Raw genomic sequence first — 56869 nt, forward strand, 5'->3', positions numbered from 1 at the left:
CGAAGGCGAAAGGGATCATTTTGCAGTCGCGCTCGCCCTTTCGTTGCGGGACGACTTGCTTGCTGAGCACCAGAAGGACGAAGTGCCGGGCAACAGTAGTACTGCGCGAGACAAAGTAGCAGCTCTTGTGCCGACATCGCCTCAAAGCGCGAAGGATGATACAGAGACGCGCAGCCTGATCCGTGATATACAAACTGAGCTAAATCGCGTTGGCTGCAGCGCTGGCACAGCGGACGGTGTTGCGGGCCCACGCACGAGATCTGCTTTCTCTCGGTATATCAGCGCTAGAGAGAATCTTGGACTGACGCCTGAGAGCCTCGAGACCAGTGAAACTCTTGCCGCACTTCGAGGAGAGCAAGGAAGAGTCTGTAATCAGTTGGTCGCGCCGTCTTTCGCGACTTTTGATGGTGACTACATTGTCTTAATCAGACGCAGATGGGACGATGATTATTGGCAAACAACCAGTCGGCCCGACAAGGCCTATTTCCCCGGAAAAATCGAGCCACTTGCAGCCTTGCGCATCAATCGCAATGGAGACAAGCTGACCTTGCTATCTGCCCAAGGCTTTGCGGCCGAAGGGCCTTGGTTTAGGGACTTCACTGGCAAATTCGATGACTCCGGTCAGTTGAAATTGCGCTTCACATTGAGTTCGCATTTCGGGCAGGCGACACCCTATAAGGTCAATATAAGCGTCAAACTGCCCGAAGGACTTTCGCCAGGAAGAAGGCTTGTCTACGAGCCGCGCAGGATTGACGGGCAGTTTTTTCTGAATTTTCTAATACGCCGTGTCAGTTGAAACTTTAAAGCGATGTCCTTGCCTGCTCCGCAAGAAGACCGTCGCTCTGGGCTCCTCGTCGCTGTTCGCCGCAGATTTCGCCAAGGTCTTGTTTGGGCCGTCCGCGAAGACGGCCCAAGTTGTTAGATTTCAATGGCCTCTGCGATCGCAAGCGCATCTTCCAGCTCAACACCGAGATACCGGACGGTGCTGTCCATCTTGGTGTGCCCAAGTAGCAGCTGGACCGCCCGCAGGTTGCCGGTCTTCTTGTAGATCTGTGTGACTTTTGTCCTCCGCATCGAATGCGTTCCGTATGCACTGGCCTCCAGACCGATCGACGTGACCCAATCCCGGACGATCCGGGCGTACTGGCGTGTCGAGATGTGCAAGCGTTCATGGAAACGACCCGGCCATAGGTACTCCGAGCCGACCATGAGCTCATCTTCCATCCACTTTTCAACCGAGGCGCGTGTGCCTTCGGAGATTTCAAAACGAACCGGCTTCTGCGTTTTGCTTTGCAACACCGAAGCTCGTTCCTTGATCTGGCCGGACGCCATCACGTCGACGACTTTCATCTTCACGAGATCGCAGCCACGCAGTTTGCTGTCGATTGCCATATTGAACAGCGCCAGGTCCCGATGGTTCTCGGCGAGTTCAAGTCGAACACGGATTGCCCAGACGTGTTTTGGTTTCAGTGGCCGTTTTTGCCCAACGATGCGCCCTTTGTTCCAAGCCGGGCGAAGCGCACGAATGGCCGGTAAGTTTGGTGTTTCCATGACTGATCCTCCGATCCGCCATGCCCTCCCACAACGACAACCTGACGTTGACGATGCCTCCATATCACGGGATGCTGCGTCGCATCCGAGGTCGGGGCTGAGCCCAAATTGACCAATTCTGTCGTCAGGATCAATTGGCGCATACTGTCAAGAAGCTGCCACTCAAATTCGCGGATCAACGCAAAGCGAGTGAGAGTTTGCGGTCCGCACGTTCCACCAAATGCTTCAATCGGTGGCAGTTAACTTCGGGTCAGACGAAGATCGCTTCAGACGCCATATGTGCAAGATCGAACCCAGATGAATGCTGCACCAATGCGCGAATTGCGAGATTTTCCAGGCTCTGATGCTCAGGAAACGGGAGTGTGAATCCTACGGGGCAAAAGAATCCTTGACCAATTCCAACATCAGCTCTAGTAAAACTGAAATGACGTTTTGCTAGATGAAACGATTGCGAATGATTATGTGGAGCCGCGCATGTCGCGAAGCCACAAACCAACCAACAGTTCGGGAGGAGCCTGACATGATGAAAGATAACCAAAAACTGAAGCTCACCACGGCGCTAGTGGCAGGTGGCCTGGCCATTGCTTCGCCTGCCTTTGCCGAGGGAGAGGTCGTGTTTGCGTCCTGGGGAGGCTCGTTTCAGGATGCCTTGCGCTCAGCCATGCTGGAACCTGCCGCTGGTGCGCTGAATATCACTGTCAAGGAAGATACGACAAACGGCATTCAGGACGTGCGCGCGCAGATCACGGCGGGTGCCGTTGCATGGGACGTTACAGAACAGGATTTGCCTTCGTGTGAAACCCTGAGCCGGGAAGGCAGCCTTGAGCCGATCGACTATTCGATTGTTGACACCACAGGCATTCCGAAAGAGCTGATCCATGACAATTACATCGGCTTCATCAACTTCACCAAGGTGATTGCCTATCGCAAGGATGCATTTGGCGACAATGGCCCGTCCAATTGGGCAGAGTTCTGGGATCTGGAAAACTTCCCCGGCAAGCGCGGTATGCACGGCAAGGTGAACTATAACCTCGAAGCCGCGCTCATGGCGGATGGTGTGCCGATGGCCGAGATCTATGACACGTTGGCCACGAATGAGGGCAAGGCGCGCGCATGGGACAAGCTGGGTGAGATTGCCCCCGAAGTTACCGTTTGGTATCGCGGCGGGTCGCAATCGGCGCAGTTGCTGCGTGACGGCGAAGTGGACGTGATCCATATGGGCCATAACCGCGTAGAAAGCGTGATCGCGTCGGGCATTGATGTGGCCTATGCCTTTGATGGCGGCACGATGGACGTGGACTGCTTGTTGGTTCCCAAGGGGGCTCCGAATAAAGACAACGCGATGCGCCTTATCAACGAATTGCTGAGCGCCGAAGCACAGGCGAGGCTGGCGGTGACCATGCCGTTGGGTCCGGTGAATTCGGGTGCCTTCGGCACCGGGATAATCTCGGATGAGATGGCAGTGAAGGTCAACACACATCCCGACAACTATGGCAAGCAGCTTCTGGTCGATCCGAACTTTTACATCGGCCAGCTGGGCGAGTTGACCGAAGAGTTTGACACGCTGATCCAACAGTAAAAAATATCTGGGCGCGGCACATCTTGTGCTGCGCCCATTTTTGTCAGGTTAGGAGCCCCCATGTCACCTGCAGCCCACTCCCTTCCCATCGATATATCCAACCTGTGCAAGGCCTACGGATCGGTCAAAGCGCTGAATGACGTGTCTTTGAACATCGCCGCGGGCGAGTTCCTGACATTGCTGGGGCCATCAGGCTCCGGCAAGACGACGCTTTTGATGGCGCTGGCCGGATTTGTGCGTCCTGATGGCGGGTCGATCCGGTTTGGCGAACAGGAAATGATTGCAACGCCGCCCCACAAGCGCGGCCTTGGCATGGTGTTCCAAAGCTATGCGTTGTTTCCGTTCATGACGGTCGCAGAAAACGTGGCTTATCCGTTGAAAATTCGCGGGGTGTCCAAAAGCGATCAGAAGGCCCGCGCCGAGCGCGCGCTGGAGACCGTGCAGCTGGGCGGTTATGGCGACCGGCGCATCACGCAATTATCCGGGGGACAAAGACAGCGCGTGGCCCTTGCCCGCGCCATGGTTTTTGAGCCGCAGATCATTCTGATGGATGAGCCGTTGTCAGCGCTCGACAAGAAGTTGCGCGAACATATGCAAATCGAATTGAAGGCGCTGCATGAAAAGCTGGATGCAACTGTCGTTTACGTGACCCATGACCAGCGCGAAGCCCTGACGATGTCGGACCGGATTGCAGTGGTCAATCATGGGCGGATCGAACAGATCGCGACGCCTGAGCGGCTCTATCGCCAGCCGCATAGTTTCTTTGTGGCGGATTTTATCGGGGAATCCATTTCCCTGCCGGTTAGTGTAGCGAATGACACGGCGCAGCTTGGCGAGCGCGTTCTGAAATCCAATACGCCTATTGCGCTGGGCAGCGGAGGCCATCGTCTGATCATCCGGCCCGAGTTGCTGGAAGTCACAGCAGGCGCGGTGCCAGACGCCGCCAATGACCTGTCCGGCCAAGTGCATGACATCATTTATCAGGGCGACAGCGTTCTAGTGATCGTTCAGCACGACAGCGCTGGTCAGATCAATGTGCGTGTGCCTGCCAATCGCGCGGGCCAAACCGGGTTGCCGTCGAAGGGAGAGCAAATCGGCCTTGCCCTGCATCCCGAAGATACGATCATCGTACCGGAACATGTGGCATGAGTATCGCCGAGACGTATGAAGGTGCTGGGACTCTTCAGAATGCCAGCACGCTCAAATCCGAAGAACGCCGCGAAAAACTGACGTTTCTTGGGCTTTCGATGCCTGCGGTTTTGACGATCTTGATCGTCGTCTTCCTGCCGATTTTCTGGCTGTCTTCGCTGTCGTTTTTCAATGCGGCAGGCGAACTGAGCACGGAAAATTACACGCGCATCTTTAGTAGTGCTCTCTATCGGCGAACCTTTGTCGTCACGTTTCAGATCAGCATTGCCGTGACGGTGATTTGCGTCCTTCTCGGCTACCCGCTGTGCTACTGGCTGACAAAGATGCCGAACAAAACAGCGGCCATTCTGATGGTGTTTGTGCTGGTCCCCTTCTGGACCTCGGTTCTGGTGCGGACCTATGCGTGGCTGGTGCTTTTGCAGCGCAATGGGATCATCAATTCGTCGCTGATGTCACTTGGCATTATCGAAGAACCGCTGCAACTGGCGCACAATCTGACCGGCTCCATCATTGGCATGGTGCATATCATGCTGCCTTTTTTGGTTCTGCCGCTCTACGCCACTATGCGCAATATTGACGGCGACCTGGTCCGAGCCGCCGTGGGCCTTGGTTCCAGCCCGCGCGGGGCCTTTTGGCGGGTATTTTTCCCAATGTCCCTGCCGGGCCTTTTTGCCGGCATCGTGCTGGTTTTCATCCTGTCGCTTGGGTTCTTTGTCACACCGGCTTTGCTGGGCGGTGGCCGGGTTCAGATGCTGGCGCAGCGTATCGAAAGCACCATCACAGTCTATTCGAACTGGGGGGCCGCATCAGCCCTGGGCGTGGTCCTGCTGTTGCTGGCGCTGGCGATGATCTGGCTGATGAACCGTGTCTTCGGGCTCGACAAACTGTTTATGCGCTGAGGATCTGAAAATGGAACAAGTCGGACAACGTAAAATCGACGGCCTGTGGCTGACAGTGGTCGGCATTGCTGTGCTGTTCTTTCTCATCCTGCCCACGCTGATCGTTATCCCGATGTCGTTTTCGGGGGCATCCTATCTGGAATTCCCGCCGACATCGCTCTCGTTTCGCTGGTACGTGGCCTATGTCACGTCGCCGGAATGGATGAGCGCAACAAAGACCTCGCTGATCGCGGCGGCGCTGACCACGGCAATCGCGACGCCCCTGGGCTCACTTTGTGCCTATGGTCTGCATTGCTCTGCGCCTCGTATCAGGAGCGCGGCTCAAATCCTTGTGATCATGCCGATTGTCGTGCCAGTGATCCTGATCGCTGTTGGAGTGTTCAGCCTCTATGCCAAGCTGGGGCTCAATTACACACTGACCGGGATCGTGATCGCCCATACTGCGCTGGCGCTGCCATTCGTGATCGTGACGGTGATGTCGGGATTGCAGAATTATGATTTCGATCAGGAGCTTGCAGCGCGCAGCTTAGGGGCGTCCCGTGCATACGCATTGTGGACAATCACCGTACCGCAGGTGAAATTCTCGATCCAGACAGGGGCTTTTCTGGCATTTATCACGTCGCTGGACGAGGTTGTGATCTCGATGCTGGTCTCGGGCGGGGAAAACGCCACAATCACCCGGCGCATGTTCAATTCACTGCGTGATCAGCTTGATCCGACAATCGCGGCGATCTCGACCTGTCTGATTGTCGTGTCCATCACGGCGCTTATCGGTGTGCAGATGATCGGGCGTCGGAAAGACAAGGCACAATGATGCGGGTCTTATTTTTCGCCAAACTCCACCCGAATCTGGCGGGCGGCATCAAGGACCGCCGCGCGATACTTTTCGACGGCTGTGTCATTGAAGCGGACGCGCAGGCCGGACAAGCTGATCGCGCCCAGCAATTCATCTTCGAACCCAAGAACAGGAACCGACAGTCCGGCGACGTCAGGATCGCGTTCACCAAGGCTGAGATAATACCCGGCCTTTCGGATGCTGGCCGCCTGTTTTCCCTGCCGGATGGAATAAGCATCCAGCACCTGACCCGAAGAGCCCATGCTCAGCGGAATGATCTCGCCCTCCTGAACGTGATCCCGCGCAAGCCTTGGCGAATTGACCCGGTAGAGGCACACGCCAGAGTTGCCGCGTTGCACATAAAACGACGCACTTTCGCCGGTCGCATTCACCAAATTCGCAAGCACCGGTCGCACAATTGGCCCCATCCGCAGGTTTTGGCGAAACACGGATCCAAGACGCCACAAAGACGGCCCGAGGTGAAACAGACCCTCGGCGTCTCGCGTAATATGACCAAACTTTTCAAGCGACACGCTCAGACGCAGAATTGTCGCCTTGTTGACCCCGCTGCGGTCCGCAACCTCCTTCAAAGAGAGGCCTGCATCGCCCGGCTCAAAGATGTCCAGCACACGCAATGCGCGCTCTACCGCTTCGACACCACCATTGGCGTCAGGGGATCGGGGCTTGTCGGGCATAGGCAGACCTTTCGACGCAAATCCGTCGCTTTTTATAGCCGGTTTGAGCGCAATTGGAAATCGCAAATAACGAAGGCGTCTGGCAATGAATAGCGCGCGGAAACAAATGATAACAGCTGGTTATGCGGACCTTCCTTTTGGCATTCATTCGCAATGTAAGGCTGATTGTGTTGGGGTTATGGGCGTTCCGAGCGAAGTTAACACCGGGCCCCGATCCGGCACCTCTCTGGCACCCGATGCGCTGCGCAAAATGACTGCCCAACTTGGGATCGGACTGCCTGTAGATGGTCGGGATCTTGGCAATCTGGACCTGTCAGGGGATTGGCCTGCCGCGTTGGAACAACTTGTGACGCAAATGGTGGATCACGGTGTTGTACCCGTTGTCTTGGGTGGCGCGTCTGATGTCGCCTCGGGTGTGCTGGGGGCCTTGCCTGATCTGCCAGTTGTCGCGGCCATGCCGTTGGCCCGGCGTGATATCGCGACGCGAACAGCCAACACGATCTGGGTGGGATTGAACGGCGATCAACCTGCTGGTGTCTGGGATCTGATCAGCCAGCGCAAGATGGATTGGCGCACCGCGCGGCAGTTGGATGAAGGGCACGGCGACTATTCTGACACGCCCGAGCGCGCTGTCTTGTGGATCGACATATCGGTCATTGATCTGGGGCATGCAGCTGGCAGCGTCGGCCTAAATCCCGGCGGGATGAAACCTGAAACGCTGGTTTCCGTCATTGGTGCCATGTCCTGTAAATGGCAGGCGATTGTGATCACCGGCCTTGCGCCTGCGCGCGACACCAGGGGAATGTCGGAACTGGCGGCGATCGAAACCCTGAACGCGGCGTTGCACAATGAGTGAAGCGGCGCAAATACAGTTTGACGCGATCCCCAGTTTTCTGGGCGCATCCATTGGCGATCTGGAAGATCTCGTGCCCGGTCAGGTCGCGATTGCAGGCTATTTTTGTGACAATCTCGCCCGGCCATCGGCAGGGCAACGCTATCTCGCGCGCCAGCTTCGGTATGCGTCCTGCCCCACAGTAACACCCGCGAATGCAATTGACCTTGGGGACGTGAACGTCTTTCCGCTAGAACCTGACAAGCATTTTCTCGCAGTTGCCTCGCAATGTGAATCGGTTCTTGAAACCGGTGCCCGCATGGTGTTGGTAGGCGGCGATTCCAGCGGTTTGGAAGCGCTTGACGTCGCCGCAAGACAGGTCACAGGTGCGGATGTTCCCATCATTGGGGTCAATGGCGGCGCAGTGAGCCATTTGCCCCGCACCCAACCGGTCATCCTGTCTGTGGATTTACAAGAGCTTGCGGGCAAATGGGTATCGCACCCGCATCGCCTGACGGGAATGTCACCAGCACAAATGATCGCGCAAATTGACGCCACCCCGGGCGATACCATCGCGGCTGCGGTTTTTGGGCTTGCCCCGGAACTGGACAACCGTGGCAAGGCTGAAACCCGCGCTGCACTGGCGATCCTGCAAGCGGTCACAGCTCGTCTTGAGAAAGGAGCAGGCTGATGCCTCTACGTTCGGCCCCGTTGCCGCGCATGGCAGGGCATCTGTCGTTCATGCGCTCTCAGACCAAAGCAATCGGCGACGTCCGGTCTGGAGATCTGGCCGTACTGGGCATCCCGTTTGAAGATACAAACGCACCTCATGCAGGGCAATCTCTGGCGCCGCGTGCATTACGCGAAACCTCGGTCTATTTCGGTTGGCACGCAAATCCACAATTCAGTCACCCCGTAGATATCGATGCGCGTCAGGATATCAGTACCGATGGCCTGCACGAGCGGCTTTGTGATCTCGGAGATATTGCACCGGGGTCCGAAGATGCGATCCACGCGGCCTTGAAGGCGGCCATGCGTCAGATCAGCGACAATGGCGCCTGTGCAATCTTTTTGGGCGGATCAGATCGCATGTCCGAGACGGCGCGGAGCGCGCTCCCTCATTGTCAGACAGTGCAGCTTGGCGGTACACCAGCCGATGCGCGCGATTTTCATATTGCGCCCTTGCCGAACGGAACGACCACGCCGGTAAATAGAGATACTGCCGCGCAGCGTGCCGCGTTTTCAGAGTGGCGGGATCCATCAAAGCCGTTGTTTGTTCGGTTTGATCTCTCGGTGTTTGAAACATCGCTCAGTGCGCTTTGTGATCGGCCCCGTTTGGGGGGCTGCGATCTTGCGACGGTGGTGCAATGGCTTGAGCTTTTGGGACGGCACGAGGTCAGCGCCATTATGTTGACCGGTCTGAATCCGAACCGTCCCGGAATGGGTGTCGTGAAGGTTGGCCAACGCCTGATGGTCACGGCTCTTCTGGCGTTTATCTATGCGCGCCTCGGCTTTGGGATTGATTTTCCGCGCCGCCAAACTTCCAAGGAAAAAGTACTGACATGACTGCAGCGATAACGACATTTCTCCCGCCTCTGGCACAACCGGGGTATCGGCTGTTTGATGGGCCTCTGCTCGATGCCGCCGACGTCCGTCCGGGCCAAATCGGTGTGGTGGGTATGCCCAGCGATTGGACACATTCAAGCCGGCTCGGAACCAGGTTTGGTCCCGAGGCGCTGCGTAAGGCAACGACGGTATTGCAATCCATGCGACCGCAGGGGGTCAGTTTTGATCCAGATACGGGCCAAAGAAGCGCAACGGCCAGCGACTGGCTCGTGGATTGCGGGGATGCAGTGATCACCCCTGAGGATGTAGACGCAACCACCGAGGCCATTGCCGCAATGACCGAGGCGCTGAGCGTTGGAGGGGCGATCCCTCTGGCACTGGGCGGTGATCACTATAATAGCTTCCCGGCCTGCCTTGGCTATTCCCGTGGGTTGGCCAAACGCGCACCAAATGCACGTTTTGGGTATATCCAGATCGACGGTCATCTGGATTTCTCTGACCGGCTTGGCGCGTGGGGCAGCCATAACCACGCAACCAATGCCCGTCGGATTTCCGAACTGCCCAATGTCGACGTGTCCAATATGGTTTGGGTCGGGATCACCGGTTGGGTCGACAGCGGTGAACTCGCCTTGATCGAAGAGCAGGGCGGTCGGGTGTTTTCGGCTGGCGACGTACATAAATTGGGGACGGCAGAGGCAATTCGTCAGGCGTTGGAGCATGCCATGAAGGGATGTGACGAACTGTATCTGTCAATCGACATCGATGCGATGGACGCTGGCTACCTCCCCGGCACCGGCTCAATCGTTCATAGCGGTATTACACCGCGTCAGTATTACGATCTGCTGGATGGGCTGGCCGAGGCCCCGTTGGGTGGACTGGATATTGTTGAGGTGTCCCCTCCTCTTGATCCGTCGGAGCGTACCGAATTTCTGGCTGCAGAAATGTTGTTCCGGATCCTGCGTCGCTTCCGCACACAACCTGTGACCGGGGCGGTGACAGAGCAATGATGGACTACAAAGGAACAGAGCAGCTGGGTGGGTTTTCCCATGCAGGAAAAACACTTGCGCCCGCGACACGGCCCTGGATCACAGACCTGTCAGCGCTTTGCCCTTACGAGGGCCTGCAACCCGGGAACCTACCGGAATTTGAACGCGACCCGAATTGGGACAACTGGGCGCTCACCGACAGTCCCAAAGACCCGAACCTGCGCCTGAACTGGCATCTATTTGAGGACGGTGGAAGAAGATTGATGGTCGCCGACCGGATGCTTATGAGCCGCGTCAGCTGGCAGGATCTGGATGATGCGGGGTATGTCCATGGCACAGAGCTGTCGATTGATGGACGCCTGTTTCGCTGCCGGTTGCTTACGGGGGGGGATACGCCCTGTAGTGACCCTTTTCAGGGGGCGACGCGCCCCAATGAATGGGATGCGCTGGTGGGGGGCAGCGGGGCGTTGAACGCTCCGCAACCGGACCCGGCCAATAGTACAGCACCGCTTTGCCCGGATCATCTGACCTCGCCTCATAACCGTTTGTGGAACTGGTTCGGCGCGGTCAGCTGGACCGCCGAACCGGTTGCCAGACGGGCCGATGGGCGGGTGTGCAGGGGCTATCATGGCCCGACCTATTTTTACGTGAATACTGTGGACCACCGGCATGAAGATATCGGGTGGCGACCAGTTCTTGAGGAAGCGCTATGACTGCAAACCCCTTTGCCAACTTTATCGCCGGATCATGGGTTGCTAGCAGCGACGCGGCCCCCAATGTCAACCCGTCCGACCTGAACGACACGATCGGCGAGTATGCCCGGGCAAGCGCCGATCAAACGGTTGACGCAATCGAGGCCGCGGCCGCGGCCCTGCCGAATTGGCGCAAGACATCGCCTCTGGTCCGGTTCGAAGCGCTCGACCGGATCGGGTCGGAAATCCTCGCCCGTGTAGACGAGCTGGGCGATATGCTGGCCCGCGAAGAGGGCAAAACCTTGCCCGAAGCCAAGGCCGAAGCGCATCGCGCCGGGCATTTGTTCAAATATTTCGCGGCTGAGGCGTATCGTGCGACCGGCGACACCTACCAATCTCTGCGCGAAGGTGTGTCGCTAAATGTTGTACGCGAGCCAATCGGCGTTGTGGGCGTAATCACGCCCTGGAATTTCCCACTGGCGATCCCCGCATGGAAAATCGCACCCGCTCTGGCCTATGGCAATACGGTTGTGTTCAAACCTGCCGAACTGGTGCCCGGATCGGCATGGATGTTGTCCGATATTATTGCCCGTGCGGGCGTGCCTGAGGGGGTGTTCAACCTTGTGATGGGAAAAGGCCGTGAGGTTGGGGAGGCAATCGTTACGCACCCCAAGGTGTCCGGGGTCACATTCACCGGTTCCACACCCGTCGGTCGCCATATGGGGGCGGCGCTGTTTGCGCGAGGAGCGAAAATGCAGCTGGAGATGGGGGGGAAGAACCCCTTGATCGTGCTGGATGACGCCGATCTGGATCTGGCGGTGCACTGCGCCGTTCAGGGCAGCTTTTTCTCAACCGGACAACGCTGCACAGCGTCTTCCCGCCTGATTGTGACCGAGGGCATTCACGACGCATTTGTTGACCGTCTTTGCGCGGCAATGAAAGACCTTCGGATCGGTGATGCGCGCGCTCCGGAAACCCAGATTGGTCCGGTCGCCAGTGAAGCGCAGCTCGCCATCGACAAACGATACGTGTCTCAGGCTGTGGATGACGGTGCAACGCTTGCCGCAGGTGGTGGCGAGGTCAAATCCAAAACAACCGGCCATTACTTTGCGCCTGCGTTGTTTACGGATGTGTCACCCGACGCAGCCGTGGCACGAGACGAAATCTTTGGGCCCATCGCCGCCGTGTTACGCGTGCCGGATTACGACGCCGCCCTGGCCACGTCCAACGACTGCGAATTTGGATTGTCCGCAGGAATTGTCACGCGGGATCCCGCCAAAATCGATCACTTCTCGCAGAACGCCGAAGCAGGCATGATACAAGTCAATCTGCCCACCGCCGGCATGGATTTCCACGCACCCTTTACGGGCCGAAAGGGATCCTCTTATGGTGCACCGGAAAAAGGCAGCTATTGCCGCGAGTTTTTCACGGCGGCCAAGGTTGTACACGCGGGGCGCGGATAATGTCGCAGACACCTTTGAAGGGCATTCGTGTTCTTGATCTGACCAATGTCCTTGCCGGTCCGTTCTGTTGTCATCATCTGGCGCATCTGGGCGGCGAGGTTATCAAGGTCGAAGCCGTCGGTCGGGGCGATCTCGCCCGCCAACTGGGGGCCGACCCAGAGCTGAACAAAGTCAACATGGGCGTGTCCTTTCTCGCCCAGAACGCGGGCAAGAAATCGGTCACGGTCAACCTCAAGAACCCACGGGGTCGAGAGATTTTTCTGAAACTGGTCGAAACTGCAGATGTCGTGGTTGAAAACTTCCGGCCCGGCGTCATGACGCGCCTCGGCGTGGGCTACCAGACCCTGAAAGAGGCCAATCCGACCCTCATCTATTGTGCTATCTCCGGCTTTGGCCAAGAGGGCCCGTGGATACGCCGCCCGGCTTATGACCAGATCATACAGGGAACCTCGGGTGTGATGTCGATCACCGGGGATAGCGACAGCGCGCCGCTGCGCGTTGGATATCCGGTGGCAGACACTGTGGGGGGCATCACCGCAGCCTTTGCGATTTCATCTGCTCTGAACGCCAATCCGCGCGGCACCTTTATTGATGTGTCGATGCTGGAATCGGTGCTGGCGACAATGGGCTGGGTGGTGTCGAACTATCTGATCGCCGGCGTCAATCCGACTGCCAATGGCAATGAAAACCCCACTTCGGCGCCTTCCGGTGCGTTTGAAGCGAAGGGCGGGTTGATCAACATTGCCGCAAACAAAGACCAGCAATGGGAGCTACTGACGGACCACCTGGGATTGGCCGCGCTGCGCGAGCGGCCTGAATATGCCACGCGCGAGGATCGCAAACGCAATAGGCTGGCTCTGAAAACTGAGCTGGAGACCGTGTTGAAGACCCGGTCACCGCGCGACTGGGCCAAGGAACTCAATAGCATTGGTGTGCCATCAGGAGCGGTTTTGACAGTGCCGGAAGTATTGGAAATGCCGCAGGTTGCAGACCGCGGTTTCCTCGACCAGTTTGAAAACGTCCCCGGCGTCGGACGCGACATTCAGGTTGCCACGACCGGGATCAAATTGGACGGCAGCGCGCCCACCGTCGATGCACCACCGCCCACATTGGGGCAGCACAACTCTCAAATCTGGAGCGAGTTAGGTCTTTCACCGGAAGACATTGAAAAACTGGCAAAGGATGGCGCGATATGACGGACCCCGCAGGACGCAATGACGCCGATGCCATTTGCCACTGGTGGCGCACCGAAATTATCGACATGGCTCCGGGGCGGATCGCCTTTCGCGGCCACCCGATCCAGGACCTGATCGGAAACGTCAGCTTTGCTCAGATGATCTGGCTCATGGTGCGCGGCAATTTGCCCACGCCAGAACAGGCGGCGCTTTTTGAATGCGCGCTGGTGGCGGGCGTGGATCATGGTCCGCAGGCGCCATCGATAGCCGCAGCGCGTATGGCCGCGACCTGTGGGCTGGGGCTCAACAACGTCATGGCCACCGGGGTCAACATGTTGGGTGACGTGCATGGCGGCGCCGGTGAACAATGCGCCGAGCTTTATTTCGACGTCGCCAAACGGATGGATGACGGCGCTGAACAGGAAGTTGCCGTCCGCGACGGTATCGCCGCCTGGTGTGAGGAAAATGGCAAGATCGTCTCGGGTTTTGGCCACCGTTTCCACAAGCCCGTCGATCCCCGCGCACCGCGATTGATGGCGTTGGTACGCGAGGCCGCGATGTCAGGCACTGTAGAAGGGCGATTTGCCGATATCGGTGAAGCTATACAGACGGAAATCGGACGTAAGCGCGGTGCCGATATCGCGATGAATATCGATGGGGCCACGGCTGTTATCTTTTGCGAATTGGGGTTCCCGGCACCGCTTTCCCGGGGATTGTTCTGTCTTTCCCGCTCGGTTGGCGTCTTGTCTCATGGCTGGGAACAGATTCAACAGGGCGGGCGGAACAAGGGGCCAATGCCGCCGCGTTATCTGCCGGAATATATTGGTGTCAAATCGGAGCGCTAACCCGATGACCATTGATGGTGCGAACGCCTAAATTCACACCGAACTTGGCATTGAAGCGCCACTGGCGTGTGGACTGTTTTGCCGGTCTCGGTCATTGGGCATCCCCCCCTAGAAGCAGACCCAACATGTTAGTCTGAACAAAGATTCACTTCTTTGGTGTTGTCTTTGAAGGTATTTCAATCCAGGCGAGAATCGATACATTTTCACGCTTGTTCTGACGTCAGCGAAGCGCACCGAGCTGCCATCGCGACAAGCGCGGCGAATTCACACTTGGTCCGCGATGCGTGAGTTTGTCGATCGCTGGATTTCGCAGTCGCAGCTAAAGTCCGGTCTGGTGGGCCGCACCGCAGCGATGCGCGCCCTCGGTCAACGGCAGGAATGGGCCGATCTCCTAACAAGTTGTGGAAAGAAATTACGGGATCACCTTAGATCTCAGCGTTATCGCTCAGATTGAACCAAGTTGGCTATGCTAGTTCGCTGATCATCGATTTCAGATGGCGCATGTCGGTACCGCAGCATCCTCCAAATACTTGGATCGACGGATTCTGCCTCGCAATCGCGGCAATCTGTTTACCAAGTTCAGCTGGATCGCCTTCGTCCAGCTCATCTGCTTCGTCAAGTTCCGCATGCGAGCAACTCGAAGCGTTCGCCACAAGGCCTCTCAGCCGGGGGTGGTTGCCAAGCGCTCCGGCGAAATGGGTAGGGTGAGCGCAGTTGACCATAAAAAACAGCGCCGCCGAGTCGGTTGCTGCGTCGATCTGGTCAATTCCGTCCACAAGTTTGGTCCCGTCTGCCAGGCACCCGTCTGTCTCAACAACCAGAGACATGATGATCGGCAGTTCAGCGTCCCGGGCGGCGAGGATGCATCCCGCTGCCTCGCTTGGGCGGTTGAATGTATAAGCGGTGACCAGATCGAGGCTTGTGTCTTTCAGGCTGTGCATTTGAGCGGCGTGGTATTGACGTGCATCTTCGACGGGTACCGGCGGGATGTCGGCGTAAGGATCATGGCGCGGGCCGATGCAGGCCGACACCAGTACATCATCGCGAGCGGCAGCTTGGCGCACGTCTTCCATTAGACTGACCGCATCTTTGTTTACTTCGGCGAGCCGCTCTGCATCGTACCCCAAGGGCGCTGCCCGGTCGGCGTTCGCCATCCATGTGGGCGCATCAAGGATGCATCCGACATTCATTTCACGGGCCAGATCGACAAGAGCCTGCATTTGACCGGCCAGTATCACCCTGGTGCCAGGTTCTTCCAGCAATGGAAACGACGCGAAACCGGGAAGCTCAATTCCATGATTGAAAATCAGGTCGGTGCCAGTGCCGGCGTAAACCAGAAAGGGCTTGTTACCTTCGAGTGGGAGCTGTCGCGCCATTCTGATCCACGCCTATTGCCGTTACCTCTGCACAAGAAACCTACTTTGTCTCGGGCCTCCTGTGAACCTTAGGACTGCGACAGGGTGTATTCCGTCACTCTGATCCCCACGCCAGGCCAAACACCAGGTCATGTCTCGGTCGAAATCACCAGTGGCGACCGGCGCGCTCTGATTACAGGTGATGCAATCCATACAACCGCCCAGTGCTGGCATCCCGAGTGGCATTTTATGTTTGATTCCGATGCTGAGATGGCCGTGACATCCCGTCGGAAACTGTTGGAAAGCGCCTCGGAAACGGGATGTATTGTGCTGGGAAACCACTTCGCTTTGCCGTCTATTGGTCGGGTGAAGGCGGACAACGACGCGTTTCGCTGGGAGGACTAGCCCAGGTTGTATTTTGATGTGCGCGGGTCTGTTGTGGGATGGCGGCTGACGTGAAAGTTCGACGCGCCGCGCAGCTTACAGGCAATGATCGGCGAAACTAAATCTCGAACCCATTGGGCTATGTCACATTCCCTTGAATTCTTGTTTCACAAGCTTTCTCTCTTCACCATTTTGTGAAAGCCTGAAGCAGTTATGAGTGACAGAGTGTGCAATTTTCAGAAAACAGTGGTTCTTTCTGAACTCCAATCAGCTCTCTTGGACGGAATTTGTGATCACTGCGAGGTGACAAGTTCGGAACTGGCCAAGAGTGGAGAGGTGCTGGAAATATGTGGACAAGAGTACTGTTTCGATTATGAAACCGGTGTGTCCACGGAGACTGAAATTTTGTTGTGCCCCAGCTGTCACGAGGCAAACCATCTGGACGCGCAGCGACAGCATAACCCTTGCCACATCTCTGCAAGACGCAGCCGGGAAAACATGGGTTAGTCGATGGGTTCAGGAGGCGAAGCTTTGGAACGGTTTTTGCAAGAACCATCGCTGGTCCAATTTCGGTAGTCTGACAGACCAAGCTCGTCCCACATCCAGCCGAAATCATACTCAGCCACCGGAGAGCCGGTCTGGCGCGCGCTGCGGTTTTCGATTGTCTTCAGCCAGTCTATGACTTTCTTCCTGCCCGCCGTGCTGCGAACGGCCTGGCGCGGGGTCTTGCCATCCAGGGCAGGAATCGGCTGGTCAAGCGTATCGCGGTAATGCTGTTCGAGATATTCGTGGGCCATCTGACGGGCAAGGGCACGGGGGATGTCCTCTTCTTCTGCCACTCCGTTACTCGTGCTGTCATCCGCCATCATCTGTTCGGCGGTCTGGATTGATGTCAGCGGAGATTTCACCAGGTCGCCCAGGAGGTCCCGGACCAGGGCTTCGCCGCGTTCAGCGCGCGCTGTAGAGCTCACAGAAAGTGTGAGTGTCCGACCTTTCAGATCTAGGGACCCAAGCACGGAGGCCCCTGACATTGATTTGTCCAACACGAGGCCGGTGCCGTGCTTGGTGCCGGACGGGGTGTCGAGGTCAAGCCAGGTCCAATCCTTCTGGCCTGAGATCACGAGTTCTGCGGACTGTGTTAGCTTTTCAGATACCTGGCTTTGCGTCACTTTGCTGGCGAGGGGGAAGCGCATGTCGTGAAAGAGCAGGTTGTCGCCATCGCTGTTGCTGATTTGTGGTGGTTCCGGATCCAGTAGGTTCGGCAGATGTGCGAAGAGCCAGGCATTGGTGAAGAGGGGTGCGGAACGGTGTAGCTGATCCTGTGTCAGCCTCAGTTCAACGTCGGGGTTCAATTTCAACACGGAGCGGAGCCCGTCTTCAAAAAACGCGACGGTGTCGGGGTCGAATGGGAGCAGCGCCCCCGAGATCACGTTATAATCCCCCTGTGCGACAACCCGAGCTGCGATGCGATCCCATCGCTGCAGCATCTGCGTCGCGCTGTGTTCCCGGACGGTAACCGGCTCTGCGTCCGAAAGCATGTTGCGCAAGACCATGGATCTGCCGGGGTCTACCTCGCTCACCTCATAAAGGCTGACCGACGCGTCCCGCAATCCTTTGATATAGGCGCGGGTCTGCGCACTCTCCTTGGAACCGCTCCCTTTCAGATAAGCATCCGCAGCGTTTTCGGCGTCCGCTCCGAATGTCCTGCCCAGCAAATCTTCCAGGCCACCACCCCACAGGACCATCGGCCAATCCTCGCCCAGCAAGTCGCCCAGATCCTCGAACTCAAGATCGAAGGCCTCGAGCGCTGGCAGAAAATGCTCGTCCAACACATCAGCGAGCCGCTCATGCCAAATCTCGTCACGGGTGATAAACCCGATGAGCCCACCAAGATCGTTCCCCGTTGTCATCTTCAGCTTCTCCCTGTTTGCCGGACAGGGGCGATTTAGCGCAGATTGCAACCGCCAGCCAGCCCACACGCGTATGCAGACCTGCGTTACATGGAGGGACTTGTCATGGCGAATGCTATGTCTTTGGCTCCCGCCCAAAAAGCTCTGTGAAAAGCTTTTCGGAGCGGCGCAGGCCTTCATCGGTCAGTACCACCGATTTTGCCTTTCCAACCGGGTCCAGGATCAATCCGTTACGGTGCAGGCGATCAAGCGCTCCCCAGTCAAAGCCTTAGGGCCGTCCTGAACCCAGCGAATTCGGGGATGTTGCGAGCCGCTTCGACGACGGGTGTGAGCCCAACTAGTGGATTCGTCAGGGCGTTTCCGCCGGTATTCTATGATTGCTAAAAGATGGTGGTGCTGATCGCTGTCGTATTAGATTTTCCGCAAATATGCCCAAGAGACGTATCCCTTAAGCTTGCGCGCGCGCTCCAAAGAGACGCGGCACCAACGGGTGCCACCGGTCTGCTCACAGCCGTGAACTCGTAGTGCGGTTCCATTTGGAAGACCAACGATCACATTGAACCCTGTTCCAGGCCCACTGCGCATTTTTAGCATGTCACCGTCTTCGACGCCAAAAACCTCATATGTTCCGAGTGACGCGGCCGCCGCCGGTTTAACGTCCATGACGACCCCCAGGAACAAAGCCATTAGGGGTAAAAAGATTGCATTGCGCATCGCGATGTCCTGCTTATTGCCTCAACGACAATCGTAGCAACTCGGGTCACCAAGAGGAACAACTCCAAGACAGAAATGTAGGTGATACCAAAGCTTCAAACGCTACATTTCTTCCAAATGGTGGGGAACCCTGGCCCAGTTGGGGGCATCTTTCACAAAAACCTTGCTCGTTGGCTTGAAGTTGTTTGGCTCATCCAATGTCCCAGCCGCAATGCTCGTCAATCCGAAGGCTGTCACGCCCCACAGGCCTGATCCGCAGGTGCCACAAAAATGCTTGATGACAGGTCGACCTTCCTTTGAGGTCTTCTCAAAGGTCCGTGGTTTGCCTTTCAGCAGCTGCAGGTCTTCCGACTTTATCATGTACCCGGCATAACCGTCCGTTCCGGTCATCGATAGGCAATCACTGCAAAAACACATGAGTTGCATTACTGCGCTGCCAGTGACCTGGTATCGAACCTCACCGCAAAAACATCCGCCTTCCAAGATTTCAGCCACGTTGCCTTCATCCTTCTATTTCGTTTTGCAAGATATGAGAAAACCGTACCTACTCTGGCCAGTGGTCACAACGGTTCCAGCAGCGGAATGTGGAATGGTGCCAATATGAGCTCCTGTACCTGGATGGGTACGAGGCAAGCATCAGACAGATTGAGTTGTCGAATGTTTTCATCACGGTTCTGAATCCTTGCCAATTGACTGTTCCAGCAAAGTCATTGGACAGACGAGCTTTATTGATCGACAATCGCGTCATGGAGCTGACAGACACCACACCTGTGCACCTGATCCATGTGGACCCTGAGATCAACATGGCGCGGTTCTATGGCATCGAGTTGCAGCCGACGTTGTTTGGGGAGGTTTCAGTGCTTCGTACCTGGGGGCGTATTGGCACGAACGGGCAAGCCATGATGGTGACGTATGATGACGAAGCCCTGGCTAGTGAAGCGCTCCACAATCTCGAAAAGCAAAAGCTCCGTCGAGGGTATGTTCCGGTCGGTGAGTGACTTCGGGCTGCAGTCTGTTTCTGTGGCAAATCCCGAGCCTTTCGGCTCGTGAGCAGGCTCTAGGTTTCAGCCGACGTATCGGCTTCCACCCAGAACACCCCAGAATGATCTCCCTGTCCCAGTAGCCCCTGACCCGTCTCTTGCGAGCCGGGGCAGGGGCTTTGGGTCATGGTCGGTCCATGCCGTGGTGATCTGCCCATTCGGGTGACGGTCCCTTTTGCGCTCACGCAGGATCAGAGATCCTTTGTCCTTTCCTTGTGGGTCAGGCGGGATTTGGACAAGCCAAACGCTACCTTCCGTAAGGGGGAAGGCGCGGCCTCCCCCCTCGGACAAGACAAATAGACAATACCGTGTCCTCGCGCGCCTGCGCTGCGGGCCGCACCACTCTTGTCGATTGGTCCTGTCTCGCCCCTCTCCGCGTTCGCCACGGGGCAGGTTTTAGAGACGACGCCCTTTCAGGGCTCGGCTCAAAACCAGCACCAAAGGGGATCAACCCCAGAGGTCGCACCACAAAAGGAGAGACGGTTTTGGACATTGAAAAGACAAAAGACATCGACACTGACACCAGCCTGCAGGCGGCAGAGATTGCGACCCAGAATGACCTATTTCGGAAAGCGCTGATCGATCCGACTGCGGCAATCGAGATGCATTCTAAGGGAATTCAGGGTCAGGTATTTGTCACGCCCGGCGTGTCAGGTGAAGGGATGGAGTTCCAGACTGCAGCTTTGGCAGCGGTGGCGTCGGATGACCAGTTTGACGAGGGCAATGACCCCTATGGCGATCACACCTTTGGGGCGGTGACAGTCCGTGACCAGAAGCTGTTCTGGAAGATCGATCTTTACGACACGGACTACACGTATGGGTCCGACCGGCCGTTTGACACGTCAGTGACGCGCCGCGTTCTGACCATCATGTGCCCCAGCGAATACTGATCTCAATCCCAAACCGGAAAGGAGGTGAACACCATGAGCAATGAAATCTTGCAGCAACGTATCGCAGAAGCGTGGGCGCTAATCAGGAAGGGCGACAATTTCCACATCGCGCGCCGCTTCCTGATCCAACACGCAGCCATCTAAACGGCTCCGCTCTACCCCGGAAGGGGTAGGGCACCCTTAACACGATCTCAAACACTCAAACAAGGATTTGCCCCATGAGCAAAGTCGAAACATTCACCGCACCGGAAACCATCGAAACCGTATCCCTGTCCGATCTCTACCTGTCTGACATCAACCCACGACAGGAGGTTGGTGAGGAAGGTATTGCACTTCTGGCCGACAGTTTGGTTATGTGTGGCTTGATCCAGAACCTCAGCGGGTTGCGCGATACCGATGGCAAAGTCGCAATCGTTGCCGGTGGTCGCCGCCTACGGGCTCTGAACATCGCCGTGACTGAGCGCGCTGATCTGGCACAGGTTCCCGTTAAGGTCACGGACAATCCCTTCGTGGCTGAGCAATGGGCCAATGCGGAGAACACCGCCCGTGAAGAACTGGACCCTGTGGACGAGGTCCGTGCTTATGGCAAAATGGCCGAGAAATCTCTGTCTATTGCCAAGATCAGCAATGCGTTTGGCGTGACCGAATCCCATGTGCGCCGCCGCCTCGCGCTTGCCAGTCTGCCCGCCGCCGTTCTGGATGCGCTCAAAGCCGGTGAGATCAGCATGGGGCTGGCCAAGGCCATGACCGTCAGCACCGAAGAAGAGAAAATTCTGGAGGTTCTGGAACGGGCCAAAGAATGTCGGTGGTTCAGTGAGCATGATGTCAAACAGGCACTGACGTCGGAGGCTGTTAGCAGCACTAGCCGCAAGGCCGTATTTGTCGGGCAGAAGGCTTATGTTGAGGCGGGCGGCACCGTCACCGCTGATCTGTTTGCCGATGAAACCCTATTCAATGAAGGCGCGTTACTGGATCGTCTGTTTGCCGAGAAACTGGCGGTAGAAGCGGAAAAACTGCGCGACGCGGAAGGCTGGGACTGGGTGGACACCCATGAGGAAAGCTACATTCCCTATGGGTTCTCGGGTACGAAAGACATGCACCGTTTGGACATGGTGAGCCGGGACTTCACCGAAGGACAGGCCGAACGGTATGACGAACTTGCCGAACTCTATGAGGGTGAGGCTCTGGACGCGGATGGTGAAAAGGAGCTGGCCGCGCTTGAGGACTATACGGCGCCGTTCTATTCTGACGCGCAGCGCAAGCTGTCCGGCGTGTTTGTCTATGTCACCAACAATGGCGAGATCAAAACATCCCCGGCCTATGTCGCGGCGGAACATGTTCAGGCTGCCATTGAGGCTGGTGTTCTGGCCCCGGTCAAAGAACCGGAGATCAAGGAAGAACCAAAACCAGTTTATTCGCAGAAGTTCATCGACGACATGGTGGCGATCCGGCTGGCAGCGGTTCAAACGGCCCTGCTGGACAAGCCTGATTATGTGTTGAGCCTGTTTGCTTTCTTTGCCACCCCGGCCTCCGGTCTGAGCAGCAATCTGTTTGGGTTTGGCTATGGTGGTGCCGAGCGGAACACACCCGAGATCGATGACCAGTTCATCCTCGACCCGCGTCTTGGCGGAGAACGGGATGAAGCGGCACAGGCAGCCTATGACCAGTTCCACGAGATTGCCGCACAAGGCAGCGTGGAAGCGTTCAAAGCGTTTCGCGATCTGGGCAAGAAGACCCGCAATGGTGAGATCACGGGTTTTCTGGCCCGGCGGTTTCTGACCCAACGCCCGGAGTTCATGGCGGAGATCGAGGCTGAGATCGAGGCTGACATGCGCGCGATCTGGACCCCTTCGGCTGAAAACTGCTTCAAGCGTCTGAAAGGCTGGCAGCTGGATGATCTCTACAAAGACCTGCTGGACCTGCACATCGACGCCGACATGTTCAAAGCCTTCGCGAAATCCAAAAAGGGTGCCAAGAACGAGGCGCTGCACAAGCTCTTCAATGATCCAGAGCATCAAAAGGCACTGGGCGTGACCGAGGCACTGAAAGCCCGGATCGATGCATGGGTGCCGGATTGCTTCTGAAACTGGCAGGGCAGGGCGCAACGCGCCCTGCTTTTCAGCAATGATTTTTGATTTTAGTTCAATGGTATAGGTTGTTTTGACTTGAAAGGTTGTAGCCTGTAGGCTACATATAGGTATGATAGAAATTCGTAAGACGGACCTGTTCGACAAGTGGCTCAAGGGCCTGAAGGACCAAAGGGCGAGAGCCAGGATCTTGGTTCGCATCACGCGGTTGAGCCTGGGCAATCCCGGTGATGTGAAACCGGTTGGTGAAGGTGTGAGTGAACTGCGTATCTCCGAAGGGAAGGGGTATCGCGTTTACTATGTGTCGCGCGGTGACGTTTTGATCGTTTTGCTGTGCGGGGGAGACAAGTCATCCCAGCAAGCCGACATCAAAACCGCCAAGGCGATGGCAAGAGAGTTGGAGTGAAAAACATGGGTGTCAAAACAACGAAGTTTGAAGCGGCTGACTATCTGGACAGCCCGGAAGCCATTCAAGCCTATCTTGAAGCGGCTTTTGAAACCAGCGACACGGCGCTGATCGCGTCGGCACTTGGCGATGTTGCCAAGGCCAAAGGTATGTCGAGTGTGGCCGACAAATCTGGTCTGTCTCGGGAAAGCCTCTACCGCGCACTTAGCGAAAATGGCAATCCCGAGTTTGGCACGGTGCTGAAAGTGCTGAGCGCTGTGGGTGTGACGCTCACCCCGAAAATGCACGTGAATTAACCCACTTTAAAGGCTATCCACCATGTCCACCGATGCAGCTCCGTCTACGGTTGAAAAAGCCGCCCGCCGCGTCTGGAAATCCGCGCAGATGTTCGTCGGGTTTCATACAGACCAGAAGGGCAAGCCGCGCACACAGCCGAAGCTCTGGCCGCCAAAAAACGGGAGCGCGTCGATCCATGGTGATCCCAGCGCGCAGGAGGCCATCGTGGTCGTCAAAGCCGCTGATCCGGACGAGGTACAGGACGTGCAGATCAAGCTGCACCCAAACCGCATTGTTGTGCGCCGCGATGCAGATGCCTGGTGGCAGGGTGTCGCTGTAGATGAGCATACCGTGACGGTCCGAATGGCCGACAACACGATCATCGAAATCCGCCATGACGGATCGGTGAAGCGGCGCTCGGCAGAGGACGAAACCCATGTTGAAGCAGATGGCAGCATCTTCAAGTTCACGGAATTTGCCGAGGCGCATATGACGGGTGACGGGGTGGAAATGACCCGCCGCACAGAGGATCGCATTGCCACGATCACAGCTGACGGTGTTGTCGATCGCGCGCGCAAGCGTTAGCCTGTAAAGAATACCTCCAGATTTTCCTTTGGTTAAACTCGTGGCCCGCTTCGGTGGGCCTTTTTCTTGGCGTACTCATCACTGTATCTGCCCGTGCGCCGGTCTCGCCCCGCGACAGCGCTTGAGAGAGTTCTTGCGGATTACCGGGGCGTCCTACCGAACCCGCCAATCCAAATTGAGTCCGGCTGTTTACCTGATCCGCACAAGCACGGACCAGGGCCGGACCGTCCGGTCTTTGGCCTCCGCCAGTTGGATAGGGCGGTTTGCACCGTCCGTCATTCTTCATCCTTTGCGACGACGGTCATACCGACCCAGAAGGGCAACCCCCAACTTAGAACTGAGCGCCGCGCCTGTGTCGGATCGAGGTGATGTTGCCGCCATCAAAGACATCGTTTTGTTCAGATGTTCCGCGCGCAGCGATCCCAGAAAGCCTTGCCTTTCACCAGGTCTGACAGTTTCAAGTACGTTGCCGGAGAAGATCCTCGGCTGCGGTGTTTCTGAAGGGATGAACATAAGCGGGCAGTCGGGGAAGACGCGCGGCGCCCGGGCCGGGCGCCGCGCTTCAACAAGGAATGTCCCCTGCGCCTGCGGCGCATTCCGCGCGGATCAAATTCCCTGCTGACATCCCCTTGATGCCCGCTTTTCCCTTGTTCATCGAAACACGCCATAGCGAGGATCAAACAATGGCAACTCAAACTCTGAAACTGAGCGTCAAGACCGGTGAAAAAGAAGGCAAGACATTCTGGGATCGATGCGGGGTGCTCTTCGTCAATACCGATGAGACCGGCACCATCACCTCGATCCAGGTCAAGCACAGCATGTTCCCTGGCGTTGAGATGGTGGCCTTCCCGAAGCGCACCGATGACGATCCCGTCACCGAATGACGGGAGGGCAGGGCGGCGCAAGCCGCCCTTTCTTCTGCTCCGGCCGCAGGCCGGACCACATATGCGCCACAGGTGGCGCGCGGTCCTAAGACCGGGCAGGGGTGCCGACCTGCCCCAATGCGGCAGCAGACAACCCTGCCACACCCGCCGCGAAAGCGGCGGGACATTGAGCGCGCTGAGGCGCGCGGAAAATGCCATACTGACCTTGAACGTGCCGGTATGTGACGGGCGCTGTTCGGGCAGCTCCCGCTTTGCGTGATTGCCCTGCGCCGGTCCACCGGCACCCACGCCTGCTGGCTGGAAAAGGGGCAGGACCCTTTTCCCGGCGTGGAGATTGCCTCCAAGAGCAAAACTGTTCCGGGGGCAATTTGAGAAAATACGGATTTCTAAAATCACCCCCGGTTTCCTCTTGGAGAGTATGACAGGATAAGGTAGTTGTGTTACAAGTCATAAAAACAACCAGAGGTATACATTGAGCAAGCCCGGCGACACCACTGTCTTTTCCGTTCGATTGCCGTCAGATGCGTTGGTGCGTTTGGAGGAGGCCGTGCAGTCGCTTGGGGCCAAGAGCCGCAACCAGATCATCCAACGACTGATCTATCGTCTGATCGGGTATCTCGATCCTGACCCGGCCGTTGTCGATCTCTGGCAGACGCACTTGCGGCAGGTTCAGGGTGGATACACCAACCTCAATCAGCTCGCAAAATCGGCCAAACGCGGTTCGGTGATCTGGACCGATGACGACCGGCGCGATGTCGAAAACCTCCATCGTGCGATCATCCAGCACCGGCAAGACCTGAAGGCGCTGATCACCGCGGCCCGCCGAAACCGAGAGCCAGACTCCGCCATTCGCCGAATCTTGCGCGACGATGAGAGGACATCTGAAGCATGAACGTCGCGGCTCACAATTTGACGGCAGGGGACTTTCTGGAGCTAGCCTTCCGGGAAGCGCAGAAGGGTATCGATCGGTCCAAGCAGATCAGCCAGCAGCTGCAAACCGCCAAGCGCATGAAGTTCATGATCTCGCGGGCCTCATCCATCAAGGCGCGGCTTGGTGCTGTGGTTGGAAAGCCCGAGGCGGTTGTGAAACACGTCCGCAAAGGTGGGGTGAAAAAAGCGCATGAGCTGCGCCGCCAGATCAATTACCTGACCGTCAGGGCAGAGGGCGTGTTGGACATCCGCGACAATGGTGTGACCCCGCTCGATGCCGATCAGGTGAGTGATCTGATCGAGACCTGGGCCGAGGATTTCAACGGGAAAACCAACTATGGTTATACCCGTCACATGATCGTTTCTTTTCCCGAAGGCACCTATCCGGATGCCGCGCATGAGGCCGGTTTGGACTTCGCGGATCGCCTGTTTGGGAGCGGTGATTTTGGCGATACCTGGGACTATCTGACCGTGTTCCACAACGACACTGACAACCCCCATGTCCACATCGTTGTGAATAACCGAGGCGTGGAACATGGGCAGTGGTTGGCTATGGGTATGAGCAGCGACATGAACATCGACGTTCAGCGCTCTATCCAGGTTGAGGTTGCCGAAGGATACGGAATTGAGCTGACCGCAACGACCCGCCTTGAGCGCGGTTTGCGGCAGGAAGTTGAGACCGACACGTGGAAGGTTCAGGCCGGACTGTCTGTTGTTGAAAGCACTCCGGAGGTTGAAGTTACGGCCCGCGACATGGCCGGTGATGTGATGACACTCTCCATCGCAAGAATGTCGGATCTGTTTGATGAGCGCGCCAACGCTGTCAAAGACCGGATCGAAGAGTTTGCCATCCAACTCGTTGAAAGTGAGGAACCTATGGTATCGAGAATGGAACATCTGCTGGATCAAGCCCATCATTTTGATGATTACGGCGAGCCAGGAGACCCGTCTTATGTGTCGCCCGAAGTCATGAGCAACTTGCGGCGACACATCGAATTAGGCGGTTCTGAGGAAACAATCGCACCCGAGCTGAAGGCTCAGGTTGTTGCCCATATCAGCGACGTTCGGGACAACGAACAGAGCCATCCGTATCTGTCTGCCCTTGCTGATATTGTCGATGACAAGGCGTTCCAGTCGTCCGCTGATTATGCCCCGGCAGCACGCCGGTACGAGGTCTATATACAGGACACCTTGGGCAAGGGGGCCTATGAGGACTTCCAGACTCAGACCAAAGAATTGCTGCAATCCATCGACAAGATGGAAGGGCTGGCCCGTGAGGTTGACGACCCTCATCTGCGTGTCGCTATGGATATTCAAATTGGCGAGTTGAAGGGCGACGTTGCGGACCTGCGCACCAACGATCCGGACCTTCAAGCCTTCATCATCGAGGACCGCCGCTATTCAACGATGATGGGAATGGGCACTGCCGAAATGGATGTCTTGGATTATTCAGAGGCCGGCAAGTGGGCAGCGATCCGCAAAGAAGTCACCGACACGGCCAGCAGCTACGGCCTCGATGGCGAGGCGTTCGTTGCCCGCTTTGGCGATCATCAGAACGTCACCCTGGGTACAACAATGGGATGGCGCAGCGACGACATTTCGACCGCCGCGGCCCACTTCCAGGCGCAAGGATTACCCGACAGCCACGACCGCGCTGAGGCCGTTGTTGACGAGCTGCACCAGCTTGCGTCTTCCAGGATCATCGCAATCTCAGAAGAACTTTCAGACGTTCACGCCCACGCAACGCACCCGCTCTTGCAGGGGCGCGGTGACGATGACGGGCACAGCTTGTAAGGACTTTAACCGGTCTGCCTGATGCGCGCGCCAACGCCCCAGGCAGACCCATCACAGAGTTTTCCATCAACTCGCAAAGGAAAAACTATGGTTTCGCGTACAGACTATCTTTTGAACGAAGTCGAACACTTCGCACCCTATTCCAGATTTGATCAATCCGCCCCGCGTGAAGATCGCGTTTCAGAGCAGATCGACATCATCAGGAAAGAACAGCAGGCGATGGGCTTTGATCGTGCAGCCATCGCCTCAAACAGCTTCGACATCGAGGACCAGGCCAACCGCCGTGTTGACGAACATACTGCGCAACAAGATCTGGTCGAAGAATTCAAAATCGAATTTGAAGCTGCGGAGCGGTCAGGGGAGCCGGTTGATCTGAACGATATGCAGGCTTTGGTTTCTCAGCACATGAGTGATGCTCAGGAATACGATCTGTATCACCCTTACTATTCGTCCCTTGCGGATCTGAGTGGTGACAAGGATTTTCAGGAGTCCGACGACTACCAGTCGCCCGGTGATCGCTATGTTCAGTATATGCAATCCGCTTTGGGGGAGGCCATCTTTGAGAACTACGAGCAGCAGACCAAGGACATCGTGAACTCCATCGAGAACATGGAGGCTCTTGCACGAGAGGTCGAAGATCCACACTTGCGTGCCGCAATGGACGTTCAGATCGGGGAGTTGAAAGGCGATGTTGCCGAACTGCGCCCATATGACACCGACCTGCAGGCATACACTTTGGCTGATGACAGCTACACCACATCCATGAATGCGGCCGAGTTGGACAACCTGGACCCCACGGAAGCCGAAAAATGGCTGGCTGTGCGTGATGACATTGTGGCGACCGCGCACAGCTTCGGTCTCGACGGAAGCAAGTTCCTGGCCCGCTACAACGATCATGACAGCGTTTCAATCGGCACAACGGCGACTTGGAAAGACGCGGACATTTCCACCGCTGCCGCCCATTTCAACAGCCAAGGCGTTCCGGACAGCTACGAGCGCGCGGAGGCCGTTGTTGGTGAGCTGCACCAAGTTTCATCCAGCAAGATTGCCGCCGTGGTGCAAGAGATTGCCCATACCCGCGAACAGGCTACCCACGTCCATGAGTATGATGGACACAGTCTTTAACCACGGAGGACATGATAGATGATTGTTCGCGCCGGTGAATGTGTTGCCGGGAACAGCGAGACCACCGGGTTGGAGTAATGTGGGGTCTGTTCCGATTGGGACGGACTCTTGTCCTTGGACATTCCGGGCATTCGCTGCACCACGTTTGAATAGGCAAGAAGCGGACGAAACGGCCATTCGCCGCAAGTTTGCCAACGACCGCTTTTGGGGAAGCCAGTCGAAGGCGGCGGTATATGATCAACAATGGTGCCGAAACTTGGTGAGACAAAGGCTCATTCTTGAAGGGTTTTGGGCCACGTCAAACTCATCCGTTTTCTACGGACATACAACTCCCGTATGAATTGTGCGTCACAACAGCACCCAATCCCCAGAAGTTTGACCTAGATTGGCTCAGTGTTACGTTCAAGGTGATAAACTCGAAATCACTGGATCAAGAAGGTACGAAACGACATGTTGATACGCAAGCTGTGCAATCTGATATTGTTTCTGCCGTTCTTTGCTGTTCCTGCATTTGCTCAGGACACCATCGAAAACTATATCCGCGAGTATCCCAACCAGGAACAGGTGCGCATGATGCAGCGCTGGCTCGAAACCAACGAGCCGGGCAGCTTTCAGTTCACGGGACTCGTCGATCCCACCGATGACACGGTGATCACGCCCCAGGCGACGGTAAATTACGGCTATAACTGGTTCAGCCTGTCCGAAGGCCCGGCGATCATCCACACGCCGCAATACGACCGCTACTTCTCGGTGTCGATTTTCGACATGAAGCACAACATACCGGGCGTCATCGTGAACCCGGATTTGCCGATCCTGCTGTACCGACCCGGGCAATCCCTGCCCGAGGGCAACTTCCACAAATTGGCTCTCGAAACCGACCAAGGGCTTGCCTTTAGCCGCATGGTCGTCGTCGACAATCTTGACGAGGTCATGGCGCTGAGCAGCGAGATTGTGATGGAAGGCGGCCAGGGTGACATGGACCGCGACGTGCAGCGATTTTCGCCTGAAACCGAGGCGGCGGCACTGACGCTCATCGAAACAGCGGTGCCGCTTGTAGATACCGACAAGATATTCGGGTCGGTTTCAGGCGATGTGGGCGAGATTCACGCTGCGGTCGGCGTGTTCCAAGGACAGCTTGGCACGCCGTCCAACGTGGTGAGGTACGGCCTGCTTGCGTTTGACGAAAACAGCCAGCCGTTCAACGGTGAAGACACCTACGATCTGACAGTCCCTGCAAACATCGTCGAAGAAGGCGGCTATTTCTCCGTTACGGTCTATGCGTCCGCCAACAAACTGCTGATCCCCAACGACAAGGGCATCTATGATCAAACCAGCTATACAGCCGAGCCGAATGAAGACGGCACCTATACCGTAACGCTCAGCCCGTCCGGCGAGGGGCTGAACGGCATTCCGACCGGAACGCCATTTTATGGCGTCCTTCGCGCCTATGTTCCCGTTCCCGGCGCTGACTTGACAGTCGAGGTTGAAACAAAATGAAAAGCGCATCCAGCAAGTTCCACAAGATTACAGCCGCCTTGTTGTGCAGCACTCTGATCGTACCGACGGTGCTAGCGGATATCCCGGACATAGACAGTTCCGGCTGGTCCACAGATCCGAACGATTACGGGATGAGCGCCGCCGAATACATCAACGCAGATAGCCGGGCGTTTTTCGCGAACTTCATGGGCCGCTCTGGCATAAACCAATTCTTTCACTTCACGAACCTGTCTACCGCCGACGACCGCTGGGTCGTTTCGCCAAATAACGACACGATCTATTCGATTGCAATCGTTAACGCGCGACAGGGGTTTACGCTGGATGTGCCAGATGTGGGCGACCGGTTTCTATCGATCCAGATCATTACGGAAGACCACATGACGCCGTTCTACCTGTACGGGGACGGCCAATACACGTTTTCGTCCGAGGATTTCGAGACCGATTTCGTTGCCGTTGGCATTCGGACCGGAACGGATGCTACGGCAGATGATGTGCGTGTTGTGACAGAAGAACTTCAGCCACAATATGTAATCTCTGGCGCCGCACCAGAGAATGATCTGCCGAGCTTTGACGCGGAGGTGCTTGAAAGGGTGCGCGCCGCCCTGCTGGCTGAGTATTCCAAGCTGCCTTCATCGTTCGGTGCGATGCAGAAGCGGGTCGCCGATGTTGAGGACTGGGAGTATTTCACCTATGTGACGGCAGGCGCCTGGGGTTTGTCAGCGGACGAAAACGCAATGTACGCTATCGGTGGTCCTGAAAACGCTGTGGGAGGCGCTTGCTACACTGCAACTTTCCCGAAAGTGCCAGTCGATGCATTCTTTTCCATCACGGTATATGGGCCGCAGAAATACTTGATGTCGGACACGGATAGCATCGTCAGCTCAAACCAGGGCGTTGTCAGCAACGACGACGGCTCGTTTGACGTTGCATTCGGTGGCGAGGACTGTCGCGCACTTGCTCCCAACTTCGCCTTCACACCCGAAGACGGTTGGAACCTGCTGCTTCGGGCATATCGACCGGATGTCGAAGAATTTCGAGCCTACCGTGTTCCGGAAATTGTTCCGGCGAATTAGACCAACATAGCTCGGTGGGCACAGCTAATACAGGGAGGCATTTAGAGTGAGCGGCTTGGACATTTTTGCGTGGGTCGTGCTTGTCATACTGATCCTCACAGCCATCGTAGGATTTGTGATCCTGGCAATGTTACCGGGGAAAATCGCGAAGCAACGCGAGCATCCCCAAGCAGATGCGATCAATGTCGCTGGCTGGGTGGGAGCGATTACTTTTGGCATATTTTGGCCGCTTGCATTGATTTGGGCATTCACAAAGTCGCCGCTGCAAACAATAACGAATTCAGCAACCGAAGCTGAAACCAGTGCTCGGTCGAAAGGCGCGTCATGATTGTCTTCCTGACCCTCATATATGTTGCTGTCCTTTTCATTCTTGTAAAACTCAAGGTTCTTCCAAACTCCAAGGCGACGTGGCTTTCCACCATTGGGTGGATGGTTATCCTGCTCATCTTCCTTTTCATTCCCATGCAGTGGGGTGCACCCTCCGGACCGGTCAAGGTTCTAACCAGAGCAGTTTCAATCGTGCCTAACGTTGCTGGCGAGGTTGTCGAGGTCGTGGCAGAACCGAATGTTCCGATGCAAGAGGGTGACGTGTTGTTCCGTATTGATCCGGAACCCTTCGAAATTGCGGTTGAACGAGCGCAAGCAACTGTTTCACGTGTCGAGGCACAAATTCGGCAGGACCGTGAGAACCTTGCGTCCGCCGAGGCGCAACTGCGTCAGGCAATTGCGCAAAGAGACTTGGCTCAATCACGCTTTGAGGATGATAGTAGGCTTGTCGAAAGCGGGGCTATTTCGGAAAATCGGCTTGAAACCCGTCAATCCAATCTCGAAGCGGCACAAGGCTCAGTTGATCAAGCACAGGCGGCCGTGTCTCGGGCACAGGTCGAACTCGATGCCCTCACACCGGATGGCGTTGTCGCTAAGCTTGCGGAGGCGCAAGCGGCGCTTGATCAGGCGCAGTGGAATCTGCAAGAGACAATTGTCCGTGCTCCTTCGGAAGGCTTTGTGAACAACCTTGCCATCACAGAAGGTCAAAGAGTGGTATCGTTCCCGTTTTCGCCCGCGGGAGTGTTCGTTGACACTGCTGAAAAAGCCTTGGTCGTTCAGGTACATCAGATCTACCTCCGCCATCTTCGGCCAGGTCAACCTGCTGAAATTGCCTTCAAGATCAGACCGGGAGAGCTGGTAACCGGCACGGTGGATACGATCTTCGATATTTCTTCACAGGGACAAGCTCAAGTCAGCGGAACTGTCTTTCAGGCTGGGGAGATCGTAAGCGAGCCCTTCATCGTTACCATTATTCCGGACGACCCTGATGTACTGGCATCGATTCCTCCGGGCGCAGCCGGTTTGGCGGCGATGTACACTGATTCAGCAGCGGCAACGCACGTGATCCGCAAAGTAATTGTCAGGATGAATTCGATCCTGAATTACATCAGACCAGGACTGTAGGCGCACGGACGCCACTCGAAATTAGTACATTCGCTAGGTGTTTTCGGCAGAACCAGAAATATTTTAGCCATGCTTAGCCCGTCATTAGGGCTGTAGAAACATCTCAAATTCATGCTAGCGCGATAGTTGACCTGTGTAGCAACCAGGAACCGACTCGATTTGCCGCTGGCATAGCCAAAATCCCCGATCAGAGATCCACTTTTTGCATAGGTCTTATCGAGAAGTGCTTTGTATGTTGCAAAGCAAGAGACTTTGAGGACCGACCCCTAGCGCTAAAGTGGAAGCGGACATCGGTACAAGCTGCAGCATTTGTCACTTTGGGCTCGTAGTCGCCTTTCGCTGCCTCCGGTGTATATGACTGGAGGCAGCCCAAACCGGACTTTCATTACTGAGCTTTGCAAAGGCGGCTTTGAGTATAATTCCATTCTTTCGCATAAACCACTGCAATGCCCGCAACCGGCCCAACCGAGCGTTTTCGGCTAAGAGTTCATTGCAAAATATTCAATCGAGTTTCTTACCTAGGTTTGGTGAGAAATATGCTGGTTGCAGGGTTCAGATCGTCATTCGGATCCGTCAGAATACCAGCCGGGAATGACACCGAGATAGGTCGATCCTTTGTATCAAGGCAGAGCATGTGGTTATTGTCTCCGTCGCCCAGATCTGCGAGCGCCGCGGGTGTCACTATGCGTTGTGATCCATCCTCGGCCACTACAGTAATACTGTACAGATCACGTTCCACGTCACCGGGTTCTTTGCCATTGGCCAGCGTAACCCCGCCCGCCCAAGTGACCCTAATTGCTTGTACGATGTTGTCACTTGGACAAAGGCTTCCTCTAGTGCGACGTGGCCCCAAGTTTCCGACCAAAGTCCAATCCTCAACAACCTCGGCAAAGATCATTGAGGGCCCGTCTTCCAGCGGAGTCACGGCTACAGTGGCACCTCGAAAATCAAGTGTCCCTTCGATGGAATGAAGGTGCCCAATAACCTCGACTGTAACGGGGGGATCCTCGGCAACGTTCCCAAAGTCTCCGATGAGAAGCACCGTGCGCAATTCACCAGGATCGGTAGCGGGCAACACTGACGCGCAATGCATTGTTCCGATCTGGCCTGACTTTGTTACAACTCTGAAGTCACCTGCCTGCATAGTTTCCAGATCTACCTCGGTTGCAAAAATTACAGGCATCCCGTCTTTGCCCCTGGAACCTCTGCAAATGAGATTTGCTACACGGGGCAACGCCTCGAGCCCGTGGAAAGCGGAAAGCAACTCGGCATCTTGTCCTCCAGCTGAACTCGGCAATCCGAGGTTTGGGGTTGTATCTTCAAGTTCTCGACTTGAAACGTCCTGCGCGCATAAAGCCGTTCCCGACAAGACAATCGCAGTGGCAAGTGCAAGCAATCTGATCGCTTGGCTCCATTTCCTAAACTGCTTCAGCAATTAGGTTTTTCTCCATATACGGTCCGCGGTACTGCGGGCTTTCGAGCTGTTACGTGTTGGAGTTTTACAAACACACGCAAACAAGTTTGGTCTAACTTGCTACTATGCGGTCGCCAACAACGCATCGGAAAGCTCGTATTCCGAAAGGGCCCCTGGTGCACCTATTGCAACAAGCCTTGTTTCAGGTTTTCGGTGGCCCCATGCGCCATCCCTTGCGATGTCCATGCGCTTTCCGACAACCTGTACAAGAATGCGATGATCCGGATCCTCTTCACTGAATACAAAGCCCTTAAGGCGATAAACATCACCCGGAAGCTTTCGAATTGCACTCCGAAGAGAAGACAAGCTTATCGGGCGCTTAGCTTTCATCATAGTTGTAGAGAAGCTGTTCGAGTGATCAGAGTGGTGGCAACCACAATCGGGCCCATGTTCATGATGATCGGGTATTTCTGTTTCGAGCTGTTCGGCGGCAAAGCGACCAACTGAAAGAAGTATATCCAATGGGACATCTGCGTTGACGGCTTCGACCAGACGATATCGACGGAAGCGAGACCCGAGCCAATCGTGCACCCTTTGAACAGCCGCCCTGTCGACGAGGTCGACCTTGTTCAAAATAACCATGTCCGAGAACGCGATTTGACGGAGCTTCAGTTCCATTTGTTCCGGCGCAGAAAATAGTTGTTCCGCATCGACCAGGCACATAAGGCTGTCCAAGCGGATCATGTCCCGAAACTTCTGATCGGTAAATGTCATCGCAATTGATGACGGGTCCGACACTCCGCTTGCTTCAAGGACGATGTATTCCGGTTTCTCAGGCCGGGCGAGAACGGCTTCTACCGTTTCGATCAGGTCATCTCGGATCGAGCAGCACACGCAGCCATTTGCTAAACTCATTACATCATCTTCGAGACCGACTACCAAGTCAGCATCGACATTGATGGATCCAAAGTCGTTGACCAGAACTGCAACCCGCAACCCGTGATTGCCTGTTAGGATCCGGTTCAAAAGTGTTGTCTTACCGGCCCCAAGAAAGCCGGTAAGGATCGTGACAGGGATTGCGGATGTCGAACCGAACTCGATCATATCATTGCTCCGCCTTCTTCTTGCGGTTCGGGATGACGTCATCGACCTTGATTACGAAATCACTTGGCCACTCGGGATCGGGGGCTCGGAATACGTCAGCTGGATAGTATTCCTTGGGATCAATCTCCATGTCGCGGTATTTCTGGTCCTGCTGTTCGGCGCGTGATGACCGCGGTGCTGGCGGCTTGATTTCATCCGGCAACGTGATCTTGCCTTCTGCTTCCATCTTGCCCAATTCGCGGAATGGCGCGACCGAACCAGATTTTCCGGGAAGTGTCGCCTTCCGATACCAGATTGCGTCTTTGGTGACGTTGACGACGGCGACGTCCAAACCCCAAGCGAACAGCCCATCGTAGTGGGCACGGATTCCCGCCAGCATTTCGGCATCGATGTCCTCGTCTTGCGTATAGTGGGTTACCATTGCAAGCCGCGGGCGCGCCTCAGCCATCATCTTACCGACCGCATAGTGCGATGTATGATGCGTATCGATTGTGTAGTTGAACAGCTCTTGCGGCAGACCGTATTTGTAGGTCATCAACTGACCGATATCCTGACCGGACATTTCGGTTACAAAGACGTCGACGCCTTTTCCGTATTCAAGACTCAGTTCGTCAGGGCGGCCGTCACCGGTCCAAACGAAGCTCAGGCCATTCCAATCGAGCCTATAGCCAACAGCACCATCTTTGGCGTGGCTACGAGGCCAGGACCGAACAGTCACACCATCTTCGTCATAGACGATGCCACCTTCTTGGCGGAAATCGAATTCGTTAACTTCGATCTCGTAGCCGTCCCCAATCGGGAATACATCAAAGGCCTCTAGATGCCACTTCAGCATCTGTTGCATACCCTTAACCATTCCCGCTGTTCCAAGCTCTGGTGTGCGACCAGAAGGGCCGTGAATGCGCAGCGGTGTGTAGCCACCGGACCAGGCCCGGAACGGGTAGATGTAAGGGATGTCGGCATAGTGATCGACATGCAGGTGCGTGATGAAGATATCATTGATCAACTGACCCGGAACCTGCATCCCGATGATATTGCGAACACAACCTGACCCGAAGTCGAAGAAGAACCTCTTTCCGTTACCCAGCTCGACCATGATGCACGTTCCAGCCTGATCTTCGCGGGGCGGAAATGGCGTCGAACCACAGAACGATATCCGCATTTCGTCAGGCCCGAGGTCCTCGGACAGCGGGAAGTAATTCGCGTTCGAACCTGTCATGTATTTTGTGGGACGGAAGTACTCCGGCAGAGTGATGCCCCCGGCAGGTCGACCGCCGTACGGGTTCTTTAGGCTTTCCCCTAGTGGTCCATCACCGGGGTGCGCCTGTGCAGCTCCTGTACCGTAGCTGACGGCACCGGTTGCGACCGCACCTGCTGCCAGTCCCTGCATAACGTGTCGCCGGGAAGGGTTTTCGATGTCGTCAGGTTGCTGGTTCTGTTCGTTCTTAAGTTCTTTGCCGTTGTCTTCTTTTGTCATGGCTATGCCCTTAGTTGGAAATGCTGCGAGGAGCGCGCTTCACCATCCGGCGAAGCTCGTTTACGAGTTCAGATCTGATGTGGGCCCATTCCGCGCGCTCTGAGGCTGTGATCGATGTGTCATCCAACAGCGTAGTAACTTTCTTTAGGTCTTCGATTGCCTCGCTGAGCAACGCATCCGTTTCGATACGCCCTGAAAGCGCATCGGAAAGCTCAGGAAGTTCGTCACACAATTCCCAAGTCACTGGATTATCCCCGGTTCCCACTATCTATTCTGACATCAAGATGAGTGCGGTTGACGACATGCGCCAAGTGAGTCACCGTGAGTTGGGGGTGAGTTTGCTTTGAACCAAGCCAATGAATTGCCGATAGATCAAGATGTTGCACCGCCTTCTCCGGAGCTTGTTCGACGGGCACTTCAGAGCGTTGTTTCCAGCGTCGCATTCCAGGCTTCACCTCGACTCCAGCAATTTCTTACTTACGTGGTCGAAGAAACTCTCGCGGGTCGCGGCGCCCAGATTCGTGGCAAAGCAATCGCGGTCGAAGTCTACGGTCGGAGCATTGATGGTACTGGTGGTCGGAATCTTGTCCGCGTCGAAGCCAGACGGCTGCGTCGACTGCTACATGAGTTTTACGAAGATCAATGGGACGGTGAGGGAGTTCGAATTTTTGTTGATTCCGGCGGATACAAGCCACGGTTTTCGCAAGGAAGGACGACAGGAGACGACAACTCAAGAGTTCACGACAGCGATGTGCTTGGCGGGCATCGGTGTCTACGGCAACTGCTGCCAATGGGACTGGGTTGCTTGGTGTTGATTGCGGTGATTGGCATTTGGTTAAATCGGGATACCAAGGTGGTTTTGCCGACAGCTCAATCCATCGAACAGGCTGAGCGAACTGCTCTTGGTGAGCAGTCTTTGACAAGGCTTCAGGCGGCTAACCTTGCGGATCAAGCCAGAGGCATGTTTTTTCCTGTTTTCGATGTCAAGCGCCAGCAAATAGCACTGGGAATGTTTCAGCATGCAACGGAGCTAGATCCCGCACTCTCCGATGGTTATGCCGGATCGGCACAGGTCCTGGCGACTTTGGCCATGCTGTCCCCTGATAAAGCACAAAGAGATGACCTCTTTTTCCAAGCTTCGGAGATGTCGGGAAAAGCACTTGATCTATCTCCAGCCGATGCCTGGGCAAACGGAGCAAATGGTTGGGTACTGGCCACCCAAAATAACCCAGTTGAGGCTATGAAATACGCAAGAATGTCCGCTGAACTTGCGCCTAAGGATGGTCATATTCTGGATCTTGTCGGCATCACCGCCATCATGGCGGGCGCCCCAGATCTCGCGGCTGAGGTTAGCGATCCAGTAAGACTAAGGTCAGGATCGGGCCGCTTTGGCGCACGAAACATTTGGGGTGTATCGCAACTGATGCTCGGAAATTACGAAGGCGTTGTGGACGCCTTTAAAGGAGCGCCCGCAGCCGGTGCGCCTGTAAGTGCTCCTTCTCTCCTGTTCCAAGCCGTTGCGCAGGATCAGTTGGGACATACCGAAGAAGCTCAGCGACTTATTTCCGAAATGCGCAAAACGTGGCCGGAGTTTCCATCTGAGTTTCTTGCCGGCAGGATTTTCCACAATGATGACGCAACGCGGCAAGCGATACTGGATACGCTGAGTAGGTACTGATGAAACGCATCGCATAGCTGCCGATGAACAGTTTTCTAGTTCCTGTCGTTGATGTCATATTCAAAATGGCAATGCTTCGTTGAACTCGAATTATTGGTTTTGGTCGCTACGCTTTCCAGCTTTGGAAGCCATCACAGAATGCAAGAAGTGGCGAATACAGGCGACTTTGCAACGTCTGCTTTCTGCGCATTGTTGTCATTCGGGCATCGCGCAGCATCGGTCAGAGTGGGCTCTCTCCTGCCGTTCTCTGCATATTGAAGTAAGGTCCGGTTCGGCCGCGTCCTGTTACCCCCGTCAAGTGAAGGCGCTACTTTCAGCCCGTTTGGCTTTCATTTTCTCCATCGCCATATCTTTCGCTGACCGACTTTTCCGCTTTGCGACCGTGCGCTGCGCATCAAATGCCGCCTGAAGTTCCTGGTCTTTTTCAGAAACCTCTCTGTCCGGGGCAGGGGCCGGTTTCGCATCAGCCACTGCCTTTGCCGTGTCCCTGGCTTGCTCTACAGCCAGATCGAGGTGTGTGCCTTTGATCTTCGGACTTTCGCCACCCAAGAACTGCATGAAATACGGATCTTCGAAGTATCGGATCTTGTTTGCAATCACCGGCATCTTGCCTTCGCGGATCAGCACAACCTCGTTTTCCGGCAGACGACCAACGTGCTCTGGCCGGAGCAGCCGAATGCCTTCTTCACGCTCTGATATGCTGCCCATTTCCATCTTGCCGAGTGCTCGAGACTTCGACTTGCTTATGACCGTTTTGTCCCCGATGGACCTGGACACATGTTCGCGTACTTCGGAATCCTCTGAGGCGGCAAACATCTGGGTTCCAGCGTTTGCCAGCATCGCCCGCACACCCTCGTGCCCATAAATGTCCTGTAGGCGCGACAGTGTTTGCGAAATCACCACGAGCCTGCCCCCGAACGATCGCATGGTGTCATAGGCTTCAACAACGCGCTCAAGATGGCCGAGGCGTTGGAACTCATCGAGCAGCATCAAAACCTTGAACGGCTCATCTTCGCCCGGCTCAACAGTTTCGATGGTGTTCACCAGATCGAGGAAGAACAGGCGAATGAGCGTCCGGAACTCTTTGACCTTTTTCCCTGGCACGGAAAAGTAGATCGAGCTGGGGCGCCGACGCAGATCTTCAAAGTTGATGTCATTGCCCTGCGTGGCTCTTGCTACCGACGGGTTGCGCCAGAGCTGCAGGCCGGAGTTCAACATAACCGAAATCGTTGACCGCAGGATTTTGGATTCTTCGGCTGCAAGATTCAGAAACTCATCTGCAGCTCGCGCATATCCAACTTCTTCAGCCATTTTCTCATAGTCCTTTTGCTTGGTCGTTTTGACCAGGCGCAGGACTTCGGAAATGTATGGCCGCTTTCTTTTGATCGCCAGCATCGCCATTGCGCAGAACATGCCTTCAACACCACCCATAAAGCCCTGCGCGGACGAGCTGGGCGTGTCGAACATCTGAGTTGCAACCTGAATCACTTCTTCCCATCGCCGGTCCAGATTGTCGGCACGTGCTGCGCGGCGCAGAGGGTTGTAGCTGTGGCTTTTGTCGGGGTTCTCGGGGTCGAACATAAAAACCTCATCGCCCATTGCTGCCCGACGCGCGCCGGTTGTCTGGAAAATCTCGCCCTTGATGTCCAGGACGACGCAAGACCCATTGAAACGCAGGACATTCGGGATCACAAAGCCGCTGGTTTTGCCCGAACCAGACGGGGCAATGAACATCGCGTGCGGCTTTTGGACACCGGGGCCGGGCTTATAGTAGATCGCGTTTTTGTCCTTTGGCTCACCAAATTTGGCAAACACGATTTCACTATCCAATTTGTCTTTGAGCTTCAGAACCGACGCATAGCCTTCCTGGACGAGCTGAGGGGCCTTTGCAAAGGTCGCATCACCGTATTTCGTTGAGGGACCACGCAGCGCAGCCGCCACAAATGCAAAGGTCAAAACACCCACTGCGACCACCGCCACCAGACCCATGATCTGCTGCGTCTCTGCAGGCTGTGCCATGAACTTCTCTGGGATCGCCCAGATGTCCAGCCCGCGAAAGCCTCTGGTGTTGATGTATTCGAGAGCCAGCCCGACCACCAACACCGCGCAAGCCGAGGTAGCGATAAAGCCCATAGTACCGGCTATCGCGACCTTCTTGCCTTTGGGTAGATCCTGAAACTCAGCCATCGGTCAGCTCGCGTTTGAAGAAGCACACGATGCCAAACTCGGCAGGTACGACGCCGACCATTTCCCAACCGTCTTGCCCGAGCTTCGCAAACTTCTCGCCTGCATTTTCCTCTACCCGCATCAAGACATTACGATACTCAAATTTTTTCATTCTATTTCTCCTTCAGATAAGTTGATCAGCGGTCATCAGGGGTGGGAAGATCACTCCGTTGACCTTCCGTTCGTCACCGATTTTCTTCATGTGAACGATCATGTGAATGGTGGCCCGGATGTCATCGACCACTTCTGACTTTTGAACGGTCGGAGATCCGCGACGCACCATCTTGCTCATACGTCCAATGGCATCTACTGGTGAGTTGGCGTGCATGGTACAAACAGAACCATCGTGGCCGGTGTTCACCAGTTCCAGGAACATATTTGCGTCGTCGCCCCGAATTTCACCGCAGACGAGGCGGTCAGGCCGTAACCTCAGCGCCGATTCCAGCAGCTTTGTTGGTGATCGAGGGCCATCTTCTTCGGAACGGTCAGCAAGTAGATCGACAGAATTGGGTTGCTCGATGTCCAGCTCGGCCACTTCTTCAATCGTCACGATCCGTTCGCCAGGATCGACGCGCTTCAGCATTGCATTGAGAACAGTGGTTTTGCCAGACGAGGTGCCCCCGGCAATGATCACGTTCCATTTGCTTAGCATCGCAAGGTCGGCCAGCTCGTCAAAGTTCATTGTTCCGGCAGCGAGAGCAGCCCGAGCCTTTTCAAGCGCGCTGTGATCATTGTTTTCTGCCAACGCCGCCTCTTTGCTGGCGAAGCTGAACGCGCCCAGATCGACGGTTTTCACGCGGAGCAGGCGGATCGCCACGGACCCCACGCCGGTTGTTGCTGGCGGAATCACAACCTGCACCCGCGCTTTACCCTGCTGTGTCGGCACGTTGGCCGTCGCAATCGGCTTCTTTTCTCCGAATGTCACATCGCTGAATCCGGCCACGCAGCGCCCGATGTTTTCCACATCATCTCTGTTCAGAGTAATGTCTGTCCTGGTCATGTGTGTTGTGCCCATTTCTTCGACCCAGACCGATCCGTCAGGATTCACAGAAATTTCGCTCAGGCTTTCATCGTGCAACAGATGCTCGATCTTGCCTGTATAGTATTCCAGAAGGCTATTGCCGTTCCGCCCGCTCATGTTCTTGTCCTTGGTAGAGCACTTTTTTGAACACTGGAGGTTGCCTTCGCTGCATCTCGGCTTTGCCTCGAACACGAAGGCATCCACATAAGATTCATTGCTTCCAAAAAGTGCTGAATTTGCTTCAAAAAAGGCCGCTACCGCACTCGATCATGCTGGCAGCGGCCGGAAAGACTGCTGAGGCGGTCGGCTCATTGGCTCGCGCTCAGAAGCTATCGAACACAACGTCGCGCTGCAGGATGGCGTTGATGCGACTGCCCTGATCGACAAAGACTGTCGGAGTAATGCGCAGGTATTCATCAAGCGCCGCTGCCGTAGCGTTCTGCAGGTTAGACCCCACTTGCGTTGCCAGATCAGTGCGAACCGAGTTGTTGCTATCGTTGTCAGAGACCAGTGCCACCGGCGCAATGCCGATGATGGACAACAGCGCTGCAGTTCCGAACCGTTTCCCAAAGTGTGTGTTCACCCTGCCGGTCGCACCAGTCCGGCCTTGACCGTCCGTACCAGCCGATCCGACCTGAGTTGACAGGCCGTCAGGCGTGATGACACGGCTCCAAACGATCATGATGCGCGTTTGCGCCAATGTCGTGTCCGCTCGATACTCGCCAAAGAGCTTCGATCCGCGCGGCAGAAGCAAACGCGTGCCGTCCATCGAGTAGACGCCACGTGTAATCGTCGCCACGACACTGCCGGGCAACTCCGAGCTGACCGCGCCACCGAACACAGCCGACAAAACCGTGCCTTGCGTCAGGGTGCGCGACGGATCGTCAATGATCGAGGCCCCGACGATGGGGGGATATTCTTCGACCAGATTGTTTTGCCATGTCGTGTTTTGGTTTTCCTGATAGCCGCGTTGATCTTCAGGCAGGCGGGTGTCGTCTGGCTGGACTTGAACCGGCTGCGGCGCTGCAGGGAAGGGTTGGAAAATGACCGGCTGCGATCCACCATTGATCGGCTGGTAGTTTTGACCGGGTGCGTCCTGTGCCATCGCGCTTGAGGCCAACGTGACCAGGGCGAGGGTGAGTGCTGTTCTGTTCATCGTCAGCTCCATCAGTTTCTGCCGTATGGGTTTTCATCGAACACAATGCCGTCCGACTGGTTCTGCCGCTGGCGCATCTTCTTCAGTTCTTCGAGTCTGCGCCGCTCGTCATCGGTCAGACCTTGCGCCTGAAGGTGGCTTACGCTGGCAAGTGCCCGGGCCTCCGCATCTGCGATGGCCTGGGCAAGTTCCGTCTGGAACTTCTTCTCTCGCTCATCATATCTGACCTGAAGGCGTTCATTGGTCAGGTTCAGCGTTGCGATTTCACCGTCTTTTTCGGACAGCGAAACTTTGGCGTCCGTCAGCTCGTCTTGCAGATCGGAAATCCGACCGTTCTGTTGCTCGATAGTTTTCAAGGCTTGTTTCAGCCCTTCGGACTCGACCCGCACAGACGCTGTCGCCGGTGTCGCGACAGCAATTGTCTCTGGCAGAGCTTGGGGTTTCGGTTCATCGACCTCTGGCCCACGTGCCGTCAAAAGCCCGTATCGCTCACCACCACTCTGTTGCAGAGCGTCGACACGAACTCCGGCGCGAGAGGTCTTGCTGTCTTCGCCCAACACAAACAGCGCGAAGCCCACGAATACTGTTCCGGCGACAGTAACCGTAATGAGCTTCTTGGGCTCAAACCTCTTCCTTACTCGTTGAGGCGGTTGCTCCGCTGCAATCCGCGCCGCAATTGTCTGCTCGCGGTTCATTATTTGCTGCCCCCCGGTTTAACTGTCTGTGAAGTGACGGGCCGACCGCTCACGCTTGCCTGCTGAAACGCGTCGCCATCGTTTCGAACACAGATCGAAGTGTCCTCGATGCGCAGTGTCCAAAGATCGGAAAGACCCTGCACCTGGATAATGCCGCGCTCTTTGACTGTGGTGTTCACCATCAGCTCGCGGCCATCAGGCAGGACACGGAAGATCCCCGGCAACTCTGCATCCTGCGGGATCTGCAAATAGGTGTGAACGCCATCATCCCACACGGCGGTGGGCGCGAAGTCAGCTTTGCCCGAGCGCGAGTAGTTTTGGTTCACAAACCGGCCTGTCGGTTTCGGTTCACTCCGAGCAACTGTGCCACGGCGCTTTGTAGTCCCGCCGCTGTTGTTTTTGTTATAGAACGTGACCCGAAACGGTACTCGTTTACGTTCGGCGGCACTCTCGGCCGGAACCAGATAGAAGTTGTATGTCCCGCGATTGGTCAGAACGGTCAGGTTTGAATCCGAGTTCAGGATTTCCGGTTTGAACGCAATAACGCGACCTTCCTGCAGGCGAGTGATCTGAAAACTCTCGGTGTCGCCCGCACCAATGCTGCGGACGGTTTCGCCCTGCGGAAAGTGAACATAGGTAATCAGGCGTTCACCTACAGGGATGCGGTACACTTGGTTCTCGACGTAATGGAAATGCGTGATGCGGTGATCCGCATTCTTTCCGTCTGGCGTCGGTGTGATTTCAGCGAGCAGTGGCGTAGAGAATGCCAGAACTGCTGCGGCGGTGGTCGCGAGTGTTTTTGACGTACGCAGCATCAGATGTTTCCCATGGCGTCTACGCGGTAGTTGGTGACGACGAAGCCGAAAGGATTTTCCAGAAGCTCATCCATCGACGTCACGATTTTTTCCTCAAACCCGTAGGTCACTGTGACCACGTAGCGGGCTGAGGCCGTTTCTTGGTTTGGCACGATCAGGGACTTGCGGATCTCGACCTGCACCGTCTCATCGTTGACCGGCGAGACGCCCAGAATTTCCGTCTGCACCTTTGTCTTGGGCGTATAGATTTCATCCGGATGGCTGTCGTTCGACCCATCCCACAGTTCGCGGTAAGACGTTTCGGCCAGCTCATTAGAACGACGCAGTACCGATTTCAGGCGCTCGTTGTTGTCCTGGACATCATAGGTTTCCCGGTCGCGCACATAATTTGCGACTTCACGGAAGGCCATCGCTTCAGATGGTTCCAGTTCTTCGACCTTTTCAGTCAGCAGCACCGGCAGCTTTGTGTCCGGATCAATGGAGAATGGCACCGCCCGGATTTCCTTCAAGGGAAGGAGCATCGCCCAGCCAATAATAGAGGCCACGCCCATTGCCATACCGACCATGCCGAATACTTGCCATTTGAAGGCATCGCGGCGTGCGCCCAGAAAGAGTTCTTTTTCGTGATCTGTCACGTGTGACATTTGCTCTGTACCTCGATTTATGAAGATTTATTGGCGCGAGCTTGTCGAATGCTCTGCCGGTAACGGTCAGCGGCGTAGCTCTGACGAGCTGCCCCATCCTGATTGCGGGCTCTGTGCGCTATGTCCCGACGCGCTTGCATTGCGCGAGACGCGCTGTCACGAACGCCAGTCCCGTCACGAGCTGCGGAAGCCATAGCGGCGGCAGTTTTCCCACCGGCAACAGCACCGCGCGCGCCATCGCTGGCAGTGCCCAATGCACTTCTTGCGGCTGCTACCGCGCCGGTTGCCACGGCAAGACCGGAGGATGCCGAAACTATCGCGCCAGACATGCCGCCAGCCAGTGACGGGATTTGCGTGAGCATGACGATAGCCACGATGCAGATTGCTAGAAAACGCCCGCTCGCTTCCATGTCATTAACATCAGACAAGGAACCAAGCTCCGAAGCGAAAAGCGCCTGAATAAGAGAAACGATGCCTGTCAGAACGACGATGACCATGATCAGGCCAACGGTCGTTTTCGCCCAGGCTGCGAAGATATTGGCTGTTGCCGAGCTGAGTAGCGTTGCGATGAAAACTGGCGCTAGACCCAGCAACACCGCCAGACCGCCTTTTGCGATGAGTGCCATGCCAGTGCCAAAGGCAACGATGACGGCCCCAACAACCCAGAGAATAGCCCCGGTGATGCTCAAGCCCCAAGTCGCGTTTTCAATGGCCTGCTGGCCCATCAAGAAACACTGAAGCGCAATCTCATCCAACGCTTGCCATACATTAGTGGTTCCAGTGAGTGCCCCGGCAATACTGTCCGGCAAGGTTTGGACGCCTTGATAGATTGGTTGGAAAAAGGACCAGCTCGACGCCATTCCGATGATTATCGTCGCCCGAATGATCCAGCCTACATAACCACCAAACCCAATTTCTCTGATCTGAAGTACGCCGTTGATCAGCATCGCTACAAAGATCAGCGCAGCAATAGCCCAGAGGGCGGATGCGAGATCCGCCGCAAGGCTGGTGTATGCTTGCTGAGAAAAGTTGCTGATTGCTGATTCAATCGAGCTGACGAAATCCTGAATCACGGCCCACAAGCCTCCTCAATTACAGGGCGCAGCGCTTCCAAGCGTTCTTGCTGCGTTGCTTTGAGCGATTTGAGTTCGCTGGATGGCTTTGACCAGAAATCGCCCTGGTCAGCGCCCACCAACTCGATTGCAGCTTCGCGGCTGAGGTTGCCGAGCGGGCATTCAGTGCTGAAAGCTTCATCGGATTTGCGCAGTCGGCATTGCTCAATGGCAAACTCATGAGCAGCGATCACTTGCTCATTCAGAATGGCATCGGTCCAGTTGCCGACGACATACTGTTGATCCGCGCCCTGACCAGCGTTAGCGAGCTGTTCAACTCCGTATTCCTTCAGGGGTTTTTTGAACGCTCGCACGCCCGAATAACCAAGACAGGTCCGATATTCCCCAAATGTCCAATCAACATTGGGGGGAAACGGCAGTCTGGCCTCAGCACTGGCCGACGACCCTAAAAGCGTCGCCGTCAGTGTGATCAGGGCGAAAGTGGTGCGGCTTTTCATTGGGTTTCTCCTCTTGCGTAATTGCTAAGCGTCTTTAGGTCCGCTGCGTTTGCAGCCAGATCTGTGCCCGACGCCAGAGCATTAGCAGAGGTTGTGCGCAAGATTTCAATTTCAACTTGCAAGAGTTTCAGGAGAACCGCCGTGTTGTAGTCGATGGCGTCCTTCAGATCTTCTTGCTGGCCGATTTCATCGCGCAGCTTTTCGGCATCTTCAGCGAGCTGACCGGCCATGTCATAGCCCTGTTCGCCCAGAGCGGACGCCATCAAGCCAGCGCCACCGCGCTCCGAGATAATGCGCCGGGCTGGCACGTCTGACGTGCTGAACTCTTTGAGGATGCCATTATTCAGACCCAGGCTGATCGATCGGCGCTCCATCGCGAGCCCGGCCACGCCCGGAAGATCACCAATCGTATCTTCGGTCGCGTCCAACGCGTATCCGAGCGTGTCAGCAGCGGTCGCCAGCTTCAAAAAGCTGCGGCTGTTGAACTCGTCCAAATCTGTTAGACCAGAAATGGCCTTGAAGGAGTTCTCCAGCATCGCGCGCTGCTGCTCGAGCTTCTCATATTGTTGTATCAGCTGTTCGTATTGGCGGACCATTTCTGCGACTTCGCGGGCCGAATTGGCGGCGTCCTGTGCAATGGCTGTGGCGTCGACGGTCGGAACACCTTGGGCTGCTGTAACGACGGGCAGGGCGGCCAGAACCGAAACAGCAATGGTTGTCCGCAATTTCTTTGCAATACTCATTAGACAAGCTCCAAGTTTTCAGGGGGGGTCATGCGCTCAAAGTCGCAGGCGCATTTGCTGCGATAGCCCGAATAGGTGCTGGTGCAGGCCGAGACGGCGGCCAGAACTACAAGGGCGATTACAAGGCGAGTTTTCATGTGATTTCCTTCCAGAAGATGGGGTTTTTTCGCCAGTCAGGATCAGGGAACGATTTTCCGTCTGATCCGCTCAGAACACGGAGAAGCGGGCCGAGAGCGCCGACATCGACATCGAGCCAAACACTCTCATCACCTTTCTTCATGAGCATTACGCGGTCGCCAAAATGCGCCCTCAGCGCGCCCAGCTCTGAATCGTTCAAGCCGATTGCCCTGTAATCCGCTTCATTGCCGGATCGAGAGGGGAACAAGAGCTGCGTGCTGGTGTTTTCCAGGATCGACTTACTTGCTGCCGACGACAGGAGGTGATCGGGGATCTGCGTCATCATCATCATCATGACGTTCAGCTTCCGATACGTGGTGTAGGCATTTATGAGGATGCCAGCGCCATAAGGGTTGCCAGCAATTACCCATGCTTCATCAATCACAAAGACAGTGGGTATCTTGGTGGCGCAGCGGCGTTCAATCTGGCGCATGACGTAGCTGATCCATGCCAGCCGCACCAATTCGTCATCCAGAACCTCAGAAATATCGAACACAAGATGACGGTCGCCAGCAGCAAACGGATCTGAGCCACCCTCGCCAAACATCCAGGACAAGCGGCCTTCGCCCGCCCATTCACTTGCACGCTTGTACAGGTTCTTGTCATCGTCAAAGGCTCTGAACCGTTCCACCAGTGAATCGAAGTTCTGAAGCGCAGGCGGCAAAGTGGCATTGGCTTGGCAAGCCCTTGTGATTTCATCCTTCTGATCGGTGGTCAGTGGTTCGTCATAGCTCAATAGGGCAATGACCCAATTGGCGAGCCAGCTTTGCCCAGCCTCATCCGTTTCCGTTTGAAACGGGTTCATGCCAGTGGGTTCGCCCACCCGGACGCGGGTGTACTGCGCACCGAGCGCCCGCATTGGAGCCTCCATTGCCCGGTCTTTGTCAAAAGCGATGATCCGCGCGCCCTGTGCAACCGCCATTGTTGCCAGCAGCATCGCGATCACAGTTTTACCCGAGCCGTTCGGTCCAAGAACGATCGTATGCCCGGAGGGCAGGTTTTCAGGGTCGTTACTGGTCTTGGGAAGGTGCAGCGAAACATCGTAGCTGTCCCCGTGCGTTGTCGGGAACGTCGCCAATGGCCCCGGCCAGGGTAGCTTTTCCGCATCCAACCCTTTGGGGCGCATGTGGAACGCAACCATATCCGCAAAGTTCTGGTCCGTGATCAGTTCTTCACGGGCGCGGAACGCGAAATTGCCGGGGTGCTGCGCGAAGTACACCGACCGCGCCGACATCGCTTCGCGTTTGACCGTGCCGCCCGAAATCTGGATTTCACCGATGATGTGTTTTTCGGCGGTTTTCAGATCTTCCTCGTTCCCAAACACGCAGATCGACAGGTGGTGCTTGCCGAGTGACATGGTGCCGGAGGCAATGCCGTCCGCCAGAATGGACAAGTCCTCTTCAAGCGACTTCGCTTTGTCGCCCGCCGAGCGCATTTGTCCCGACTTGCGGCGTTCCATTTCCTGCGCTTGGGCGCGGCTGATCGGCAGGAAGGATTGCGAAATCACGACATCAACCGGCAGGTCCAGCCCGTCGAAAATGCCGGGGAACGAAACCATCGGGTAATTCTTCAGGGAATACACACGGATGGAGCGTTCCTGATCGTCGCCTGTGACCAGTTTGCCGGTCTTGCCCTGAAACAGCACATCCTCTTGCGGCATGTTGAAGGCGATGGGTTCTGCAATGTTTGTGTGAATGATCGGCTGATACCGACCGTTCAACAGCATTCCATAATAACCGAGCCAATGCCCCTCGCTGAGCTTCAGCCGGCGCACACGGGCCTCGCCCAGCGTGCCCGCCAGTGTTGTGAACACACCGTCGAGCTGTTCCATCATTTCTCGGCGTTCCTCGTCTATCGTTCCAGACGACATGCCGAACATCTGTTTTGCCCGCTCATCCTGCCGCTTTTGGAGAATGGCGCTGATGATGATCTTGCGTTCTTTCAGCTCTGCATCGACGGACGCTGAGCGCATGGCCTGCGCCACTGCACCGGCAAAACCGGTTGGATCTGTGATGACATGACCAGTCTCAGCCGGGACGGTCAGTCGATGGATATAAAAAGCCACCTCATTAGGTGTTGTGCGCAACACACGCTCAAACCGTTCGGCCAGGAACTCGAACTCGTTTTCGTCCAGCGTGTTTGCGTTGACACCGGTGATTTCCGCAGCGGCGATAAGACCACCGTTGCGTGTGGAAATGACCTCATCATCCACGACATAGCCATACGGCAACATCTGAAAGAGGCTCATTTCATCCTTGCGCCAGCTCGGCTCGATCAACGAGCGGGCAAGGGTCCACATGCCTCGGGCAGCAGGCTTAGGCACTATAGTAATCTCCCCCATGATGCTGGCGGTTTTTGGTGCGCGGAGTTTTGGAAAGGGTTACAGACAGGACGCGGAAGAAAGCCGGTTCCCATTCGTAAAAGAGGCGAAGCACGGTGTAGAAAGCAAAACCCGCAATGATTGCTGGCGCTATTCCGAACATGAAGAACGAAAGCATGGTCATCCCGAGGATCACCAGCAGATAGATCACGGGTAGGCCGCCCCATTCTGCGGGACGGCTTAGGCCGCGAAAGACGGTATTTCGGCGCGGCATCGATCAGGCTCCGATGAATGTATCGGCAAGGCCAATGACGGCACCCACAACAATCGCGACCACTGGACCCTTCAGCGAGCCCCAACCGAACACATAGGCAAGACAGCCCCAGATGAAGCCGACAGCGGCAAGGCTGACGCCAACAACCTTGGAGTCGGCCAGCGTTTCGTTGATAAAATCGCCAATGGCATCTTGCAGCCAGCCAGCGGAGGCGGGAGCTGCACTGACGATAATCATTGCCAGCGCGAAGAACGCGGTCTGTTGGATGAAGTGGGTTCTTTTCATGAGGAAGTGCTCACTTTGCTTAGGATGATCCGCACGTAGTTGCGGGTTTCGGTGAAGGGGGGGACGCCGCCGTATTCGACGACGCGGTGAGGCCCGGCGTTGTAGGCGGCAAGCGCCAGCTTCCAGGTTCCGAACTCGCGGTACTGCGCCGCCAAATAGCGGGCACCACCGTCGAGGTTTTCTGCAGGGTTCTTTGGGTTCACGCCCAGGTCTTTCGCCGTTCCGGGCATGAGCTGTGCGAAGCCATAGGCACCCTTGGGCGACAGAGCATCAGCCTGATACCGGCTTTCCTGCCAGACCAGCGCCATGAACAACTCTGCCGGAATGTCATGGCGTTCCGCCGCTGCGTGGATTTCTTTAACGATCCGCTCCTGCGACCAGCCGCCCGAGGATCTGCGAGGCCGCGGTGCCTTGCCCGCAATCTCGATCTTTTTCTGTGGCTTGGCCTTCGGAGCTTCCGGTTTTTCATCGAGAGTGTACTCGCGCATCCGGATTGGACAGACGATGCCATTAACGATTTCTGCCCGCGCACCGTTCAGATACACGCTGCCGTCCGGTTCGTATTCGATGACCTGTGCACTGGCATCCGTTCCCAAAGTCGCCGTCAAGAATGCCAACAACGGCCAAACGGCGTTGATCCGACATCTGTTTTCGGTGAAGCTTTTGATGGAGCTGGTCACTAATTTGTCCTCCAAATTAGGTCAGTAGTTTTTACATAATTACTATTATGGGGTTCGACATCAGGTCATCTGGGCCGTGGGAAAAGGGTGCCGGGACACAACACGGAACCTTCAGAGGCGCCGCAAAAAACCAATGTCTGGTTCGGATCTCTTAGTCGGATGGCCTAGCTGAAACGTTCGGATGTCCCGCTCGCCCAAATCGTCAGACAGCGCTAAGCGGTCGGAGGTGCAGGCACGTTGTCCAGGGTCGCACCCATTGACTCTGGCGCGGTGCTGTCCGATCTAAGATCGGCATCTAGGGTTACTGTTTTTACCATAGTACAGTTCTCTCTTGATGTTTGAGGAATGCCCGGATGGATTTGGGGCGTTTCTTGTCCTGTCGGTTGTTGGCGCAATCGACAGGACCGCTCACTGCTCGGTGGTTTTGTTCCATTTTCTGCAAGTCGTCGCTCAGTCCTTTCGTCTAGCCGCACCAGGACCCGCGTTTGCCGCCCGAATAGGGTCGCGCGAGACCTTCGGATATCAGAGTTTTCCCTATCTCCTGACCACCTGAACGTCCGACCGCGAGGAAACGGTCATGCACGTCCAGGTCTGGTTGGATAACCAATTCTATCTGCCCACTGGTCTGAATGATCTCCGTCAGGCGGTCTTTGGCTTTCAGACCCAAAGCTCTCTCGGCCTCACATTGTGCGCGGAAGGTCTCAGGAGTGTCGAAACCGATGAGGCGGTAGCGGTCATCACCGTGGTCGATGGTGTCACCATCAACGGCAATCACCTCGGATGCGCTCAGGGTTATTGTTTGTTTTGATGGTTCAATCCAGACCGCAACAAAAAACAAAGACGCGAGTGTAGCGCTGAGAAACAAGAGCCGTTTCATGCGCCCTGCCCCAGCATTTTGATGAGCCGGGTTCTCGAACGTGACCGATCAGGTTTTGGATTTCGCGTCCAGGGCCTGAGCTGCTTCGAGACCCTCTGGGGTAATCGACTCGATCGTATAGTCTGATTTGACGCAGAGAATGCGCCCATCACCAAATTCCTGATGATGCTTGAAGAGGCCCGGCCAAAGATCGAACTCTCTGGGCTCAGCGCCCGCTCGAGAGATCTTCGACTTGCACAAGGCCCCGACATAGTTCGGCGAGCTGTAAATGCAGTGGTACTTAGGTCGTCCAAGGGAAGCGAGTCCGATAAATTCGTAGCGGCATGTAAAGGGAACCTGATCCTCTTTCAGGCCCCGGACCATCTCGATGGTTACCACAGTGTATTGTCTCTTGTTGTCCGCCATGACGACCCCCTATGGGCCGTCTTCTACATCCAAAAGTTGTGGACTAAAACACAATCTACGTCAATATAAGAAAACCCGCCAATATACGATATTGGATTGTCAGAAATATATTGGCCGGATATTGCTTAGGCGATTCGCAAGCAGGAGAGACCATCTTGAAACACTCAAAATCCGGAAATCGAACTCGCGCGAAGGCCCTTGCAGTTGCACTCGCTGCACTGCCAGCCACGCAGGCTCGTGCCTATCCAATTGACTGTGCCATATTCCTTTGCCTCGCCGGGGGTTGGCCAAGTTCGGCTGATTGCGTCGCAGCCAAGGCGGAGTTCATTCGGCGCATCACACCCTACCCGGTCGAACCGCCGCTTCAACTCTGGCGCTGTCCGATGAATACGTCACACAGCCCCTCGGACTTGGGTCCTATGGAACGGTTGGAAGCCATCAAGCGCACCAGTGCTAGCCCAGTTCCAGAGCTTCCATCGGATGACACCGCTAAGCCAATACTGGTAGACGCAGCGATCTCGATAGGAAGGATCGATGCACATCACGGCCAATACGGTGACGGTTTCCAAGCCACCCCGATCAGCGTCGATCTTTCTTCTTCCGATTTCGACGTTGTGAGATCCATCAGGGTTTGGGATGTGCGCCACTACAGCTATCGCCGTCGTTCAAGGGAGGGAGATTGCGAGCGTTCGCTTGATCTTGTGGTTGGCACCTACGACGATAATACGAATTTTCGCTGGTCCGAGCGCGCTCCTGCCCCAATCCCTTACTGGCTGCCACTGGGCAATCGCTGTGAACCTCCCAGCTACTTCCGCGGCGTTGGCGTCGAGTGGACCGACACATTCGGGTTCAGCGACTACGAACTCATCCGATATTGAGGTGCTGACCTGCGGTACAACGCGTTGCTCCTGGCTATGCCACCAAAAATCGCCAGCTGCATTTTTAAACCAGGCCGATTGGCCCGGAGGAAAAACTTAATCCCAGAAACAAAAACCCCCGCAAGGCGGGGCCTCAGCGGGGATCTTCTTAAGTCACGTTTGATCACCTGATTTATAGGAAACTCCAAAATTACTGACAAGGACAAACGCATCTGTGCGAACGGTTTTTCTGTGTTTATTTGCTGAGGTTCAACCTGCCTTGCTTCCCCAAAGAGAAGCAGACTATGAGACCCCTTAACCATACCGAACACCCTGCCCCGCTAAGCTGCGATGCCAATACTGACCTTTGCCAAGGGAAGCCAATACGATGAGCTTTCGGCAGATCGCATCCGTCCATCACCACGAAAATATACGCTTCCACAACGGCCTTCCCGAGGGTTGGAATCGAGACAGGTTTCGGCAGCTCTGCGTGGGATATGCGCAGATCAGAGGCGCATCAGCCCATTGTATTCGCACCTTAGAGATCATCATCGATATGATTACGCCATGTGCTTTTCGAGACCCGTCTCAGGAACCCTTTTGCTACGCGCGCCAGGAAACCCTCATTGCCGGTCGAGGCGTGACAGATCGGACAATCCACAATCACGAACGAGAACTGGAAATGATTGGCCTGCTCGAACGCAGGCTTGGTGCAAATGGGGCGCGTTGTAAGCGCAAGGGGCTCGGCCTCTTTCTGACCCCTGCCCTAAACCTCATTTCAGAGATGCGCGACGCAGACGAGCAAAGCAAAGCCGAGAAGAAAGAACATGACGAGCTGCGCGGGGATCGATCACGGCTTTACCGACATGTGAAACACAGCTTGGCAGTGTTTGCCTCGCTCCCCTGCAGTCCTGAAGGCCTGGAAGACATGATGGGGGAACTTCGATCCTGGCCGCGTGCCGACAAGCTGAAATACATGTCGCTGGATGGGCTCAGATCACATGTTCAGGCAGCTCACGATCTTTGGAAGCGGATCGAAATATATGTTAAAAAACCCGGTGAATTTTCGGGTGAACCCGAAGCCTGTTTCGGGTGCCATATACAAGACCAAATTGAAGAAGAAATTCTGTCTTGTAACGCCGATGGCGAAGTTACAATGCCCTCGGCTGAAGCCTCGGAACCAGATTGTTCTGGCTCCGGGCCTTACGGCCCTCCGCATTGCTTAGAAAGCAATCATCCGACAGATACGGCATCAAGCAAGGCCCAAAAACTACCGCAGGTGAATAACCGCATCCTATATGAACTGGCCTCACCCGAGCTGCGTATGCATATCGATATCGCCGGTGGCGGAGATCAGAATTCCAGCCCGTCGCTCTACGCGATTGAGACCGGCGTTTCGGCGCGATTGTCGGAGATCGGCGCCAATGCCTCCGCATGGCATACGGCGATTGACCGTTTGACCGTGATGGGTGCAATCCTGGCCGGGTTGATCATAGACGCGAGGCTGAGTGATCCGCGCCTGCCGCCCGTGGTTAATCCGGGCGGATACCTTCGCGGTATGGTGCGCGCAGATGAGCGCGGGGAGTTGAACCTGATTTCCAGTTTCATGGGTTTGTTGGCACGAAGAGCCCGGGAGGAGGAAGACGGGTTTCCGCAAGACCCCAAGAAGCGGATTTAACCGTGTCGGGTTGCGCGCTGCCAGCTTCTCCAATTCATGTGTCTCATCGGCAGGTTTTTGCTCTGTTTCCGCCTCCAGAACAGAAGCGTATTCAAATCTGTGATTGGCTACGGGAAATCCCGAGTGGTTTGTTCAGCTTTAGGTTGCTAATCGGCCTCGACGGCAACGCGGAACAGGAAGACGGTCTATGAAAATCGCGGACATTGGCAATTCTGAACTGGATTTCAGACAGACCGGGGAGGCGCGCCTTCAGGAAATTTGTTCCAGGTTTGAGCTGGAGAATGCGTCCTACGCCCATATCGACAAGCATCACAACGTTGTCCACGGTTGCACCACGTTCCCGGCCGAATGGGTCAGGCATTACGTCGACAACGACCTGGTTCTGATTGATCCCCTTATTCGATTTGGCGCCGCAATGATTGCCCCGATTGATTGGGCTGTGTTTGATGATCAGCGTGAACACGCACCGCTATTCGATGCAGCGAGAAAATTTGGTGTGGGTCAGCACGGACTATCCATTCCGGTTATCAATCCGTTTGGGGAGCGTGGCGTCTTTACGGTTACCTCCAACCTGCGCCGTTCCGACTGGGACGCCTTGGTCGGGAGTATGCTCCCTGCCCTTCGCCACGAAGCGCAGGTCCTGCATCTACTCGCGCTCGATGTGATTGATACGGTTTTCAACTTTCCTACGGATGCGTTGTCCGATCAGGAGATGGATGTTCTGAAGATGCTCGCATCAGGATTGATCCCATCCGTAGTTGCTGGCCAGACGGGGCTCTCCTCCAGAATGGTGCATGCTTTGACGTCTTCGATCGTCACAAAACTCAAGTGCCGGACAACGGAACAAGCAGTGGCGAGAGCTGTCAGCACAGGTATTCTTAAATGGACCGATTTCTTTGCCGACCCGGTCGCCGAACTTGCGGATGTTGAAGGACAGACCCTTTGCGGCGGGATCGTGCGTTGGTCTGGAAGATCACACGAGTTGATCACCTTTGAAGATGGTCGAACGGTGCGGAACTTGGATAGCTTTCAGGCGGTTCAGGTCCAGGAAATTGCCAAAGACTTCAATCTGGATGCTGAAAGGATCCTCGAAGAACTTGGGCCCAACCGGGATCAATGCGTGTGGATCAGGCATCTCTGAGTTCGGCCCACGTGCACCGCTTGATTTGCAAAATTGTGAGCAGGGGCAAGTTTCACATAATTTCGCTTCTGCGTTTTTGGTTTGAAGCAGGGGGTGTGTGCTATTTCCAAGTGCGACTTCTGTTAGAAACCAATGGGTTATCTAATGAGGAGAAAATGGCACAGGCGCAGTGTATTCGCAACTCGGCATTTAGAAACGGCGTAGGATTGAGCGCTGGAGGCATGCGAAGGTCCCTGTTCGAGAGATGGCACATGTGTTGAAACGCTCGAAGGCAACTATCCATCGCGAGATCAAATAAACGTCTTCTCAGAACCCTGTCATCTGAACGCGATGGTTACTACGGCGCGTCTGCGCACCGGAAAGCTGCAGATCGGTGATGGGACACCTCATGTCCTACTTCTCACCTGTTGGAGCATGAGACTTGCGGTCTGGCGACGGCAGAATTACGCGAGTTGATGTCGGAAAAGGATACAAATAACGTCCTTTATTGGACTCGTCGGCGGTGTTCATTCGTCCTGTCATCAATTTGCTTGCCCATAAGCATGTCATCCCACCGATGCTCGGCGCTGGTGGGATTGGGTTCTCAATCCAGACCTATATCCGTTTATCCGTTCGTCGAAACAGCGAGTGTGGCGTTGGCCGTGAAAGCTCTAGTAATAGCTTCTGCCCCCATCAACGTAGCGCTAAGGCAAATCCGCAATCGTTGTCTATTCGGAACCTGTCCCTCTATGAGTAGATTTCGATTGGCGTCCCGTCTTTGACCATAGCGTAGATCTCTTCAATCTCCTGATCTGTGACAGCGACGCACCCTGCAGTCCAGTCACGCTTGTTCGTGGGATCAATTCCAGGGCGAGGGCCGCCATGGATAAAAATATCACCGCCCGGAGAACGACCCCGAGCTCGGGCAAACGCAGAATCCGCCTCGTTCGGATAAGAGATTCCGATTGAAAGATGGAAAAGGCT

Annotated in this window: 60 protein-coding genes and 2 pseudogenes (1 of these 62 cut by a window edge); 33 read left to right on the plus strand and 29 right to left on the minus strand. The window is 55.8% G+C overall.

Going from position 1 to position 56869, the window contains the following annotated elements; all coding sequences use genetic code 11:
- On the plus strand, nt 1–796 hold a 796-nt coding region (locus ACR0AC_RS18215; RefSeq protein WP_480875314.1), incomplete at its 5' end, for a peptidoglycan-binding domain-containing protein.
- A gap of 122 nt (nt 797–918) precedes the next feature.
- Here the strand turns inward: ACR0AC_RS18215 and ACR0AC_RS18220 are convergent.
- The gene (locus tag ACR0AC_RS18220; RefSeq protein WP_093037018.1) at nt 919–1551 is read right to left on the minus strand and encodes a tyrosine-type recombinase/integrase; all 633 of its coding nucleotides are present in this window, start codon (nt 1549–1551) and stop codon (nt 919–921) included.
- A 520-nt stretch (nt 1552–2071) separates the two neighbouring features.
- Between ACR0AC_RS18220 and ACR0AC_RS18225 the strand changes: the two genes are divergently transcribed.
- Genes ACR0AC_RS18225 through ACR0AC_RS18240 form a run of 4 tightly spaced genes read left to right on the plus strand, consistent with a single transcriptional unit; the run spans nt 2072 to nt 5992 of the window.
- Nucleotides 2072–3130 (plus strand): ABC transporter substrate-binding protein, encoded by a 1059-nt coding sequence (locus ACR0AC_RS18225; protein ID WP_170417838.1) that lies wholly within the window; start codon nt 2072–2074, stop codon nt 3128–3130.
- A 60-nt stretch (nt 3131–3190) separates the two neighbouring features.
- A complete protein-coding gene (locus ACR0AC_RS18230) occupies nt 3191–4279 on the plus strand; it encodes an ABC transporter ATP-binding protein (RefSeq protein WP_170417835.1) in 1089 nt (362 codons plus the stop codon).
- Nucleotides 4276–5178, plus strand: a complete 903-nt coding sequence (locus ACR0AC_RS18235) for an ABC transporter permease (protein WP_170417832.1) — start codon at nt 4276–4278, stop codon at nt 5176–5178. The genes ACR0AC_RS18230 and ACR0AC_RS18235 overlap by 4 nt, the downstream gene beginning before the upstream one ends.
- Nucleotides 5179–5188: 10 nt before the next feature.
- Nucleotides 5189–5992: an ABC transporter permease gene (locus tag ACR0AC_RS18240; RefSeq protein WP_170417829.1), complete on the plus strand. Its 804-nt coding sequence runs from the start codon at nt 5189–5191 to the stop codon at nt 5990–5992.
- A gap of 8 nt (nt 5993–6000) precedes the next feature.
- On the opposite strand, the gene ACR0AC_RS18245 is transcribed toward ACR0AC_RS18240, so the two are convergent.
- Nucleotides 6001–6708 carry an IclR family transcriptional regulator gene (locus ACR0AC_RS18245; RefSeq protein WP_170417827.1) on the minus strand — a complete coding sequence of 236 codons (708 nt, stop codon included), beginning with the start codon at nt 6706–6708 and terminating at the stop codon, nt 6001–6003.
- Nucleotides 6709–6886: 178 nt separating this feature from the next.
- Between ACR0AC_RS18245 and ACR0AC_RS18250 the strand changes: the two genes are divergently transcribed.
- Genes ACR0AC_RS18250 through ACR0AC_RS18285 form a run of 8 tightly spaced genes read left to right on the plus strand, consistent with a single transcriptional unit; the run spans nt 6887 to nt 14267 of the window.
- Nucleotides 6887–7564: an arginase family protein gene (locus tag ACR0AC_RS18250; protein WP_170474326.1), complete on the plus strand. Its 678-nt coding sequence runs from the start codon at nt 6887–6889 to the stop codon at nt 7562–7564.
- Nucleotides 7557–8231 (plus strand): hypothetical protein, encoded by a 675-nt coding sequence (locus ACR0AC_RS18255; protein ID WP_170417821.1) that lies wholly within the window; start codon nt 7557–7559, stop codon nt 8229–8231. Before ACR0AC_RS18250 ends, ACR0AC_RS18255 begins: the two co-directional genes overlap by 8 nt.
- Nucleotides 8232–8260: 29 nt before the next feature.
- Nucleotides 8261–9106 carry an arginase family protein gene (locus ACR0AC_RS18260; RefSeq protein WP_480875317.1) on the plus strand — a complete coding sequence of 282 codons (846 nt, stop codon included), beginning with the start codon at nt 8261–8263 and terminating at the stop codon, nt 9104–9106.
- A complete protein-coding gene (locus tag ACR0AC_RS18265) occupies nt 9103–10113 on the plus strand; it encodes an agmatinase family protein (RefSeq protein WP_170417815.1) in 1011 nt (336 codons plus the stop codon). The genes ACR0AC_RS18260 and ACR0AC_RS18265 overlap by 4 nt, the downstream gene beginning before the upstream one ends.
- On the plus strand, nt 10110–10805 hold the full coding sequence (locus ACR0AC_RS18270) for a hypothetical protein (RefSeq protein ID WP_170417812.1): 696 nt from the start codon (nt 10110–10112) through the stop codon (nt 10803–10805). Before ACR0AC_RS18265 ends, ACR0AC_RS18270 begins: the two co-directional genes overlap by 4 nt.
- Complete coding sequence (locus ACR0AC_RS18275) at nt 10802–12247, plus strand: aldehyde dehydrogenase family protein (protein WP_170417809.1); 1446 nt, start codon at nt 10802–10804, stop codon at nt 12245–12247. Before ACR0AC_RS18270 ends, ACR0AC_RS18275 begins: the two co-directional genes overlap by 4 nt.
- Complete coding sequence (locus tag ACR0AC_RS18280) at nt 12247–13443, plus strand: CaiB/BaiF CoA transferase family protein (protein WP_170417806.1); 1197 nt, start codon at nt 12247–12249, stop codon at nt 13441–13443. Before ACR0AC_RS18275 ends, ACR0AC_RS18280 begins: the two co-directional genes overlap by 1 nt.
- Nucleotides 13440–14267, plus strand: coding sequence for a citryl-CoA lyase (locus ACR0AC_RS18285; RefSeq protein ID WP_170417803.1), 828 nt, complete (start codon nt 13440–13442; stop codon nt 14265–14267). Before ACR0AC_RS18280 ends, ACR0AC_RS18285 begins: the two co-directional genes overlap by 4 nt.
- 464 nt (nt 14268–14731) lie before the next feature.
- Here ACR0AC_RS18285 and ACR0AC_RS18290 read toward each other — a convergent pair whose 3' ends face one another.
- Nucleotides 14732–15643 carry a homocysteine S-methyltransferase family protein gene (locus tag ACR0AC_RS18290; RefSeq protein WP_170417800.1) on the minus strand — a complete coding sequence of 304 codons (912 nt, stop codon included), beginning with the start codon at nt 15641–15643 and terminating at the stop codon, nt 14732–14734.
- Nucleotides 15644–15727: 84 nt separating this feature from the next.
- Between ACR0AC_RS18290 and ACR0AC_RS18295 the strand changes: the two genes are divergently transcribed.
- Nucleotides 15728–16027, plus strand: coding sequence for an MBL fold metallo-hydrolase (locus tag ACR0AC_RS18295; RefSeq protein ID WP_170417797.1), 300 nt, complete (start codon nt 15728–15730; stop codon nt 16025–16027).
- Between the two features lie 482 nt (nt 16028–16509).
- Here ACR0AC_RS18295 and ACR0AC_RS18300 read toward each other — a convergent pair whose 3' ends face one another.
- From ACR0AC_RS18300 to ACR0AC_RS18315, 4 genes and pseudogenes are all read right to left on the minus strand, one after another.
- The gene (locus ACR0AC_RS18300) at nt 16510–17916 is read right to left on the minus strand and encodes a DUF7986 domain-containing protein (RefSeq protein WP_174819503.1); all 1407 of its coding nucleotides are present in this window, start codon (nt 17914–17916) and stop codon (nt 16510–16512) included.
- 115 nt (nt 17917–18031) lie between these two features.
- Nucleotides 18032–18172 (minus strand): annotated as a pseudogene (locus ACR0AC_RS18305) (DUF6429 family protein); the annotation flags it as partial.
- Between the two features lie 155 nt (nt 18173–18327).
- Nucleotides 18328–18630 (minus strand): SH3 domain-containing protein, encoded by a 303-nt coding sequence (locus tag ACR0AC_RS18310; RefSeq protein WP_152460662.1) that lies wholly within the window; start codon nt 18628–18630, stop codon nt 18328–18330.
- A gap of 102 nt (nt 18631–18732) precedes the next feature.
- Nucleotides 18733–19125, minus strand: coding sequence for a GFA family protein (locus ACR0AC_RS18315; RefSeq protein ID WP_152460663.1), 393 nt, complete (start codon nt 19123–19125; stop codon nt 18733–18735).
- Nucleotides 19126–19358: 233 nt separating this feature from the next.
- Between ACR0AC_RS18315 and ACR0AC_RS18320 the strand changes: the two genes are divergently transcribed.
- From ACR0AC_RS18320 to ACR0AC_RS18385, 14 genes are all read left to right on the plus strand, one after another.
- On the plus strand, nt 19359–19628 hold the full coding sequence (locus ACR0AC_RS18320) for a WGR domain-containing protein (RefSeq protein ID WP_245220702.1): 270 nt from the start codon (nt 19359–19361) through the stop codon (nt 19626–19628).
- 527 nt (nt 19629–20155) lie between these two features.
- Nucleotides 20156–20560 carry a DUF3768 domain-containing protein gene (locus tag ACR0AC_RS18325; protein WP_152460664.1) on the plus strand — a complete coding sequence of 135 codons (405 nt, stop codon included), beginning with the start codon at nt 20156–20158 and terminating at the stop codon, nt 20558–20560.
- A 218-nt stretch (nt 20561–20778) separates the two neighbouring features.
- Complete coding sequence (locus tag ACR0AC_RS18330; protein ID WP_480875320.1) at nt 20779–22644, plus strand: ParB/RepB/Spo0J family partition protein; 1866 nt, start codon at nt 20779–20781, stop codon at nt 22642–22644.
- A 115-nt stretch (nt 22645–22759) separates the two neighbouring features.
- Nucleotides 22760–23053, plus strand: coding sequence for a type II toxin-antitoxin system RelE/ParE family toxin (locus tag ACR0AC_RS18335; RefSeq protein WP_170417791.1), 294 nt, complete (start codon nt 22760–22762; stop codon nt 23051–23053).
- A 5-nt stretch (nt 23054–23058) separates the two neighbouring features.
- A complete protein-coding gene (locus tag ACR0AC_RS18340; protein ID WP_152460667.1) occupies nt 23059–23349 on the plus strand; it encodes an addiction module antidote protein in 291 nt (96 codons plus the stop codon).
- A 22-nt stretch (nt 23350–23371) separates the two neighbouring features.
- The gene (locus ACR0AC_RS18345) at nt 23372–23914 is read left to right on the plus strand and encodes a hypothetical protein (protein WP_170417788.1); all 543 of its coding nucleotides are present in this window, start codon (nt 23372–23374) and stop codon (nt 23912–23914) included.
- 683 nt (nt 23915–24597) lie between these two features.
- Nucleotides 24598–24798: a hypothetical protein gene (locus ACR0AC_RS18350; RefSeq protein ID WP_170417785.1), complete on the plus strand. Its 201-nt coding sequence runs from the start codon at nt 24598–24600 to the stop codon at nt 24796–24798.
- A gap of 472 nt (nt 24799–25270) precedes the next feature.
- A complete protein-coding gene (locus ACR0AC_RS18355) occupies nt 25271–25690 on the plus strand; it encodes a hypothetical protein (protein WP_170417782.1) in 420 nt (139 codons plus the stop codon).
- Entirely contained in the window at nt 25687–27522 is a 1836-nt protein-coding gene (locus tag ACR0AC_RS18360; protein WP_170417779.1) for a relaxase/mobilization nuclease domain-containing protein, read from the plus strand. Before ACR0AC_RS18355 ends, ACR0AC_RS18360 begins: the two co-directional genes overlap by 4 nt.
- A gap of 87 nt (nt 27523–27609) precedes the next feature.
- On the plus strand, nt 27610–28647 hold the full coding sequence (locus tag ACR0AC_RS18365; RefSeq protein ID WP_170417776.1) for a hypothetical protein: 1038 nt from the start codon (nt 27610–27612) through the stop codon (nt 28645–28647).
- 450 nt (nt 28648–29097) lie between these two features.
- Nucleotides 29098–30144, plus strand: coding sequence for a DUF1214 domain-containing protein (locus ACR0AC_RS18370; protein ID WP_480875323.1), 1047 nt, complete (start codon nt 29098–29100; stop codon nt 30142–30144).
- A complete protein-coding gene (locus tag ACR0AC_RS18375; protein WP_170452295.1) occupies nt 30141–31217 on the plus strand; it encodes a DUF1254 domain-containing protein in 1077 nt (358 codons plus the stop codon). The genes ACR0AC_RS18370 and ACR0AC_RS18375 overlap by 4 nt, the downstream gene beginning before the upstream one ends.
- A 46-nt stretch (nt 31218–31263) precedes the next feature.
- Complete coding sequence (locus ACR0AC_RS18380) at nt 31264–31545, plus strand: DUF3302 domain-containing protein (RefSeq protein ID WP_170452293.1); 282 nt, start codon at nt 31264–31266, stop codon at nt 31543–31545.
- Nucleotides 31542–32669, plus strand: coding sequence for an HlyD family secretion protein (locus ACR0AC_RS18385; RefSeq protein ID WP_170452290.1), 1128 nt, complete (start codon nt 31542–31544; stop codon nt 32667–32669). Before ACR0AC_RS18380 ends, ACR0AC_RS18385 begins: the two co-directional genes overlap by 4 nt.
- A 514-nt stretch (nt 32670–33183) precedes the next feature.
- Here the strand turns inward: ACR0AC_RS18385 and ACR0AC_RS18390 are convergent.
- The 4 genes from ACR0AC_RS18390 to ACR0AC_RS18405 form a co-directional block, all read right to left on the minus strand.
- Nucleotides 33184–34104 carry a hypothetical protein gene (locus ACR0AC_RS18390; RefSeq protein WP_480781841.1) on the minus strand — a complete coding sequence of 307 codons (921 nt, stop codon included), beginning with the start codon at nt 34102–34104 and terminating at the stop codon, nt 33184–33186.
- A 102-nt stretch (nt 34105–34206) separates the two neighbouring features.
- Nucleotides 34207–35187, minus strand: a complete 981-nt coding sequence (locus ACR0AC_RS18395) for a CobW family GTP-binding protein (protein WP_480781842.1) — start codon at nt 35185–35187, stop codon at nt 34207–34209.
- 1 nt (nt 35188) lies between these two features.
- On the minus strand, nt 35189–36664 hold the full coding sequence (gntH, locus tag ACR0AC_RS18400) for a guanitoxin biosynthesis MBL fold metallo-hydrolase GntH (RefSeq protein WP_480875327.1): 1476 nt from the start codon (nt 36662–36664) through the stop codon (nt 35189–35191).
- A 10-nt stretch (nt 36665–36674) separates the two neighbouring features.
- On the minus strand, nt 36675–36908 hold the full coding sequence (locus ACR0AC_RS18405) for a hypothetical protein (protein ID WP_480781844.1): 234 nt from the start codon (nt 36906–36908) through the stop codon (nt 36675–36677).
- 99 nt (nt 36909–37007) lie between these two features.
- Here ACR0AC_RS18405 and ACR0AC_RS18410 point away from each other — a divergent pair, with 99 nt between their 5' ends.
- Nucleotides 37008–38342, plus strand: coding sequence for a hypothetical protein (locus ACR0AC_RS18410; protein WP_480875330.1), 1335 nt, complete (start codon nt 37008–37010; stop codon nt 38340–38342).
- A 294-nt stretch (nt 38343–38636) separates the two neighbouring features.
- Here the strand turns inward: ACR0AC_RS18410 and ACR0AC_RS18415 are convergent, their stop codons facing one another.
- The 17 genes from ACR0AC_RS18415 to ACR0AC_RS18495 all read right to left on the minus strand — a co-directional run bounded on the left by ACR0AC_RS18415 (nt 38637) and on the right by ACR0AC_RS18495 (nt 52230).
- The gene (locus tag ACR0AC_RS18415; RefSeq protein WP_170474331.1) at nt 38637–40529 is read right to left on the minus strand and encodes a type IV secretory system conjugative DNA transfer family protein; all 1893 of its coding nucleotides are present in this window, start codon (nt 40527–40529) and stop codon (nt 38637–38639) included.
- Nucleotides 40522–40680 carry a DUF4177 domain-containing protein gene (locus ACR0AC_RS18420; RefSeq protein WP_152460674.1) on the minus strand — a complete coding sequence of 53 codons (159 nt, stop codon included), beginning with the start codon at nt 40678–40680 and terminating at the stop codon, nt 40522–40524. Before ACR0AC_RS18420 ends, ACR0AC_RS18415 begins: the two co-directional genes overlap by 8 nt.
- Nucleotides 40681–40692: 12 nt before the next feature.
- Nucleotides 40693–41781 carry an ATPase, T2SS/T4P/T4SS family gene (locus ACR0AC_RS18425; RefSeq protein WP_170624899.1) on the minus strand — a complete coding sequence of 363 codons (1089 nt, stop codon included), beginning with the start codon at nt 41779–41781 and terminating at the stop codon, nt 40693–40695.
- Nucleotides 41782–41911: 130 nt separating this feature from the next.
- Nucleotides 41912–42745, minus strand: coding sequence for a TraB/TrbI/VirB10 family type IV secretion system protein (locus ACR0AC_RS18430; RefSeq protein WP_170575215.1), 834 nt, complete (start codon nt 42743–42745; stop codon nt 41912–41914).
- A gap of 11 nt (nt 42746–42756) precedes the next feature.
- Complete coding sequence (locus ACR0AC_RS18435) at nt 42757–43440, minus strand: hypothetical protein (RefSeq protein ID WP_170602113.1); 684 nt, start codon at nt 43438–43440, stop codon at nt 42757–42759.
- Nucleotides 43440–44255, minus strand: a complete 816-nt coding sequence (locus ACR0AC_RS18440) for a TrbG/VirB9 family P-type conjugative transfer protein (protein WP_170474346.1) — start codon at nt 44253–44255, stop codon at nt 43440–43442. Before ACR0AC_RS18440 ends, ACR0AC_RS18435 begins: the two co-directional genes overlap by 1 nt.
- Complete coding sequence (locus tag ACR0AC_RS18445; protein ID WP_170474350.1) at nt 44255–44890, minus strand: VirB8 family type IV secretion system protein; 636 nt, start codon at nt 44888–44890, stop codon at nt 44255–44257. The genes ACR0AC_RS18440 and ACR0AC_RS18445 overlap by 1 nt, the downstream gene beginning before the upstream one ends.
- A 26-nt stretch (nt 44891–44916) precedes the next feature.
- Entirely contained in the window at nt 44917–45972 is a 1056-nt protein-coding gene (locus tag ACR0AC_RS18450) for a TrbL/VirB6 family protein (protein WP_170474353.1), read from the minus strand.
- Nucleotides 45969–46469: a hypothetical protein gene (locus tag ACR0AC_RS18455; RefSeq protein WP_170474356.1), complete on the minus strand. Its 501-nt coding sequence runs from the start codon at nt 46467–46469 to the stop codon at nt 45969–45971. Before ACR0AC_RS18455 ends, ACR0AC_RS18450 begins: the two co-directional genes overlap by 4 nt.
- Nucleotides 46466–47212 carry a type IV secretion system protein gene (locus ACR0AC_RS18460; protein ID WP_170474359.1) on the minus strand — a complete coding sequence of 249 codons (747 nt, stop codon included), beginning with the start codon at nt 47210–47212 and terminating at the stop codon, nt 46466–46468. The genes ACR0AC_RS18455 and ACR0AC_RS18460 overlap by 4 nt, the downstream gene beginning before the upstream one ends.
- On the minus strand, nt 47212–47349 hold the full coding sequence (locus ACR0AC_RS18465) for a hypothetical protein (protein ID WP_170417970.1): 138 nt from the start codon (nt 47347–47349) through the stop codon (nt 47212–47214). The genes ACR0AC_RS18460 and ACR0AC_RS18465 overlap by 1 nt, the downstream gene beginning before the upstream one ends.
- Nucleotides 47346–49712, minus strand: a complete 2367-nt coding sequence (locus ACR0AC_RS18470; RefSeq protein ID WP_170474362.1) for a VirB4 family type IV secretion/conjugal transfer ATPase — start codon at nt 49710–49712, stop codon at nt 47346–47348. The genes ACR0AC_RS18465 and ACR0AC_RS18470 overlap by 4 nt, the downstream gene beginning before the upstream one ends.
- Complete coding sequence (locus ACR0AC_RS18475) at nt 49705–49983, minus strand: VirB3 family type IV secretion system protein (RefSeq protein ID WP_170474365.1); 279 nt, start codon at nt 49981–49983, stop codon at nt 49705–49707. The genes ACR0AC_RS18470 and ACR0AC_RS18475 overlap by 8 nt, the downstream gene beginning before the upstream one ends.
- 3 nt (nt 49984–49986) lie before the next feature.
- Nucleotides 49987–50268 carry a hypothetical protein gene (locus ACR0AC_RS18480; RefSeq protein ID WP_170474368.1) on the minus strand — a complete coding sequence of 94 codons (282 nt, stop codon included), beginning with the start codon at nt 50266–50268 and terminating at the stop codon, nt 49987–49989.
- Nucleotides 50265–50948 carry a lytic transglycosylase domain-containing protein gene (locus ACR0AC_RS18485; protein ID WP_367396996.1) on the minus strand — a complete coding sequence of 228 codons (684 nt, stop codon included), beginning with the start codon at nt 50946–50948 and terminating at the stop codon, nt 50265–50267. Before ACR0AC_RS18485 ends, ACR0AC_RS18480 begins: the two co-directional genes overlap by 4 nt.
- A gap of 463 nt (nt 50949–51411) precedes the next feature.
- On the minus strand, nt 51412–51825 hold the full coding sequence (locus ACR0AC_RS18490; protein WP_170602109.1) for a thermonuclease family protein: 414 nt from the start codon (nt 51823–51825) through the stop codon (nt 51412–51414).
- A 48-nt stretch (nt 51826–51873) separates the two neighbouring features.
- Complete coding sequence (locus ACR0AC_RS18495) at nt 51874–52230, minus strand: hypothetical protein (protein WP_142638830.1); 357 nt, start codon at nt 52228–52230, stop codon at nt 51874–51876.
- A 419-nt stretch (nt 52231–52649) separates the two neighbouring features.
- Between ACR0AC_RS18495 and ACR0AC_RS18500 the strand changes: the two genes are divergently transcribed.
- The 4 genes and pseudogenes from ACR0AC_RS18500 to ACR0AC_RS18515 form a co-directional block, all read left to right on the plus strand.
- Nucleotides 52650–53108 carry a hypothetical protein gene (locus ACR0AC_RS18500; RefSeq protein WP_170624892.1) on the plus strand — a complete coding sequence of 153 codons (459 nt, stop codon included), beginning with the start codon at nt 52650–52652 and terminating at the stop codon, nt 53106–53108.
- 367 nt (nt 53109–53475) lie between these two features.
- Nucleotides 53476–54765, plus strand: coding sequence for a helix-turn-helix domain-containing protein (locus tag ACR0AC_RS18505; RefSeq protein WP_152460690.1), 1290 nt, complete (start codon nt 53476–53478; stop codon nt 54763–54765).
- A 187-nt stretch (nt 54766–54952) separates the two neighbouring features.
- Nucleotides 54953–55906: a helix-turn-helix transcriptional regulator gene (locus ACR0AC_RS18510; RefSeq protein WP_152460691.1), complete on the plus strand. Its 954-nt coding sequence runs from the start codon at nt 54953–54955 to the stop codon at nt 55904–55906.
- Between the two features lie 205 nt (nt 55907–56111).
- Nucleotides 56112–56280, plus strand: a pseudogene (locus tag ACR0AC_RS18515) (helix-turn-helix domain-containing protein); the annotation flags it as partial.
- A gap of 352 nt (nt 56281–56632) precedes the next feature.
- Here the strand turns inward: ACR0AC_RS18515 and ACR0AC_RS18520 are convergent.
- Nucleotides 56633–56869, minus strand: the end of a protein-coding gene (locus tag ACR0AC_RS18520; protein ID WP_152460735.1) for a L,D-transpeptidase family protein. It continues 261 nt past the right edge of the window; the window shows 237 of its 498 coding nt (coding positions 262–498); its start codon lies beyond the right edge, outside the window; it ends in the stop codon at nt 56633–56635.

Source organism: Ruegeria sp. H7 (assembly GCF_056532945.1).

Coding starts and splice junctions, on each gene's coding strand:
- ACR0AC_RS18375 (WP_170452295.1), top strand. CDS start 30,141: ATGAAAAGCGCATCCAGCAAGTTCCACAAGATTACAGCCGCCTTGTTG.
- ACR0AC_RS18340 (WP_152460667.1), top strand. CDS start 23,059: ATGGGTGTCAAAACAACGAAGTTTGAAGCGGCTGACTATCTGGACAGC.
- ACR0AC_RS18285 (WP_170417803.1), top strand. CDS start 13,440: ATGACGGACCCCGCAGGACGCAATGACGCCGATGCCATTTGCCACTGG.
- ACR0AC_RS18330 (WP_480875320.1), top strand. CDS start 20,779: ATGAGCAAAGTCGAAACATTCACCGCACCGGAAACCATCGAAACCGTA.
- ACR0AC_RS18385 (WP_170452290.1), top strand. CDS start 31,542: ATGATTGTCTTCCTGACCCTCATATATGTTGCTGTCCTTTTCATTCTT.
- ACR0AC_RS18500 (WP_170624892.1), top strand. CDS start 52,650: ATGGAACGGTTGGAAGCCATCAAGCGCACCAGTGCTAGCCCAGTTCCA.
- ACR0AC_RS18490 (WP_170602109.1), bottom strand. CDS start 51,825: ATGAAACGGCTCTTGTTTCTCAGCGCTACACTCGCGTCTTTGTTTTTT.
- ACR0AC_RS18465 (WP_170417970.1), bottom strand. CDS start 47,349: ATGAAAACTCGCCTTGTAATCGCCCTTGTAGTTCTGGCCGCCGTCTCG.
- ACR0AC_RS18505 (WP_152460690.1), top strand. CDS start 53,476: ATGAGCTTTCGGCAGATCGCATCCGTCCATCACCACGAAAATATACGC.
- ACR0AC_RS18415 (WP_170474331.1), bottom strand. CDS start 40,529: ATGGCTGAGTTTCAGGATCTACCCAAAGGCAAGAAGGTCGCGATAGCC.
- ACR0AC_RS18455 (WP_170474356.1), bottom strand. CDS start 46,469: ATGAAAAGCCGCACCACTTTCGCCCTGATCACACTGACGGCGACGCTT.
- ACR0AC_RS18475 (WP_170474365.1), bottom strand. CDS start 49,983: ATGCCGCGCCGAAATACCGTCTTTCGCGGCCTAAGCCGTCCCGCAGAA.
- ACR0AC_RS18360 (WP_170417779.1), top strand. CDS start 25,687: ATGAACGTCGCGGCTCACAATTTGACGGCAGGGGACTTTCTGGAGCTA.
- ACR0AC_RS18290 (WP_170417800.1), bottom strand. CDS start 15,643: ATGGCGCGACAGCTCCCACTCGAAGGTAACAAGCCCTTTCTGGTTTAC.
- ACR0AC_RS18255 (WP_170417821.1), top strand. CDS start 7,557: ATGAGTGAAGCGGCGCAAATACAGTTTGACGCGATCCCCAGTTTTCTG.
- ACR0AC_RS18225 (WP_170417838.1), top strand. CDS start 2,072: ATGATGAAAGATAACCAAAAACTGAAGCTCACCACGGCGCTAGTGGCA.
- ACR0AC_RS18440 (WP_170474346.1), bottom strand. CDS start 44,255: ATGCTGCGTACGTCAAAAACACTCGCGACCACCGCCGCAGCAGTTCTG.
- ACR0AC_RS18435 (WP_170602113.1), bottom strand. CDS start 43,440: ATGAACCGCGAGCAGACAATTGCGGCGCGGATTGCAGCGGAGCAACCG.
- ACR0AC_RS18510 (WP_152460691.1), top strand. CDS start 54,953: ATGAAAATCGCGGACATTGGCAATTCTGAACTGGATTTCAGACAGACC.
- ACR0AC_RS18240 (WP_170417829.1), top strand. CDS start 5,189: ATGGAACAAGTCGGACAACGTAAAATCGACGGCCTGTGGCTGACAGTG.
- ACR0AC_RS18245 (WP_170417827.1), bottom strand. CDS start 6,708: ATGCCCGACAAGCCCCGATCCCCTGACGCCAATGGTGGTGTCGAAGCG.
- gntH (WP_480875327.1), bottom strand. CDS start 36,664: ATGACAAAAGAAGACAACGGCAAAGAACTTAAGAACGAACAGAACCAG.
- ACR0AC_RS18460 (WP_170474359.1), bottom strand. CDS start 47,212: ATGAGTATTGCAAAGAAATTGCGGACAACCATTGCTGTTTCGGTTCTG.
- ACR0AC_RS18275 (WP_170417809.1), top strand. CDS start 10,802: ATGACTGCAAACCCCTTTGCCAACTTTATCGCCGGATCATGGGTTGCT.
- ACR0AC_RS18310 (WP_152460662.1), bottom strand. CDS start 18,630: ATGCGCAATGCAATCTTTTTACCCCTAATGGCTTTGTTCCTGGGGGTC.
- ACR0AC_RS18370 (WP_480875323.1), top strand. CDS start 29,098: ATGTTGATACGCAAGCTGTGCAATCTGATATTGTTTCTGCCGTTCTTT.
- ACR0AC_RS18250 (WP_170474326.1), top strand. CDS start 6,887: ATGGGCGTTCCGAGCGAAGTTAACACCGGGCCCCGATCCGGCACCTCT.
- ACR0AC_RS18395 (WP_480781842.1), bottom strand. CDS start 35,187: ATGATCGAGTTCGGTTCGACATCCGCAATCCCTGTCACGATCCTTACC.
- ACR0AC_RS18265 (WP_170417815.1), top strand. CDS start 9,103: ATGACTGCAGCGATAACGACATTTCTCCCGCCTCTGGCACAACCGGGG.
- ACR0AC_RS18235 (WP_170417832.1), top strand. CDS start 4,276: ATGAGTATCGCCGAGACGTATGAAGGTGCTGGGACTCTTCAGAATGCC.
- ACR0AC_RS18260 (WP_480875317.1), top strand. CDS start 8,261: ATGGCAGGGCATCTGTCGTTCATGCGCTCTCAGACCAAAGCAATCGGC.
- ACR0AC_RS18230 (WP_170417835.1), top strand. CDS start 3,191: ATGTCACCTGCAGCCCACTCCCTTCCCATCGATATATCCAACCTGTGC.
- ACR0AC_RS18430 (WP_170575215.1), bottom strand. CDS start 42,745: ATGAACAGAACAGCACTCACCCTCGCCCTGGTCACGTTGGCCTCAAGC.
- ACR0AC_RS18480 (WP_170474368.1), bottom strand. CDS start 50,268: ATGAAAAGAACCCACTTCATCCAACAGACCGCGTTCTTCGCGCTGGCA.
- ACR0AC_RS18345 (WP_170417788.1), top strand. CDS start 23,372: ATGTCCACCGATGCAGCTCCGTCTACGGTTGAAAAAGCCGCCCGCCGC.
- ACR0AC_RS18495 (WP_142638830.1), bottom strand. CDS start 52,230: ATGGCGGACAACAAGAGACAATACACTGTGGTAACCATCGAGATGGTC.
- ACR0AC_RS18300 (WP_174819503.1), bottom strand. CDS start 17,916: ATGACAACGGGGAACGATCTTGGTGGGCTCATCGGGTTTATCACCCGT.
- ACR0AC_RS18335 (WP_170417791.1), top strand. CDS start 22,760: ATGATAGAAATTCGTAAGACGGACCTGTTCGACAAGTGGCTCAAGGGC.
- ACR0AC_RS18420 (WP_152460674.1), bottom strand. CDS start 40,680: ATGAAAAAATTTGAGTATCGTAATGTCTTGATGCGGGTAGAGGAAAAT.
- ACR0AC_RS18365 (WP_170417776.1), top strand. CDS start 27,610: ATGGTTTCGCGTACAGACTATCTTTTGAACGAAGTCGAACACTTCGCA.
- ACR0AC_RS18220 (WP_093037018.1), bottom strand. CDS start 1,551: ATGGAAACACCAAACTTACCGGCCATTCGTGCGCTTCGCCCGGCTTGG.
- ACR0AC_RS18280 (WP_170417806.1), top strand. CDS start 12,247: ATGTCGCAGACACCTTTGAAGGGCATTCGTGTTCTTGATCTGACCAAT.
- ACR0AC_RS18350 (WP_170417785.1), top strand. CDS start 24,598: ATGGCAACTCAAACTCTGAAACTGAGCGTCAAGACCGGTGAAAAAGAA.
- ACR0AC_RS18270 (WP_170417812.1), top strand. CDS start 10,110: ATGATGGACTACAAAGGAACAGAGCAGCTGGGTGGGTTTTCCCATGCA.